Raw genomic sequence first — 55,740 nt, 5'->3', positions numbered from 1 at the left:
TCACGGCGGCCGGGCTGCACAAATCGTTCGGTCGGACGCATGCGCTGGACGGCCTCGACCTCACGGTCGAAACCGGTGAGGTCCATGGCTTCCTCGGGCCCAACGGCTCCGGGAAGTCCACCACCATCCGGGTGCTGCTGGGGCTGCTGCGGGCCGACTCCGGCGCCGCCCAGCTGCTCGGCCGCGACCCGTGGCACGACGCGGTCGAGCTCCACCGGCGGGTGGCGTACGTCCCGGGTGACGTCACGTTGTGGCGCAACCTCTCCGGCGGCGAGGTGATCGATCTGTACGGGCGGCTGCGCGGCGGCCTCGACCGGACCCGGCGTGCCGATCTTGTCGAACGGTTCGAGCTGGACCCGACCAAGAAGGGGCGTACGTACTCCAAGGGCAACCGGCAGAAGGTCGCCCTCGTCGCCGCGTTCGCCTCGGACGTGGACCTGCTGATCCTCGACGAGCCGACGAGCGGGCTCGATCCGCTGATGGAGGAGGTCTTCCAGGGCTGCGTCGCCGAGGAGCGTGCGCGCGGGCGGACGATCCTGCTGTCCAGCCACATCCTCAGCGAGGTCGAATCGCTCTGCGACCGGGTCAGCATCATCCGCCAGGGGCGGACGGTGGAGACGGGATCGCTGGCGGACATGCGTCATCTGACCCGCACGAACATCACCGCCGAGCTGGCCGGTGCTCCCGACGGGCTCGCGCAGTTGCCCGGCGTCCACGACCTCGACGTCCAGGGCCTGCGGGTCACGCTCCGGGTCGACACGGACAAGCTGGACGCGGTCCTCAAGTCGCTCTCAACATCGGGGGTACGGACACTGACCAGCACCCCGCCCACGCTGGAGGAGCTCTTCCTCCGCCACTACGCGCCCGACGCAACAGATACGACGGGCACGGCGGACAGCGGCGAGGGTGCGGGGGTGGCGGCGCGATGACTGCCATGACCACCACCGCACCGGCCGGTGCGGGACGCCGGGCCGGGGCCGGGACCGGATCCGGAGCAGGTCAGCTCGCCGGCACCTGGACCCTGCTGAGGCTCGCGCTGCGGCGCGACCGGATCATGATGACGATCTGGATGCTCGTGCTCGGCGCCTCCTTCTCCTCCGTCGGCAAATCCTTCGCCTCGCTGTACGACACCGCCGCCCAGCGCGCCGAACTCGCCGCGTCGATGAACGGCAACAGTTCGATCCGGGCGTTGTACGGGCCGGTCTTCGACGACTCCATCGGCGGGCTCGTCAGCTGGCGGATGGCCGGCTTCGGCGGGGCGCTGGCGGCCGTGATGAGTCTGGTCGTCGTCATCCGGCACACCAGGGAGGAGGAAGAGACCGGCCGTCAGGAGATGCTCTCCTCCGCCGTGGTGGGGCGCCGCGCCCCGCTGACCTCCGCACTCCTCGCCGCGCTGATCGCCAACGCGGCGCTGGCGCTGATGATCGTCGCCGGTACGGCCGGCTCCGGCGCGGGCGGCGCCGGAGCGGTGGCGCTCGCCCTGGCGGTCGCCGGGATCGGCCTGCTGTTCGCCTGCACAGCCGCGATCGCTGCCCAGTTCACCGAGAGCGCCCGGCTCGCGAAGGGCATCACAGCGGCGGTGATCGGTGCCGCGTTCGTACTGAAGGCGGCGGGCGACTCGGCGACGGACGACGGCTCGTCCCTACTGACCTGGCTCTCCCCCATCGGCTGGGCGGAGAACGTGCGCGCGTACGGCGACGAGCGCTGGTGGGTGCTGCTCCTCATCGCGGGCGCCGTCGCGATCCAGGCGGCCCTCGCATACGCCTTGGCGGGGCGGCGTGATGTCGGCATGAGTTTCCTGGCGGCCCGGCCCGGACCCGCGCAGGGGCGGATCTCCACGGCGTTCGGTCTCGCGTTGCGGCTCCAGCGCGGTGCGCTGGCCGGGTGGACGCTGTCCTTCGCCGCGGTCGGTGTCGTCTTCGGCGGACTGACCGGCGGGGCGGCGGACCTCGTCGGCGACAACGCGAAGACGCGGGAGATCTTCGAGCGGATGGGCGGACAGGCCGGGCTGACCGACGCGTTCCTCGCGGCGATGGTCTCCATGCTCGGGATGGTCGCGGCGCTGTACATCGTCGCGTCGGTGCTGCGGCTGCACGGCGAGGAGACCGCCGGGCGTGCCGAACCGGTGCTGGCGGGCGGGGTGAGCCGGATCGGGTGGGCGGCCAGTCATCTGGTCATCGCGTTCGGTGGCGCGGCCCTGATCATGACGGTCGGTGGCCTCGGCCTGGCCGCCGGTTACGGACACGAACTCCCGGCCGTGCTGGGTGCGTCGCTGGTGCAGCTGCCGGCGGTCTGGCTGCTCGGCGGGGCGGCGGTCCTGCTGTACGGGGCGCTCCCGAAGGCGGCGATGGCGTCATGGGGCGTGGCCGGGATCTGCCTGGCGCTGGGGTGGATCGGGCCCGCGATCGATCTGCCGCAGCCGGTGATGGACGTGTCACCGTTCACGCACCTGCCGAAGCTGCCGGGAGGCACGGGGATGGAGTGGGGCCCGGTGCTGGCGCTCACCGCGGCTGCGGTGGTGCTGGTGGGGGCCGGGATGGGGGCCTTGCGGCGACGCGATGTCCTGACCTGACGGTGGGGCGTGGGCGCTGCGAGGCTGCGGCGCTGTGGCGCGGCGGGGCTGTGGCGCGGCGGGGCTGTGGCGCGGCGAGGCTGTGGCGCGGCGGGGCTGTGGCGCGGCGGGGCTGCCGCGGGGTGCAACCTCCCCATGGCGCCCACGCGTCCCCCAGATCATGGACAACCGACGCGAAGCCATCCGCGGGGTCGCCGGATGCGTGGTCGCCGCCGCCGGTGGAGCCGCCGGGATGCTCGCCTGGGCCCCGTACGGCAGGCGCGGCATCTTCGGCGGCTTCGAGGGCGCGACGGAGTGGAACGTGCTCTGGCTCGGGCTGCCGGTCATGACCCTCGGCGGCATCGCGGCCGGGCTCACCCTCTTCGCCCTCGTTCAGGGCAAGTGGCGCCCGGCCCTCGGGGCGGCGGTGCTCCTCGCGGCCCTGGCCGGCTTCGGGGCGGCGTTCGACGTGCTGGACGTGCCGACGATGGGCTGCGGGCCGGAGTGCTGAGCCCCGGCCCGTCCGCCCGCTCGTCCCGTCACAGCCCCGGTCACAGCCACCGTCACAGCTCGACGCGGAGTTCCTTCAGGCCCCTGATCACATAACCCGGGTTCCACTCGGGCTCGGCCGCCAGTCGCAGGTTCGGGGCGCGGCGCAGCAGCTCGCCGAAGGAGGCGGCCAGTTCGACCCGGGCCAGCGGGGCGCCCAGGCAGAAGTGGATGCCCGCGCCGAAGGTGATGTGCGGGTTCTCCCGGCGGGAGAGGTCCAGGGTGTCCGGAGCCGGGAAGCGGGCCGGGTCACGGTTGGCGGAACCGAAGAGCAGGGCCACCTCGGAACCACGCGGAATGACCGTGCCGTCGATCTCGATGTCGTCGAGCACCCAGCGCTCGAACATCTGCAACGGAGTGTCGTACCGCATCAGCTCCTCGACCGCGCTCGGCAGCAGGCCGTGGTCGGCGCGCAGGGCGGCCAGCTGCTCGGGGTGACGCAGCAGGGTCCACCAGCCGTTCACCGTGGTGTTGACGGTCGCCTCGTGGCCCGCGTTGAGCAGCAGGACGCAGGTGGAGATCATCTCCTGCTCGCTCAGCCGCTCCCCCTCGTCATGGGCGGCGATGAGCGCGGAGATCAGATCCGTACCGGGGTTCTTCCGCCGCTCCTCGATCAGCTCGCGCAGATACGCGGAGAATTCGAGCGAGGCGCGCACGGCGGCACGGGCGGTGTCGTCGGACGGGTTCAGTTCAAACATTCCGCAGATCGCCGCCGACCAGGGCCGCAGCGGAGCACGGTCGGACTCCGGGATGCCGAGCATTTCGGCGATGACGGCCACGGGCAGCGGTTCGGCGACCGCCTTGAGCAGATCGCCGCCGCCCGCCGCCACGAAGGAGTCCACCAGCTCTGCGGCCAGCCGCTGCACGGTCGGGACGAGTTGCTCGACCGTACGCGGGGTGAACGCCTTCGAGACCAGGCGCCGGATCCGGGTGTGGTCGGGCGCCTCCAGGTCGAGGAGTCCCTGCCCGTTCAGGGTGTGGAAGGGCTCGTGCTCGGCGGGCGGCGGTGTACGGCCGAACTCCTCGTGGGTGAAACGGTGCAGGTACGTACGGCCCAGGCGGCGGTCGCGCAGCAGCGCGGACACATCGGCGTGGTGCGGAACGAGCCACTGGTCGGTCGGCTCGAAGTAATGCACCCGGCCGGCGGCACGCAGCGCGGCGTAGGCGGGGTACGGGTCGGCGACGAACGCCGGGGACCAGGGGTCGAACGATCCGAAGGGGGCATCGGCCGCGGAACGGGGAGACGGGTGCATATGCGGACGCTAACCGGCCCCACCGCCCGCCGACCACCCACCCGGGCCTCTCCCGGGCCCTTCCCCGGCCTCCCGCGGGCCCTTCCCCGGCCTCCCCGGGGCCTCTCCCGGGGAGCCTTCCCGGTCTCTCCCGGGCCTTTCCCCGAGCGCCCACCAGGCCCGGGGCCCCCGAAACCCCTGAGGCCCCCGCGCCCCACAAGGCCGCTCAGGCCCCCACGCCCTCAGCCCCCTCAGGAAGGCGTGACCAGCCGGGCCTCGTACGCGAAGACGGCCGCCTGGGTACGGTCGCGCAGTCCCAGCTTCACCAGGATGCGGCTCACATGTGTCTTGATGGTGGACTCGGCGACCACCAGACGCGAGGCGATCTCCGAGTTGGACCGCCCCTGCGCGATGAGGACGAGCACCTCCGTCTCGCGCTCCGTGAGGTCGCCGATCCGGGCGAGGGCCGGCGGGCGCGGGGCCTCGACGAGCTTCGAGAACTCGTTGATCAGCCGCTTCGTGACGGTCGGGGCGAGCAGCGCCTCGCCGGAGGCGACCACCCGTACCCCGTCGGCGAGCTGGCGGGCGGAGGCGTCCTTGAGGAGGAAGCCCGACGCCCCGGCGCGCAACGCCTGGTACACGTACTCGTCGAGATCGAAGGTGGTCAGCACGAGCACCTTGGCGTCCGCGTCGGCGGCGACGATCTCGCGGGTGGCCTCGATGCCGTTGAGCTCCGGCATCCGGATGTCCATCAGCACCACATCGGGACGCAGCGCCGCGGTCTGCGCGATGGCCTGTCGGCCGTCGACGGCCTCGCCGACGACCTCGATCCCCGGCATGGCGTTGAGCAGCACCGAGAAGCCCTCGCGGACCATCATCTGGTCGTCGACGATCAGCACCCGGATGGGCGGAGTGGTGGGGGTGGACGTGGAGGTGGTCATGCCCGTCATACTCTCTCCGCCTTTTCCGCCTCTTCCCTCTTCTCCAGCCGGATCTCGCGCTTCTCCAGCCGAGTCCCCTGCCTCTGCCCCGTCCCGTACGACTCGTCCATCCCGTACAGCTCATCCGTCCCGTACGGCTCGTCCGTCTTGCCGTGCGTCCCGTACGGCTCGTCCGTCTTGCCATGCGGCTCGTGCGACTCGTGCGGCTCGTGCGGCTCGTCGGCGAGCTGGACCGGGATGAAGGCCGTGATCTCGTAGCCGCCCTCCGCCGTCGCCACGGCCGTCATGTCGCCGTCCAGCATCGCGACCCGCTCCCGCATCCCGGTGATCCCGTGACCGGCGCCCGGCGAGGGCTTCACCTGACCGGTCGGCGGCCCGTTGACGACGCGCAGGCCGAGTCCCCCCAGCACATAGCCGAGCTCCACCTTGGCCGTGGCACCCGGTGCGTGCCGCAGCGTGTTGCTGAGGGCTTCCTGAATGATCCGGTACGCCGACAGCTCGACGCCCTGCGGCAGTTCACGTACCGCGCCGGTGACCGTCTTCTCCGCCTCCAGACCCGCCTCGCGCACATTGGCGAGGAGCCCGTCGAGCTGGGCGAGGGTGGGCTGCGGGGCGTCGGGCACCTGCTGGTCCTCGGCCCGTACGACACCGAGGACCCGGCGCAGTTCGGTGAGGGCCGCGACCGCGTTCTCCCGGATCGTGGCGAAGGCCTGCTCCAGCTCGGGCGGCGGGTTCTCCACCCGGTACGGGGCGGCCTCGGCCTGGATCGCGACGACCGACATGTGGTGGGCGACCACGTCGTGCAGCTCCCGGGCGATGGTGGTGCGCTCCTCAAGCAGTGTGCGCCGGTCGCGTTCGACGGCGGTCACGGTGCGCTGCACGGTCACCTCGCGCTCCGCGTCGCGACGGATCTGCACCACGGTCACCACCAGCAGCGCGAACGCGGAGACCAGGGCGAAGGCGGAGGTGGTGGAGGAGGGGTGCCAGCCGCCGACATTGTCCATCACGGTGCCGAGCAGCACGGTGAAGCCCCACATCCAGGCGGCGGTACGGGGCCGCGTCCGGGCCGCGACCACGACCAGCACCGTCAGATGCGAGAGAAAGGTGCTGGGCGCCCAGGGCCAGCCACCACCGCTGGCGATTGCCGCGAACGGAGTGAGAGCCAGCGATATCCAGAACGCGCCGACCGGCCTGACCAGCGTCATCAGTACGGTGGCCGCCGGGACCAGCACGAGCGGGACGACATCGACCGCGAAACGGAAAGCGAGGGAGTCCGCCGAGGCGAGGCCCATGAGGGCCACGAACAGCGCGGCTGCGCCGACCAGCGCGTGGGGTGTCCACGCGATCCGCGCACGCATCCGCTCCGACAGCTGCCGCAGCAGCAGCCCGTCGGTCCGCATCCGGTTCAGCGGGCGGTAGGCGAAGGCATCGTGGAAAAGGTCCTGCCGAAGGCCGCCCAGCGCCCCCGCGGCCAGTCGGAACTCAGGGCTTCTGCTCTTGGTCTCGGTCACGTTTCCAAGGTAGGGGCCGAGCCCCGCCCGGGTCGTCAGCAGTGATACGGATCCTGTGCCGTCCGTCGCAAGTACTACGGCGGCCGGACCGCCGTCGGGCCCCGCTCACCAGGCCAGCTGGGCCAGCTCCTCCGCCACCACCGCGCACGCGTCGGTCGACGGGTCGATCAACGGGTAGTGGCCGACGTCGGGCAGCAGGGTCAGCCCCACCGTCTCCCCCGCCTTCGCCGCCGCGTCGACGAACGCCTCCGAGACCGCCTGCGGCACATCGAGGTCGGTGGTGCCCTGCACCACCGTCGTCGCGATCCCGGTGGGCAGCAGCACGGCCGGGTCGGCGTGTGCGGAGCGTTCCTCGAAGTCCGCTTCTCCACCGAGGAATTGACCGACCGCCCCCGAGCACACGTTCAGCTCGACGGCCGTGGCGAAGTCGGCGATCGGCGCAAGGGCCACGACGCCCCGCAGCGGCGCCGGTGCGGGCAGCCGCCACGGCGAGCCCTCGGGCAGTACGTGCCGGGCGGCTGCCCACAGGGCGAGCTGCCCGCCGGCGGAGTGCCCGGCGACGACGATCCGCCGGGCGTCGGCGTCCGGAAGCTCCCGCGCCAGCAGGGCCGGCAGCGCGTCCATCGCCGCGGCGACATCGTCGAAGGTCTCCGGCCAACGACCCGCGACCGGACCGGAACCCCGTTGCTGCGGGATCTCGCTGCCGCACCGGTACTCGACGCTGGCGACGGCGAAACCGCGCCGGGCCAGAAAGTCCGCGAACGGCGACACATGCTGCCGGTCGTACGGCGCCCGCCATGCCCCGCCGTGCAGGACGACCGCGACCGGCGCACCGCTCCGGCCGTCGCGCGGGGCGAAGAAGTCGATCAGTTGGTCGGGGTGGTCGCCGTAGGCGGCGGACGCATCGGGGGCGACCGGTGGATGAGAGAGGGCCGACTCGGTCTCGGCTGCGTCACGATCACGCGCGGCAGAATCCGACATGCTGCTCCAACCGTCCTGTCACTGAGCCCAACTGGGCTGACCTGCGGGGACGGTACCAGTACGGAGGGCCGCCGGTACCGGCGGCGGACCACCGGAACCGGCTCCGCCCACCTGCCCCGCGGCCCCACCGCACGAACCCGCCAGGAGGCTGTCCCCGGAGCAGGCCACCGGGTCGACGTCGTCGAACTCGGCGCCCACCCCGCCGGCTCCCGGCCCGCCGCAGCCTCAGGCCCTGTTCGCCAGCACCTCGCCCAGCACCCGCGCCGCGCGCTCCACGTCGGCGAACCCCACGTACAACGGTGTGAACCCGAACCGCAGCACGTCCGGCCGCCGCAGGTCACCTACGACGCCGCGCCTGATGAGCGCGCTCATCACCGGCTCCGCGTCCGCGCACCGCAGCGCGACCTGGCTGCCCCGCTCCGCGTGCGCGTCCGGGGTGAGGGAGGTGACCCGGCCCTCGGGCGCGTACGCGTCGACGCATTCCAGGAAGAAGTCCGTCAGTGCCAGGGACTTGGCGCGTACCGCCTCGATCGACACCCCGTTCCACACGTCCAGCGACGCTTCGAGCGCCAGCATGGAGAGGATGTCCGGGGTACCGACCCGGCCGCGTACCGCACCGTCCGCCGGGACGTACCCCGGTGTCATGCCGAACGGGTCGGCGTGCGACGTCCACCCCGGCAGGGGCGAGTCGAAGGCCGCCTGGTGGCGCTCGGCGACGTAGAGATAGGCGGGCGAACCGGGACCGCCGTTCAGGTACTTGTACGTGCAGCCGACCGCCAGGTCCACGCCGTGCGCGTCGAGTCCGACGGGCAGGGCGCCCGCGCTGTGGCACAGGTCCCAGACCGCGAGCCCGCCCGCCGCGTGCACGGCGGCGGTGAGTCCGGGCAGGTCGTGGAGCCTGCCGGTGCGGAAGTCGACATGGTTGAGCAGGACGGCCGCGGTACGCGGTCCGAGGGCGTCCGGCACCTCGGCGGGCGCGACCGGGACGAGCCGGTGGCCGGTCATCCGGGCCGCCGACGCGGCGATGTACCCGTCCGTGGGAAAGGTCGTCGCGTCGACGAGGATCTCGTCGCGTCCTTCCGGCGCCAGCCGGCTCGCGGCGACGACGGCCTTGAAGACGTTCACGCTCGTCGAGTCGCCGACGACGAGCTGACCCGCGGCGGCCCCGACGAGCGGGGCGATCCGGTCGCCGATCCGCTCGGGCGCGGTCCACCAGCCGCTCTCGTCCCAGGACCGGATGCGCAGCTCGCCCCATTCGCGGGTGAGGACCTCCTGCACCCGGGCGGGTACGTGGGCGGGCAGCGCGCCCAGCGAGTTGCCGTCGAGGTAGACGGTGTCGTCGAGGGTGAACAGCTTGCGCAGATCGGCGAGGGAGTCGGCGGCATCGAGGGCCGCGGCACGCGCGGTGAAGGTCTCAGACATGGCTGCGCGCCGTCCAGAGCTCGGGGAACACGTCCTTCGTGGCCCGCTTCTCCAGCCACGCGACCCCGGCGGAGCCGCCGGTCCCGGTCTTCGAGCCCATCGCGCGCCGGGTGGCGACGAGATGGTCGTTGCGCCAGCGCCACACCAGTTCGCCGACGTCGGTCAGCGCCTCGCCGAGCCGGACCAGCTCGTCGTGCTGGTCGGGGTTGGCGTAGATCTCCGTCCAGACGGCCTCGACCTCGGGGGACGGCTCGTACTTCTGCGTCAGGTCCCGGCCGAGCACGGCCTGCGGTACGGCGTACCCGCGCCGGGCGAGCAGGGCGAGCGTCTCGTCGTACAGGCCCGGTTCGCCGAGCGCCTTCTCCAGCTCGGCGTGGACGCGGGGCGCGCCCCGGTGCGGCACGAGCATCGACGCCGACTTGTCGCCGAGCAGGAACTCCATCCGGCGGTACATCGCCGACTGGAAACCGGAGCCCTCACCGAGGGCGGCGCGGTAGGAGTTGAACTGGGCGGGGGTGAGCTGGGCGAGCGGCGTCCAGGAGGCGTTGAGCGCCTCCAGCTCCCGCACGGAGCGCTTGAGCGCGTCGCGTGCGACGGTCGTCCGGTCCTCGCGCAGCGCGTGCGCGGCGGTCTCCCACTCGTGGACGATGACGGTGAACCACAGCTCCATGACCTGGGTCGTGACCAGGAAGACCATTTCGCCCGGGTCGTCGGAGCGAGGGTGCTGGAGGTGAGTCAGGACGTCCGCCTGGACGTAGTCCTCGTACGGAGTCGTTCCCGCGAAGTCGAGGTGCGGGGTCTGCGCACCGGTGGCTTCGGGGTCGGGGTGGATCGTCGACATTACTGTCTCCTCGACACGAGCTTCCGGGTAGCGGTCCGCCCCTTCCGTGAGGTGGTGGAGCTCCGGTCCCCTGTCCGCATCCTAGACGGAGGCCGTGCGGACGCGCAGACCCCGCGGAGGTAAGCCCGTCCGCGGGGTCCGGAACATCACAAGGCGTACGTGTACGGACAAGGCCTCTCGTCCGGATCGGGCCGGGCCCGAGTGTCCTGGCACCGGGCCCGGGCTCGCTGATCCGGCCTGATCCGAATGGAGGACCCTAAGGGCTGTCCCGCACTAGCCGAGGGTCTCGGCGGCGGTCGGCGAGGAGTCGCGCAGGAACGTCGAGCAGCGCTCGTACTCCTCCTGCTCGCCGATCGCCTGGGCGGCCCGCGCGAGGGCGTGCAGGGCGCGCAGGAAACCGCGGTTCGGCTCGTGCTCGAACGGTACGGGGCCGTGGCCCTTCCAGCCGGCCCTGCGCAGCGCGTCGAGGCCGCGGTGATAGCCGGTGCGGGCGTAGGCGTACGACTCGACGACGCGGCCGCCCTCGAACGCCTCGTCGGCGAGCTGCGCCCAGGCCAGGGAGGAGGTCGGGTACTTCGCTGCGACATCGGCGGGGGCCGTGCCGTTGGCGAGCAGCTCGCGCGGCTCCGGGTCGTCGGGCAGGTGGGTCGGGGGAGGCCCCCCGAGCAGGTTCTCGTGGATCGACATGGGTTCAAGTGTGCCTGGCACATGCGCGCCGGGGTACCCGGCCGCCACCCCGGGGAGACAGTTCGCGCCGGGGGGCGTTCGAACGCTCCATGAGGTTCAGCCCACGCCAGAGACGTTCACACACCCCACGAGGCCCAGCCCACGCCCGAGACGTTCACACACCCCATGAGGTTCAGCCCACGTCGGAGGCGTTCGCACACTCCACGGGGTTCAGTCCGCGCCGGCGGTGCCGGGCCGCCGCTCGGAGGGCCGGTTCGCGCCCGGCGTCTCCACGTCCTCGTGCTCGGGCTCCAGAGGTGGGGCGACGACGCCGCAGTGCACCGTGCACTCGGGTCGCGTCCTCCTCTTCTCGTCCGGCGCCACGGCAGGCTTCCTTACAGTCGCCCAGGCGATCACCGCGCCCAGCACGAGCAGCCCGGCACACATCGGCATGGCCCGCCGGAACGTCACGGCGAACTCGTCGGCGTTCCGGTAGGCCTCCGGGCCCATTCCGGCGAGCAGCGGCAGCGCGGCCACCGCGATCAGCCCGGCGGCGCGGGCAGCCGCGTTGTTGATCCCGCTGGCGAGGCCGGCCCGTGCCGTGTCCACGGAGGCCAGGACGGTCGCGGTGAGCGGTGCCACCACGGTGACGAGTCCGACGCCGATCACACCGACGGCGGGGAGCACGTCGGTGAAGTAGCCGGAGACGGAGTTCGACCCCGGCCCGACCCGCAGCATCAGCAGCATTCCGGCGGCGGCGACCAGTGGGCCGACGGTGAGCGGGATACGGGGCCCGATGCGCTGCCCCAGTTCGCCCGAGGAGGCGGAGAACAGCAGCATCAGCACGGTCGTGGGCAGCAGGGCCGTGCCGGCGCCGAGGGCCGAGTACCCGGCCACGACCTGGAGCTGGATCGCCGAGAGGAAGAAGTAGCCGCCGAGCGCCGCGTACACACAGAGGGTGATGATGTTGACGACGGTGAACTGCCGGGACGCGAACACCGAGGGCGGCAGCATGGGGTCCGCCCGCCGCCGCTCCACCTGCACGAACACCGCCCCGAGGACGATCCCGCCCACGGCCGCCCCGATCACCACGCCGGACGCGCCCTGTCGCGGTGCCTCGATCAGCGCGTAGGTCACCAGCGCGAGGGCGAGCGCGCCGAGCACGGCGCCCAGCACGTCGAAGCGCCCGTGTGCATCGGGGTCACGCGATTCCGGTACGTGGCGCAGCGCCACCGGCAGGCAGACCGCGGCGAGCGGCACGTTGAGCAGGAAGATCCATCGCCAGCCGGGCCCGTCGACGAGCCAGCCGCCGACGAACGGCCCGATGGCGGCGCCGACCCCGCCGAGCCCCGACCACAGTCCGACCGCGCGGGCCCGGTCGTCCGGATGGAAGCTCGCCTGGATCAGTGCCAGCGAACCGGGCGTGAGGAGAGCCCCGCCGATGCCCTGGAGGGCGCGGGCGGCGACCAGCACGGCGGCGTTCGGCGCGATGCCGCACAGCACGGACGCGGTGGCGAACCAGACGACTCCGACGACGAAGACCCGCCGCCGCCCGTACCGGTCACCGAGGGCGCCCCCGAGAAGGATCAGCCCGGCGAGCGTCAGCATGTAGGCGTTGACGGTCCACTGGAGGGCGGCCAGGTCGGTGCCCAGGTCCTTGCCGATGCGGGGCAGGGCGACGTTGACGACGGTGGAATCGAGCAGGGCCATGCTGGAGCCGAGGACGGTGGTGAGGATGATCCAACGTCCGGTCGGGGAAGCGACGCGGATGGCTCCCGTCTCTGCGTCAGACATACGAGCAGCATCCCCGTTCCTCACCGGGAGGGCCATCGGACGGGCCCTCGGGAGGCCGGAATGCTCCGTGGGTGCGGTCAGCCGATCGGCCGGTCGGTCAGCCGGTCAGCCGGTCAGCCGGTCAGCCGGTCAGGGCGACGGACGGACGGCTTCCCCGTACCGTTCCGGTGCCGGGACGGGGTGCCGAGGATGGCCGCGGTCGGCCTCCCGGCCCTACGACGCCCTTCCCGTCACAGCCCGTACGCCCCGGATCAGCGCCTCCACGCCCGCCTCGGCCTTGGAGCGCGGACACCCGACGTTCAGCCGCACGAAGCCCTCCGCCCCGTACACCGCCCCCGGCATCACCGCGACCTTCTCGCGCTCGATCAGCACCCGCTGCAACGCCTCGTCGTCGTCGACCCCCGCCGGACGGAGACCGATCCAGGCCAGGTAGCCGGCCTGCGGCGGCTCCCACTCCAGTTCCGGGAACGCCCCGTTCAGCCGTTCCGCGACCAGCGCCAGGTTCCCGGCGATGTACGCGCGGGCCTCGTCCAGCCACGAGCCGGCCTCCCGGTACGCCGCGATGTGCGCGGTCAGTGAGAGCACCGCCGGGGAGGCGAGCCCCTGTGCCGTCTCCATCCGGCGCAGGAACTCCGTCCGGTCGGCCGGGTCGCCGATCAGGCCGTACGAGCCGGTCAGCGCGGGGAAGTTGAACGCCTTCGACGCGGAGGTGATCAGCGCCCAGCGCCCCTCGCCGCCGACCCGCGTCCACGGCACATGCACCCGCCCCTCGTGCACGAAGTCCGCATGGATCTCGTCACTGATCACCGGGACCCCGTACCGGGCGGCGAGCGACGACATCTCGCCCAGTTCGGCCTCCGTCCACACCCGGCCTGTCGGATTGTGGGGCGAGCACACGAGAAGGACCTTGCTGTCGGGGCGGGCGAGCTCACGTTCCAGCGCGGCCGTGTCCCCCACCGGCACGCCCCGCAGATCACGCCCGAGCCCGGTGATGGCCTTGCGGAAACCGTCGTACGTCGGGGTGTGGACCACCACGCCCTCGCCCTCGGCCGTCCACATCTGCAGCAGTTGCGAGAGCTGGTTGAGCACGGACGGCCCGTACACCAACTGCCCCGTGTCGATCCGTGTCCCGTGCCGGGTCGCGTACCAGTGGGCTATCGCCGAGCGGAAGTCGTCCTGCTGCCAGTCCGTGTAGCCGAACACCCCGTGGTCGAGCCGGGCCCGCAGCGCGCTCAGCACCTGTGGAGCGGTCTGGAAGTCCATGTCGGAGATGGTGAACGGCAGCAGCCCGTCCACTCCGAACCGGTCCGCGACCCCGTCCCACTGGACACACCAGGTGCCCCGGCGGTCGACGACGGTGTCGAAGTCATAGCGCGCACTGGAACTCACAGGGATCCCTCACATCTTCTCTCGGACATGCCGTGGGCCCGGCACCCCGAGGGGTACCGGGCCCACGGCCGCGCTTCGTACCGGCGGCTACTTCAGCCGGGTGCCGGTGGACCGCAGGTTGGCGCAGGCCTCCGTGACGCGCTTGGCCATGCCCGCCTCGGCGGACTTGCCCCAGCTGCGCGGGTCGTAGACCTTCTTGTTGCCGACCTCGCCGTCGACCTTCAGCACACCGTCGTAGTTGCGGAACACGTGGTCCACGATCGGGCGGGTGAAGGCGTACTGGGTGTCGGTGTCGAGGTTCATCTTCACGACGCCGTTCTCCAGCGCGGTGATGATCTCCTGCTCGGTGGAACCGGAGCCGCCGTGGAAGACAAAGTCGAAGGGCTGGCTGCCGGCCACCTTGCCGTACTTGGCGGCGACGCCCTCCTGGAGGTCCTTCAGCAGCTCGGGGCGGAGCACGACGTTGCCCGGCTTGTAGACGCCGTGGACGTTGCCGAAGGAGGCGGCCAGCAGGTAGCGGCCCTTCTCGCCCAGACCGAGCGCCTCGGCGGTGCGCAGCGCGTCGTCGACGGTCGTGTACAGCTCGTCGTTGATCTCGTGCGTGACGCCGTCCTCCTCGCCGCCGGTCGGGGTGATCTCGACCTCAAGAATGATCTTGGCGGCGGCGGCCTTGGCGAGCAGCTCCTGGCCGATGGCCAGGTTGTCGGCGAGAGTCTCGGCCGAACCGTCCCACATGTGCGACTGGAACAGCGGGTTCTGGCCCTTGGCGACGCGCTCGGCGGAGATGTCGAGCAGCGGACGTACATAACCGTCCAGCTTGTCCTTGGGGCAGTGGTCGGTGTGCAGCGCGACCGAGATGTCGTACTTGGCGGCGACGATGTGCGCGAACTCGGCGAGGGCGACGGCGCCCGAGACCATGTCCTTGTTGTACTGGCCGCCCAGGAACTCCGCCCCACCGGTGGAGATCTGGACGATGCCGTCGCTCTCCGCCTCCGCGAAGCCGCGCAGTGCAGCGTGCAGGGTCTGGGTCGACGTCACATTGATGGCCGGGTAGGCGAACTTGCCTGCCTTCGCCCGGTCGAGCATCTCGGCGTAGACCTCGGGGGTTGCGATGGGCATCTGTCCGCTCCTTGGGATATACGGGTGTGCGTGCTGGTTCCCTGACCTGGGGGCGACGTCATCGTCGTCCCCATCTTCCCAGACTCTCGCTCCGGCTCCATCCGGCCCGTTCCTCCGGTACACGAACGAGCGGTCCGCCGACATGCGTCGAGGGCGGACCGTTTCACGTGAAACAGCCCACCCTCGACAGAAACCGCAGGTCAACCCCTACATCAGGCCAGATCGAGATCCGCCACCGTGTAGGCGTGGAGGTACGGGAGTCCGGCCTCGGCAATGGCCGGAGCCGCACCCCGCTCCACGATCGTGGCGACGGCGACGACCTCGCCACCGGCCTCGCGCACCGCCTCGACCGCCGTCAGCGGCGAACCGCCGGTCGTCGAGGTGTCCTCGACGACCAGGCAGCGGCGGCCCTTCACATCCGTGCCCTCGATGCGGCGCTGCATCCCGTGCGCCTTCTGCGCCTTGCGGACGACGAACGCGTCCAGCTCCTGCCCGCGCGCGGCGGAGGCGTGCAGCATCGAGGTGGCGACCGGGTCGGCGCCCAGCGTCAGCCCGCCCACGCAGTCGTAGTCCAGTTCGGCGGTGGTGTCGAGCATGACCTGACCGACCATCGGAGCGGCCTTGCCGTCCAGCGTGATGCGGCGCAGGTCGATGTACCAGTCGGCCTCAAGACCCGAGGAGAGGGTCACCTTGCCGTGTACCACGGCCTTGTCCTTGATCTGCTGGAGCAGCTCAGCACGTACGTCAGTCATGGCTACGAGCTTAAGGCGCGCACCCCGGGGCCCGTGCCCGCGGCGGAGCCCGTGCCCGCGGCGGGTCAGAGCCTGCGCCAGCTCCAGGTCGACGCGATCTCCAGCGGTTCGATCGGGGTGACGTACCGGGGATCGGTGTTCAGCCCGTTCGGCGGGCCGGACTGCGGCTCCACGCAGACCGCCTCGGCCTGCTCGTCGTAGATCACGACCCACTCGGCCCGGCTCTTCACGGTCAGCTCCAGCTGCTCCGGCCAGGTGAGCGTCACATCGACGCCGTCCGGCATCCCGAAGCAGTCGTCCCACGGACCGGGCAGCGGCGGGATGCGGCGGCCGGTCGGCAGGTGGTTCTCGCCCCGCTCCTCCTGCCAGGCCGCGTCAAAAACGACCTCCACGTTCTTGCCGCTGCCGAGGTCCCGCAGGAACCAGGGGTGCCAGCCGGCCTGTGCCGGGAACGAGTTCCCGTACGTCTCGATGCCGAACGCGAGCGTGAGCGAGTCCTCCGCCAGCTCGAAGGTCTGGGTCACCCGGCCCGGATACGGCCACGGGTCGGCGAGGTCGTAGTAGAACGATGCCTCCCGCTCGCCCACCCGGGCGGTGCGCCAGGCGGTGTCCCTGCCAGTGCCGTGGATGGCGTGCGGCGGGGAGTTCAGCGGCAACCGGTGCGGGACGTCGCCGTTGTGGAAGAGCCCGTTCTCGGTGCGCCCGCACCACGGGACCATCGGGAAGCAGCCGTACCGCTCCCCCTGCCGCAGCAGTTCGGTGCCACCGATCCGCAGACTGCCGATGCGACAGCCGTTGGCGGGGTTCACGGTCAACTCTGCGTCGCCGACGGACAGCCGGACGTCCTTCTCGCTGCTACTCACCGGAACGACATTACTGGCGACGCTACCTGCGCCGCCGCAACGCCCGGCTCACCACGACGGCTGACGCGAGCGCGAGCGCGGCGGCGGGGGCGACCCAGCGGAGCGTGGCGCCCGCGGTGGTCGAATCGGGTGACGGAACCGGCGCGTACCTGCCGCGCGGCGGCGCGTGGTCGACCTCCTCGGCGCTGCGGCCGATCATGGTGCGCCGGGCGTGCGCCGCCTCGGCCGGGGGGCCGTCGGGGACGGTGAACTCCGCGTCCGCCATGGGGTCGAGCGACGACGGGGGCACGGGGGCCTCGAAGACGGAGCCCCTGCCCGGAGGCTTCTCGCCGGAGGGTGCCCCGTCCGCGGCGCCGTCGTGCGTGGGCGGGGTGTCGTCCGTGTCGTCGGTGTCGTCGGTGTCGTCCGTGTCGTCCGTGTCGTCGGTGTCGTCCGTGTCGTCGGTGTCGTCCGTGTCGTCGGTGTCGTCGGTGGCCTCCGGCCCGGCGCTCCGGGCGGTGGCCGCGCCGGTCGCGTCGGCCTCCTCGGCCGCCTCCTCGATCGCCTGCTCCACCGCTTCCCCGACGGACCGCTCGGACTCGCCGAGCGCCTCGCCCGCAGCAGTGCCGTCCGCCAGCGTCTCCGTCACCAGCTGCTGCGTGAAGCGGTCCAGCAGCCGGTGGGCCGCCGCGAGCACCGCCGCCGGGTCCAGCTCCAGGAGGCGGCCGTCACCGCTCGCCGTACCCGCGAAGCCGATCGCCGTGCCGCCGTCCTTCTCCGTCAGGCTGATCGTCAGCGTCAGCTTCACCGAGCCGGTTCCCCTGGCCTCGATGCCCTCGCCCGTCACCAGGATCCCGTCCCCGTCCGGACCGTCCTGCGGAGAGGCGGTGAGCCGCAGCACGCCCCGGTACGTGATCGTGTGGCCGTCGACCCGGATCTTGAGCCGGCCGGACAGCGGGCCCGCGGACTCGTCGGCGTCCTGCTGAAGCCCCGGTACGCAGCGCGCGACGCGGGCGGGATCGCCCAGCGTCCGCCGAAGGGACGGGGCCGGAACCGGAACGAACACCTCATGCTCCATGGAAACCGAGCCTACTCAGCCCCGGCCATCCCGTCAGCGGTTCCGCGTCAAGCCGGGGGTCCGGGGCCCGTCGCGGTTCCGGGGCCCGTCAGCCGTTCCGCGTCACGTCTGCGGTTCCGCGTCACGCCGACGGTTCCGGGGCCCGTCAGCCGTTCGGCTGCGCGGTGCCACCGGGCCACGGTTTCACCGGTCCTCCCAGTACCGCGGATGCACCAGCGTCGACGGCAGCAGCCCGCATGGCCGGGCGCCCTCCGCGGCCCGGCCCGCGCGCACCAGCGAGGACCGCGTCAGCGACCGCAGCTCCGGCGCCTGCGGGGAGAGCCGGAGCGCGGGCGCCCCGGCCGTGCCGGCGAGGACGAAACCCCAGCCGTCCTGGGCCTGCGCCCGGTGCGTGGCCCGGTCGGGGCCGGCCGCGAAGTCGGAGAGCCGGCCGCTGATCCGGTACGGGCGGGTACGCAGGCCCGCCGCCCTCATCGACGCCTCCACCGTCCAGTACGTATGCGGTCGGGTGACCGGCGGGCCCCCGTGCACGACCAAGCGGCCGCCCGGGGCGAGGGCCTCGGCGACCAGGCCGTAGAACTCCGCCGAATAGAGCTTCGTGCTGGCGGAGATCCCGGGGTCGGGCAGATCGGAGATCACCACGTCGTAGCCGCCGTGCGTCGCCCGCAGCCAGTTGAAGGCGTCCGCGTTGACGACGGTCAGCCGGGGATCGCGGAACGCCTGCGCGTTCAGCGCCGAGAGCGCGCTGTCGGTACGGGCCAACCGGGTGACGCCGGGGTCCAGCTCGACGAGGGTGACGCGGCGTACGTCCCGATAGCGCAGCACCTCCCGGGCGGCGAGGCCGTCGCCGCCGCCCAGGATCAGGACGCGGGCGCGCGGCCCGTTCATCGCCGGGTGCACCAGCGCCTCGTGGTAGCGGTACTCGTCGCGCCCGCTGACCCGCAGCCGCCCGTCCAGATACAGATCCAGGGAGCTGCGGCCCGCCCCCGTCAGCACGACCTCCTGGACCCCGGTCTGCAGCGCGACCCGCACCCCGTCCCCGTACACCGCGCGCCGCGCCGCCCGCTCGAAGTCGTCGACCAGAGCGGTGGCGACGGCGAGCACGACGATCACGGCCGCGTTGACGAGGACCAGCAGCCACCGGGAGCGCGGGGTGAGGTCCCGGCGGAACACCCACAGCACCAGCGCCCCGCCCGCCGCCGCGTTGACCGCGCCGGTGAACAGCGCCCCGGTGAGCTGTCCGAGCATCGGCAGCAGCAGAAAGGGGAACGCCAGTCCGCCGACCAGCGCACCCACGTAGTCGGCGGCGAAGAGGTCCGCGACGGCCCCGCCCGCGTCCTGCCGGTCGACGCGCTGGATCAGCGTCATCAGCAGCGGGATCTCCGCTCCGATCAGGACGCCGATCGCGAGCGAGAACCCCACCAGGGCATACCGCGACTCCCCGATCCACGCGAACGTCGCGTACAGCACGAGCGCCGAGGAGCCGCCGACGAGTGCGAGCACCGCCTCGATCAGCCCGAAGCCGACCGCGGCACGGCTGCGTAAACGTTTCGCGAGGAGCGAGCCGACGCCCATCGCGAACACCATCACGGAGAGCACGACGGACGCCTGGGTGACGGAATCACCGATCAAGTAGGAAGCGAGCGCAACCAGTTCGAGCTCGTACACCAGACCGCAGGCGGCACAGACGAAGACAGCGGCCAGCACGAGACACCGACCGGTCCTCGGCCGTACGGGAAGGCTTGCCGCGCCCCCTCGCAGCGACACCTGCTGGTCGATCATGAGGCGAACGCTACGTCACGAAGAGGTTGCCGCCTGTCACCCACAAGGGTGCAAGTGGTTCGCTCACAACGGAGTTGGGCCCGCGTCAGAGTGCTGCCGCCGGCATTCGTACGCCCACCCGGGTGCGCGTCACCACCAACTGCCCCTCCTGCGGGTACGCATGCCAGGTGCGCCACCGCACCTGGCCCTCCGTCCGCTGGGCGAGCATGGCGGTGAAGGCGTGCGGGCTGCCGGGGAACGTCCCGGCGAGACCGTGGGGATGGTCGGTCACGAGCGCGAGGAGCTCTTGGGCGCGCCCCGCGAACGAGCCCGCCGAGAGCGTCTCGACGCGCGCCGCGAATTCGTACTCCCACTGGCCGAGCCGCTTGGCGACACCCAGCGGCAGCGGTGTGCTGCTGCCGGGGATGCACGCCACGGTTTCGGAACAGGTGCCGCGGTCCTCTTCGAGCAGCACCTGATGGGAGGCGCCGAGCAGGCGCATCTGAAGTCGGGCACCCGCGAGATCGAGGTCGAGTACGGCCAGGGCGGGGAGCGGTTCGCGCCCCAGCGCCCAGGCCAGGTCGGCAGCACGGGTGTCGGAATAGGGAGTCTGGAGGGTCGTGAGCATGGGTCGGCTCCGCAAACAAGCGTGGACGCATGGACAGGGGACGCCTCCGACGTGCTGCACGTGGGAGGTGGGAAGCGCCCGATCAGGTCCAACTCAGGTCCTAGGGCTGGAAGTTCTCTCCAACCGAGGGAATCACGAAGTAAGCCGCGTCCACAGTGTTTTTACCCAACTTGACGTGGTTTCCATCCCCCCGGGGGCCCCTCGGTTCATCTGTTCACCGGGATCTCGCGGAAAGCCCCAACAAAAAGGTACCCGGCGGGAGTTCACCCGCCGGGCACCTGTCGGGCACCGGGCCGCTCGGGTCCGGCACCGGGCATGTGGCCCTGCCCGGTCACGGATCAGCTGCCCCGTGTCAGCTGCCTCCGCCGCATCCGCCCCCGCCGCACGAGGAGCCGCCACCGCACGAGGAGTGTCCGCCGCCGCACGAGTGCCCCCCGGAGTGACCGCCGCACGAGTGGCCTCCGGAGTGACCGCCCGAGCTACCGCCGGAGTGCCCTCCGGAATGACCGCCCGAGCTACCGCCGGAGTGCCCTCCGGAATGACCGCCCGAGCTACCGTCGACGCTTCCGCAGGACGAGCCACCGCCGCCGTCACCGCCGCCGGCCCACCAGCTGCCACCCGCGGCGCTGCCGCCGCTCGCACCCCGGCGCGCACTCCGTCCGCGCGCCCTCTTCTTGTTCCCGGCCCTCGATATGAGCGAGACGATCAGTCCGATCACAGCCGCCGCGATCACCATTCCGACAAAAGTCCTCATGACCTCACGTCCTCCCGTTCCCCCGAAGCGAGGTCCCCCGCTTCCGCGCGCTTCCCGCGTGAGTGGGGGATGCCCCCGGCCCCGTTCGGCCAAAGCGGACTTGAGCAACTCCAGAGCTTCCGCGCAGGATGGCGGCCATGACACAGGGACGACCGCTGCTCAACCGCCGCCTCGCCGAGTTCGGTACGACGATCTTCGCGGAGATGTCGGCGCTTGCCGTACGGACCGGCTCCATCAACCTCGGCCAGGGCTTCCCCGACACCGACGGCCCCGAAGAGATCCGCGAGGCCGCGGTCCGGGCCCTGCGCGCCGGACACGGCAACCAGTACCCGCCGGGCCCCGGCGTCCCCGAACTGCGCGGCGCGATCGCCGAGCACCAGCGGCGCTTCTACGATCTCCCCTTCGACCCCGATACCGAGGTCCTGGTCACTGCCGGCGCCACCGAGGCCATCGCCGCCACCATGCTGGCGCTCCTGGAGCCTGGCGACGAGGCGATCGCCTTCGAGCCCTTCTACGACTCCTACGCCGCCTGTATCGCCATGGCCGGCGCGAAGCGCGTACCGCTCACCCTGCGCGCCCCGTCCTTCCGCCCGGACCTGGACGAGCTGCGGTCCAAGATCACCCCGCGGACCCGCCTGCTGCTCCTCAACACCCCACACAACCCGACCGGCATGGTCCTCACCGCCGAGGAGCAGAGCGCCATCGCCGCACTCGCCGTCGAACACGACCTGCTCGTCGTCACCGACGAGGTGTACGAGCACCTGGTCTACGAGGGCGCGCACCGCCCCATCGCGGCCCTGCCCGGCATGCGGGAGCGCACCGTCTCGATCTCGTCCGCCGGCAAGACCTTCTCGTACACCGGATGGAAGGTCGGCTGGGTCACGGCGGACGCCCCGCTCGTCGCCGCCGTCCGGACCGCTAAGCAGTACCTGACCTACGTCAGCGCGGGCCCCTTCCAGTACGCGATCGCCGAGGCCCTCCGGCTGCCGGACTCGTACTTCGACGGCTTCCGCGCCGACCTGCGACGCAAGCGCGACCTGCTCGGCGACGGGCTGCGCGCGGCCGGGTTCGAGGTCTACGAACCCCAGGGCACGTACTTCATCACCACCGACATCTCCCCGTTCGGCGAGAAGGACGCCTACGCCTTCTGCCGCGCCCTCCCCGAACGCTGCGGCGTCGTCGCCGTCCCCAATTCCGTCTTCTACGACACCCCCGACGCGGGCCGCAGCCAGGTCCGCTTCACCTTCTGCAAGCGCGACGACGTTCTTCAGGAGGCGGTCGGCCGCCTGCGGCGCCTGGCGTCCTGAACCCACGCGGCAATGCGCCCATGCCGCCGGAACGTCACAACTCACCGCATTCCACTACCCCGGAGGCATCGCCGCATCTCCCGACGCACGGGAGCGCATCCAGGGGCGGACAGATCCGTGTCTCACAGGCCTGTCACAACTTACGTGTACACAGAACCACTTCCGGATCCGACGCGTGATCACCAGTGACACACTTATGCCGCACCTCCTGAGGACATTCATGACGCGCAGATGGCTGCTCATCACCACGATCGCCGCATTGACCGTCGCGCTGGCCTTCGTCGTCGTCCAACTGGTGCGCGGCCAGGACTCCGGGAAGGAACAGGCCGAGGCGAATCCGGGCAAGGCGAAACCGGCCGCGTCGAGCCCGACCGACGAGAAGAAGAACAGCGACGGCCCCGTCCCGGCCGGCTACCTCGGCACCTGGTCCGGCTCCATCGACAACCCCGCAGGCCACTCCACCCGGCAACTCGTCATCAAGCAGGGCACGGTCGGCCGGCCCGTACTCACCCTCACCGCGGACGGCCCGCTCGACAACGGCGGCTCCTACCACTGCGTCTTCGAAGCGGGCCTGGCCTCGGAACCGACCCCGAACGGACCCATCCAGATCGCGCCTTCCACCGTCACCGTCGGCGAACCCATGTCGTCCTGCACCGCAGGGAAAGCCACCACACTGATCTTGCTCCCGAACGGCACCCTGAGCCGGGAAACACCGGAAACCGGCGAAAAGCTCACATACACCAAGACCAACTGATCAACCCAGCAACACGGACACCGCACTCAGCAACAACAAAGCATGGACGAACCCGCCGGGCCCCGTCGGCGGAAAGCGCCATGCCGGCCGCCAGGTCCGGCCCGTCAGGTCCGGGACCGGCACGTATCTGATCCGGCCCGCACACGAGTTCAGCACGGTCACCTCACCGGGCCAGGACTTGCGGGCCGCGCTCCCGGCCGGGGAAGGACGCGGACGCCGGCCACCGCGTCGTGAACACTCGGGAACGGTTGGCGGACGATGCGCCCACGTCGCCGGAACTTCAGAACTCCCCATGTTCCACTGCCCCCGGACAAGGCGTCGCCGCACCTCCCGGCGCACGGGCGCACATCCAGGGGCCAACAGGTCCGCTGTCTCACAGACCTGTCACAACTTAACGGCACACCGAACCACTTCCGGATCCGACTCGTGATCACCAGTGACACATTTATGCCGCACCTCCTGAGGACATTCATGACGCGCAGATGGGCGCTTATCACCACGATCACCGCATTGACCGTCGCGCTGGCCTTCGTCGTCGTCCAACTGCTGCGCGGCCAGGACTCCGGGAAGGAACAGACCGAGGCGAAACCGGCCGCGTCGAGCCCATCCGCGTCGAAACCGGCCACGCCGAAACCATCCGCGTCGAAACCGGCCACGCCGAAACCATCCGCGTCGAAACCGGCCACGCCCAACCCGCCCGCACCCAACCCGCCCGCACCCAACCCGCCCGCACCGAAATCGGTTGGCGACGCCGAGTCGCTGCAGGGCCTCGGCTGGTGGCCCCTGCACCGGTCCGGCACCGCGAAGGCCGGCGAGCAGGACGCCGTGGTCAGCGGCGGCACGCAGTGGACCGACGGCCCCGAGGGCGGCGCCTTGCATCTGGACGGCACCAGCGGATACGCGGACTCCAACACCCGGCTCGACACCATGGGCAAGGACTACTCGGTCGCCGCGCGGGTGCGCCTCACCCCCCAGGGCATGACCGGCATGCGCACCGCTGTGTCCCAGGACGGCGACGGGGTCAGCACGTTCTTCCTCCAGCACTCCGACCAGGACGGGAACTTCGCATTCAGTTTCTTCGGTAACCGTACGGTCGCGGAGACGCCCGAGAAGCCGCAGCCCGGCCGCTGGTACCACCTGACCGGCACGTACAGTCAGAAGGACCACCGGATGCAGCTCTACGTGGACGGTCGGCTCGCGGGAACCAGGGTGGCCTCCAACGGCGTGAAGCCCACTGGCACTGTGGTGATCGGACGCGCCAAGTTCGATGGGAAGGCGGCCGACTACTGGAACGGTGACATCGCCGACGTGCATCTCTATAACCGGGAGTTGACGTCCCGTGAGGTGGCCTCGCTTTCCTCTCACGAACCGGGCTGACCGGCGTTGACGGGGGCAAGTTCACCGCCGCCGCAGGCTGACGGGCGCCGCACAGGCGCACGGCGGCTCGCGGCGGCGCCTGCCGGTTGTCCCGCAGCCGGCCGAACCCGCCTTCCCCACAGACGACCGGAGAGGAAAAGGCCCTTGTCGGCCAGCGCTTCGACCGAAGACCGAACACCCTTCCCCCGCACCACGGAACCCAGCCCCGACGAGTTCCTCAGAGCGCTCTACCACTTCCACGGCAGCGCCTTGCTGCAGTTCGCCGCACGGCGGCTGGAAGGCGACTGGCACCGCGCCGAGGACGTCCTCCAGGAAGTCGCGATACGCGCCTGGCGGCACGCCGGGGAACTCGACCCGACCGCGGATTCGGTGCGGCCCTGGCTGTTCACCGTGCTGCGCAATCTCGTCATCGACGGCCACCGGGCCCGCCAGGCCAGACCACTGGAGACCGGTGACCCCGAACTGGCCCACCTGCCGATCTCCGACGGCGTGGACCACCTGCTCACCTCCGAGGTACTCATCGACGCGTTGCGGGACCTGCGGCCGGCACAGCGTGAGGTCCTGCTGCACGTGCACTACCTGGGACGCAGCGTCAACCAGACGGCCGAGGTCCTCGGCGTGCCGCCGGGCACCGTCAAGTCCCGGACGTTCTACGCCGCCCGCGCCCTGCGCGAGGCGCTGAACAGCCGCGGGCTGTACGCGGGCGGCCTGGACCGCGAGGCCGGATGACACTTATGCCAGACGTCCCGCGTGCCGGTTGATCTTCAGGCCGAGCGGCCCGGTGTCGAGTGATCCGCCCGCACCGGCACTCCAGCGCCACCCCGTGGGTGCCTCGCCGACCACCAGCAGCGCGTCCCCGCGCCGCAGACCGGCCAGTGCCCCCTCCCGCCGCGGGAGCTGCGAGGCTTCCACGACGAACAGATGCGGCGCCTCGCCCTGGACGGCGATCCGGCTGCTGCCCTCGATCAGCCGGAAGATCTGGGTGACATCGGGCGAGCCGGGCTCCGGCGCTCCCGTACCCGCCGACGCTGCCACCGTGGCGAACGCCTCCTCCAGGCTGGCCGCGCTGTGCAGACGCGAGGTCCGCGGCTCGTCGCCGGAAAGGAGTCGGCCGTCGGCCAGGGATCCCACCAGGGTGACCTCGGCGAGCGCCCCCACAGGGCCGGCGAGCGCCTCGGTGACGACGGCCCGCACCAGGCTGCGCACCTCCTTGTCCGGACCCGTCACCGAGACGGGCCCCGACGCCCGGGAGAGGTCGACCAGCACGCGGTCGGGTCCATCCACGCCCACCGTCACCGTCAGCGCGTACGGCAGCGCCGGTTCGCCCTCCGGGCCGGGGCGGTGCAGATCGTCGGGCGAGATCGTCCAGCGTTCGCCGTCCGCCTCGACGGTCCAGGGCGCAGGGGCCGTCTCCTCGGCCCCGGCCAGCAGCAGTGCGAGCCGCTTCTCGGAGTAGACGACGGCGTACAGGTCGGGCAGCGACCGGCCGGAGCGCAGGCACTCGCCCGTCAGCCGGCGCAAGCCCGCGTTGACCACGTCCAGCGACTCCCGGCCCACGACGGCCGCCGAGGCGGCGACGGGCTTCGGCGGGCGGGGCCGGCGGGGCCGACGTCGCTCGGTGACGATCAGCGCGGCCACCGCCCCGATCAGCGCCAGCCCCAGCACCACGGCCAGGACGTACCAGATCATCTTCTGACTCCTTGTCGGGACGCCCCGGCGGCGGAGCCGGGACGGTCGAGAACGTGGGCGGCACAGTCGCTGCGCCGTGCACCCGATGGCCACTACGGAGCCCGTCGGCGGATGGTTCACCGGTGCGCCGGTTGAACCATCCGCGGACGGGCTCCGTAGGTCACGTCAGTGGCACGGGAGCCGCCGAGTGCGGCTGCCGAGGCCCCCCATTCACGCCGGCTGGAGGACGTTCTCGTGTCGTTGATGTTGACCGTGGTCGAGGAGGGCGGTGACGCGTTCGACGTCCACCTCGACGCCGACCCCGACACGCCCGCGCGCGCTGTCGCGGAGGCGCTGGCCGGGGCGGGAGGCGTCCACTGGCCCCCGGAGGGCCTCGGCCTGTACGCCGGCGACCGGCTGCTGCCCACCGATATGCGGCTGCGGGACGCGCCACTGCACCACGCGGCCATCGTGGGCCTGGGCCGCCCGGCGGGCACCGTGTCGGCCGAACCGGTCGGGCTGGTGGAGGTCCGTGCGGTCGGCGGGACCGGCGCGGGCGCCGTGCACCGGCTCGACATGGGCGAGTACCGGATCGGGCTGGCCCACGACGGGACCGCCCAGGTGCTGCGCGCCGTACCGGACCGTCCGTTCGCCGTCCTGGCGGTGGGCCCCGGAGGACGCTGCCGTATCACGCCCGACGCCTCCGCGAAGGACGGCGGCACCCTGCAACTGGACCGCGAGGATCTCGCCGAGGCAACCGCCTGGCCGGCCGGCGCGCAGCTCCTCGTCGGAGACAGCCTGCTCGAACTCGCCCTCCCGCAGAAGCCGGACGCGGCCGTGCAGCCGTCGGAGGACGGCACCGGCTGGGACTACAACCGGCCGCCGCGGCTGCGGCCGGCCGAGAACGCCACCCGCTTCACCCTGCCCTCCCCGCCCGCCCCGCCCGCCCCCCGGCCGCTCCCGTGGATCACCGCGGCGGCCCCGCTGGTGATGGCGGGGGCCGGGGCGCTGATCTTCGACCGTATGTCGATGCTGCTGTTCGGGCTGCTCTCCCCGGTCGCGATCCTCGGCAACTATCTGATGAGCCGGCGCACCGGGCGCCAGACCCACTCCGGCAGTGTCGCCGCCTACGAGGAGAAGAAGGCACGGATCGAGGGCGACGCGGCGAAGGCCCTGGCGGACGAACGCACCGCCCGGCGCCGCGGTTTCCCGGACCCGGCGGAGGTCGTCCTGACCGCCGTCGGCCCCCGGCGCCGCCTGTGGGAACGCCGTACCTCCGACGCCGACTTCCTCGAACTGCGCATCGGAACCGCCGATCTGGCCTCCGACGTGGTGCTCCAGGACCCGACGAAGGACGAACACCGCCGCGAGGACCCGCGGACCGCGTACGACGTCCCGGTGACCGTTCCGCTGCGGGAGCACGACGTCCTGGGCATCGCCGGCGAAGGCCCGACCGCGCGCGCCGTGGCGCGCTGGGCGGTCGCCCAGGCCGCCGTCCTGCACAGCCCCCGTGACCTCCAGATCCATCTGCTGACGACCGGCGAACGAGGCCGGGACGGCTGGTCCTGGCTGCGCTGGCTGCCGCATGTGCGCAAGAAGTCCGGCGACACCCCGGCCAGCATCGGCTACGGCACGGAGACCTGCGCCCGGCGGGTCGCCGAACTCACCGCGCTGATCGTCGAGCGCGCCGGACGGGCGGACCGGCGGAACCGGCCCGCCGGGCCCGACGTGCTCGTCATCCTCGACGGAGCCCGCAGGCTGCGTTCGCTGCCCGGCGTGGCGCAGATCCTGCGCGACGGACCGGCCGTCGGCGTCCGCGCGGTCTGCCTGGACGCCGAGGAGCGGCTGCTGCCCGAGGAGTGCCACGCCGTCGTCGCCGAGGAGCCCGGCGGAACCGTACGGGTGGGACGCTCCGGGAGGGGCACCGTCGGGGGCATCCGGCCCGACGCGGTGTCCCTGGACTGGTGCCGTTCGCTGGCCCGCGCGATGGGCCCGCTGCGCGACCCGGGCGGGGCCGACGAGGAGGCCGCGGTGCTTCCCGGCTCCGCGCGGCTGCTCGACGTCCTCGCCCTCGACCCGCCACAGGCCGCCGGCATCCGGGCGCGCTGGAAGGCCGGGGGCCGCTCGACCCGGGCGGCCGTCGGCGTCTCCCTGGACGGCCCGTTCTACCTGGACCTGCGGCGCGACGGCCCGCACGGGCTGGTCGCCGGCACCACCGGCTCCGGCAAGTCCGAACTGCTCCAGACGCTGGTCGCCTCGCTCGCGGTGGCGAACCGTCCGGACGCGATGACGTTCGTCCTGGTCGACTACAAGGGCGGCTCCGCGTTCAAGGACTGCGTCGACCTGCCGCACACCGTCGGCATGGTCACCGACCTCGACGCCCACCTCGTCGAGCGGGCCCTGGTGTCGCTGACGGCGGAACTCACCCGGCGTGAGCACATCCTCGCCGCGGCCGGCGCCAAGGACATCGAGGACTACGTCGAGTTGCTGGAGCGCGACCCGGCGGGCCACGAGCCGATGCCCCGGCTGCTCATCGTCATCGACGAGTTCGCCTCGATGGTGCGCGACCTGCCGGACTTCGTGAAGGGTCTGGTCAACATCGCCCAGCGGGGCCGCAGCCTCGGCATCCACCTGATCCTGGCGACGCAGCGCCCCAGCGGCGTCGTCTCCTCGGAGATCCGCGCCAACACCAACCTGCGCATCGCGCTCCGGGTGACGGACGCCGGCGAGAGCCAGGACGTCCTCAACTCCGCCGAGGCCGCCGGGATCTCGCAGGGAACCCCCGGTCGCGCCTATGTGCGCCTGGGCCAGAACTCCCTCGTGCCGTTCCAGTCCGGACGGGTCGGCGGCCGTCGGCCCGGTGCCGCGGCGACCTCGTTGCCGACCCCCTGGGCGGTGACGGTCGGCTGGGAGCGGCTCGGCGAGCCGCTCCCGCCGCGGCCCCGCGGCGCGGCCGTACCCGCCGAGGTGGAGACCGACCTCACCGGGCTCGTCGCGGCGATCCGCGAAGCGGACCGGGAGATGGGCATCCCCGCGCAGCACAGCCCCTGGCTCCCGCCGCTGCCCGAGGTCCTGGTCACCGGCGAACTGCCGGCGCCCCCGCCCTCGGACTACGACCTCGCGCCCGTCGCGTACGGCGTGGTGGACCTGCCCGCACAACAGGCCCGGCTGCCCCTGGTGATCGACCCGGCGACGCTCGGGCACCTGCACATCATCGGCTCGCCCCGGCAGGGCAGGTCGCAGACACTGCGCACCATCGCCGGCACCCTGGCCTCCGCCCATTCCCCGGACCGGCTGCACATGTACGGCATCGACTGCGGCAACGGCGCGCTGCTGCCCATCGAGGGACTGCCGCACTGCGGGGCCATCACCCAGCGCACCCAGCCCGACCGGGTGGCCCGGCTGCTCGCCCGGCTGACCGGGGAGCTGACCAGGCGCCAGGAGATGCTCGCCGCCCGCGGCAGCGCCGACCTGCCGGAGCTCCGCCGCGCCCTGCCGGAGACCGAACGGCCGCCGCACATCATGCTGTTCATCGACCGGTGGGAGGTCTTCGACAAGCAGCTCGGCGAGTACGACTCCGGGAACCTGCTGAACTCCGTGCTGAACCTGCTCCGGGACGGCGCGAGCGTCGGCATCCATCTGGTGATGACCGGTGACCGGGCGCTGTTCTCCAGCCGGGTCAACGGCTCCACCGAGGACAAGCTCGTGCTGAAGCTGAACGAGAAGTCCGAGTACGGGATGATCGGCATCACCCAGCGCAACGTGCCCGACGAGATCCCGCCGGGCCGCGCGTTCCGCGCCGCCGACAAGGCGGAGGTGCAGATCGCGCTCCTCACGGACAACCCGGAAGGCCAGGCGCAGGCCGTGGCGCTCCAGCGGATCGCCGAGTCCTGCCGCGAGCAGGCGGCCCAGCTGCCGGACTCCACCCGGCCGTTCCGCGTCGACACCCTGCCGGACCGGCTCACCTGGGAGGAGGCGGCCCGGTACGTGCCGCAGCCGCTGCCGTCCGCACGGTGGGCCCTGTCCGGTGTCGGCGGCGACGAACTCACCGCGTTCGGGCCGGACTTCGCCATCACGCCGACCTTCCTCGTCGCCGGACCCGCCCGCTCCGGCCGCAGCACCGTCCTGGCGACGCTGGCACTGTCGCTGCTGTCGGCCGGGACGCCCGTCGTCGTCGGCGCGCCCGCCAGGTCGCCGTTGCGCCAACTCGCCGGACGGCCCGGGGTCCTCGCGGTCTTCGACGAGGCCGACATCGACCCCAGCGCGCTGGAGGAGGCGCTGGCGTCCTCGCCGCAGGGGGCCGTGGTGATCCTGGACGACGCCGACCTGCTGCTGAAGACGAAGGCCGAGCCCGTCCTCACCCAGATCGCCAAGTCCGGTGCCGAGAACGGCCGGGGCCTGGTGATCTCCGGGCAGACCGACCGGCTCTCCTCCGGCTTCTCCGGCTGGCACACCGAGGCCCGCCGCAACCGGTGCGGTCTGCTGCTGAAGCCGCAGAACATGAGCGACGGCGAACTGATCGGCGTCAAGGTGCCCCGCAGCCGCCTGGGCGCGACCCGCCCGGGGCGGGCGATCCTGCACCTGGGCGACGGCGTGCTGCGCACCGTCCAGGTGCCGGAGACGGTGCTTCCGCCGGCCGGGAGCTGAGCGCCTGTGCGGGGGTTCCCACACCGGCTCTGAGGTCCCACGGCAGAGGGCTCCCGCCCCGGCGAAACGCCGGGGCGGGAGCCCTCACGCATGACGGGACGCGGCCCGGATCAGGTCGATCCCTCCACGTAGCTGGAGTCGTGCTTGATCGTGCCCGTCGTCCCGTTGGGGACGGCGCCGTTGATCGCCCAGCCGAGGCCGGCCACTCCGATGAGGTTCGAGCTCTGGTCGATCCACCCCGCCGTCTTCGTCCAGATGTTGGTGATGTCCGGCAGCTGCTTCAGGATGTCCGGTGTCTTCAACACGCCACCGGGCATGTTCTTCAGCAGGTTCGCGACCAGGTCGCCCGGGTTCTTGAACCCGGTGAACGCCTTGATGGTGGGGATCACGCTCTTGATGTTGATCTGGATCGCCTTGAGGTCGCTCGTGACGGTCTTGAGGGTGTTCGCGATCCCCCCCAGATTGGCGATCTTGATCAGGCCGACGCCGCCGAGCACCAGCCCCAGGCCGCTGAGGACCATGTCGAGCACATCCCACTCGCCCGACTGAATACTGTCGACGATATTCATGATGAAGGGGATGGCGGCGGTGACCAGACTGGCGATCGTCAGGATGAGCCCCAGGCCCTGCAATCCGGGGATGAGCATGGCGATGATGCCCAGGGCGGCGCTGATGAAGCCGAGCACCTTCTTGAAGATGTCCTTGATCTTCTCCCACAGGCTCTTGCCCGGGACCGCCTCGCTCGTCGCGTCGTCCAGGGCGCGGGCCGCCGTCGAGGCGTCCGTCTCGCGCAACTCCCGCGCGTCCTCGGCGAGCATGCGGGCGGCGTCGAGATCCCGCTGGGCGCTGTCGACGTCCCCCTGTGCCGCAGACTGGTCATGCCGGGCATTCTCCATGGCCTGCCGCGCACTGCGCCGGGCCGCCTCGTCGTCCGGCGGGGGCGGGTCCGCCGCGTCCAGGCCGCTGATCACGGACCCCGCCGCGGCGGCGGCATCGGTGGCCCGCTGCAGCCGCTCCTTGGCGTCCCGCCCGTCGACCAGGGCGTTGTCGGCCTTGCGCTGATGGTCCCCCAGCTGGTCGGAGTAGGTGTCCAGCGCGCGGGCCGCCTTGTCGTACGAACTGTGCAGCTTCTCCACCTGACTGGCCAGGTCCCCGAGCTTGTGCCGGAGTTTCTCCATGGCCTTGCCCTCGCCGAGCTGGCTGTTCTTCAGGCCGCTGACGATGGGGAGCGCCTGGTCCGCGTCGTCGGCGACGGACCGGTACTGGCCCGCGAGCTTCGCGAGCATCTCCGCATCTCCCGGCGTCGGGTCGTCCGAGAACCCGAAGACCGTCTCCCAGTCGGACACCGCTGGCCGCGCCATTGCCGCGCCCTCACTTTCCGTTCTCGTCCGTGCCCTGCGGGCTCTGTGCGGCCGGCACAGCCGGGCCCTTGCTCTCGACTTCCACGAAGCGCAGCGTCCCCGCGATGGCGTCGAACACCTCGAAGAACTGGTCCCTGAGCTCCACATTGGGCGTGGAGCTGGAGACCAGCAGGTATTCCCGGCGGTTCGGGATCGGGAACAGCGTGTGCAGCAGCGCCGTACGCACCGGCGTGCCCTTGTAGTCGATGTCCTCGATCGAGGCGATCCGCCCGACCGGTCCGACGCCCGGAAGCTCCAGCAGATCCACCTCTCGCGGCGGGTACCCGCTGCTCTGCGGGTCCCCGGCCTGCATGCTCGCCCCGAACAGCACCTCGGCCAGATCCGCCGACTGGTCCTCCGGCACGGGCATCCGCAGCACGACGGACGTGGCGCTGAGCATCGCGTTCCCGCCGGGGAACCTGACCATCCCCGCCGCCTGGAGCGCCCCCCGGGCGTAGGCCTCGCGGGCGGTCCGGCGGGTGTCGCGGATCAGGCCGTCGAGCCGCTCGCGGGAGAGCTGCGGAACCCCCTTCGCCTGGTGCTCGATACGGCGGCGGATGGACGCGTCCCGGGTGCTCGGGTCGAGGTCCAGATGCCACCAGGAGCCGGGGTAGCGCAGCTTGTAGTGCGCGGGCGCCCCCGTAGCCCGGTCCGTGACCGGATGCGTCATGACGCATGTCCCTTCTGCCAGCAGGCTTTCGTCAGGTCTTCTTGGAGTCGTCCAGCGTCTTGACGGTCTCGTCGTCCGTCTGCGTGAAGGCGTCGGAGATCTTCTTCGTGTTCTCGGAGAAGACCTTCACGTTGTCCTGCACCTTCTCGTGGCCCCTGCCCCATGCGCCGTCGAAGTCGGCGAGGGAGTCGGCGAGCGTCGAATCGCCCACATCGCCCTTCGATCCGACGTCGCTGAGCCGCGCGGTGTTGTTGATCCGCTGCCCGATGTCCTCAAGTGACTTGACCGTCTCGTTCAGGTCCTCAAGGGGGACGCTGATGCGGGTCATCGGTTCCTCCTCTCCGGCCGCCGCCGCCCGGTCCCGCCGCGGAAGGGCGGGACCGGGCACGAGGGCACGTCAGCCGATGGAGCCGGACGTCTGGTCGTCGGTGTCGACGAACGCGTCGGCGACCTGCTTGATGAACTCGCTGACGCCCTGCAGGCCCTCGATCGCCTTCTCGGTGCCGTTCTTGTACTCCTCCCAGAACGGACGGAACTTGGTCTCGGAGCCCGGCGTCGAGTAGGCCGCCTCGACCATCTCGTCCATCTTGGTGTTGGCCTCGTGGAGGCTCTGCTGCATCAGTTCCTTCTGGTGCTGCAGCCAGGTCGACGCCTCCCGCATCTCTTCCGGGCTGATCTTGATGTTGCCGCCGGCCATGTCGGTTCCTTCTCTCGTTTCGGGTCGCCGCGGTCGCTGAGCCGCGCACACCGGGCTGTACGGGGCACCCGGCGGGGCGGTTCATGCCTGTTGCGGAACAGTGACGAAAGTGGCGGGCCGACGCCCTGATCAGGCCCGCGACCAGGCCCCCATGGCCCGCACCCGCCCGTCACCGGCTCCGGAGTGACGTTCCCTCACCGAACCGGAGCAGCGCGACACGGGGAGGTGCGGTCCTGGAGAAGGAAGCGCCGGGCACAGGTACGGCGCCGCGCACCGGGCCGACGCCGCACACCGGGCCGACGCCACAGGGCCGGTCGTTGCATTCCGCGTTGCCTGCCGCTCCCCACCCGCCCGGAACTTCCGCGCCGGAGGCCGCACAGGAAGATCATGGTGGCCGCCGTCCGCTCGGCGAAGCAGTTCCTGACATATGTGTCCGCAGGCCCGTTCCAGTACACCGTCGCCGAGGCCCTGCGCCTGCCCGACAGCTACTTCGACGGGCCGCGCGCCGATCTGCGGGCCAAGCGGGACCTGTTGAGCGGCGGGCTCGCCGAGGCCGGTTTCGAGGTCTACCGGCCGGCCGGAACGTAGTTCGTCACCACCGACATCCGCCCGCTCGGCGAGAGCGACGGCTTCGCCTCCTGCCGGACGCTGCCCGAACGGTGCCGGGTCGTCGCCATCCCGAACGCGGTCTTCCACGACCACCGGGAGCAGGGCGCACCGTTCGTGCGGTTCGCCTTCCGCAAGCGTGAGGACGTGCCGGCCGAGGCCGTGTCCCGGCTGAAGCGGCTGTGACAGCTGTCACGGGGACGTGCCCCCCGACGCGAAAAACCCGGCCCGGGGCGGCGGTCGTCATGACATGAAGACCGCCGCCCCGGGCCGGGCCGTCGCGCTCGGGTGTGACTCAGGCGTCCGGAGCGGCCGGCTCGTCGCCGTCCGTCTTCTCCTCGGCGGGTGCCAGGCCCAGACGCTCCTGCAGCCACTTGTCGAACTCGATCGAGGCGCGCACCCAGCTGACCGTCGACGAGACGAAGTGCTCCAGGCTGACGCCCGTACCGATGAGCATCTGCGCCTCACCGATCAGACGGACCGAGACCTCGGTCTCCTCGGAGCCCTCCTCGGGCTCGTGGGTGTGCGTGTAGACCTTGGGCCACAGGGTGCGGCGGTTCCAGTCGTCGATCGCGTCGAGGAGGACCGGACGCTGGTCCGCGGCGTGCGGGCGGTCGTAGAACGTACGGACCGAGAAGACCTGCTGCTCGTCCTCGCCGCGGAACATGAAGTACGTGCGGAAGTCCTCCCACGGCGCCGCGAGGTCGCCCTCGTCGTCGACGACGTACTTCAGCTCCATCTGTTCCAGGAGCTGCTTGACGAGGTCCTGGTCAGGGACGACGGGGCCCTCCGGTCCTGCGGCCTGCGGTTCGGGCTGGCCCCCGAAATTAGGAATCGAGGACGGATCGATGCTCACCGTGTTTTTCCCTTCGTGCGGTTGTCCGCCATCCTCCCCCATGGCGGGCGGGGGATGGCAAGCCCGGCGGGCCCGATCCGCCACAAGCTGACAAGCAGCCGCTGCGGGCCGGGCCCGCCGGGGGCCCGTACAGGGGAGGTGATTACGATGCGGGGCCGACGCGCAGGCCGTCCCCGACCCGGTCCACCCGGACGGTGTCGCCGTCCTTGACCTCGCCCGCGAGGATCTCCTTCGCGAGCCGGTCGCCGATCGACGTCTGGATGAGCCGGCGCAGCGGCCGGGCTCCGTACGCCGGGTCGTTGCCCTCCTCGGCCAGCCAGGCCAGGGCGGCCGGGGTGACGTCGAGGGTGAGCCGGCGCTCGGCCAGGCGCCCGGCGAGCCGGTCGATCTGGAGCTTCGCGATGTGCGAGAGCTCGTCGCCGGACAGCGCGGAGAAGACCACCAGGTCGTCGAGCCGGTTGAGGAACTCCGGCTTGAACGAGGCCCGTACGACCTCCAGGACCTGCTCCTTCTTCACCTCGGGCTCGACCAGGGGATCCATCAGGAACTGGCTGCCGAGGTTGGAGGTCAGGATCAGGATGGCGTTGCGGAAGTCCACCGTCCGGCCCTGTCCGTCGGTGAGCCGGCCGTCGTCCAGGACCTGGAGCAGGATGTCGAAGACCTCGGGGTGGGCCTTCTCGACCTCGTCCAGCAGGACCACGCTGTACGGGCGGCGGCGGACCGCCTCCGTGAGCTGGCCGCCCTCCTCGTAGCCGATATATCCGGGCGGAGCGCCGACGAGCCGCGCCACGCTGTGCTTCTCGCCGTACTCGCTCATGTCGATGCGGACCATGGCCCGCTCGTCGTCGAACAGGAAGTCGGCGAGCGCCTTCGCCAGCTCCGTCTTGCCGACACCGGTCGGACCGAGGAACAGGAACGATCCGGTGGGCCGGTCGGGATCGGCGATACCGGCGCGGGTACGGCGTACCGCGTCCGACACCGCCCGCACGGCCTCGGTCTGCCCGATGAGGCGCTTGCCCAGCTCGTCCTCCATGCGGAGCAGCTTCTGGGTCTCGCCCTCCAGCAGACGTCCGGCCGGGATGCCGGTCCAGGAGCCGACGACATCGGCGATGTCGTCCGGGCCGACCTCCTCCTTCACCAGCTTTTCCTTGGGTTCCTTGGCTGCGACCTGCTCGGCCTCGCTCGCCTCCGCCAGCTCCCGCTCCAGACCGGGGATCTCCCCGTACAGCAGCTTGGAGGCGGTGTCGAAGTCGCCGTCGCGCTGGGCGCGTTCGGCCTGGCCGTGCAGTTCGTCGAGGCGTTCCTTCAGCTCACCGACGCGGTTGAGGCCCTGCTTCTCCTTCTCCCAGCGGGCGGTGAGGCCGCGCAGCTCCTCCTCCTTGTCGGCGAGGTCGCGGCGGAGCTTCTCCAGGCGCTGCCTGGAGCCGGGGTCGGTCTCGTTCTTGAGGGCCAGCTCCTCCATGTGGAGACGGTCGACGCCTCGCTGGAGCTCGTCGATCTCGACGGGCGAGGAGTCGATCTCCATGCGCAGCCGGGACGCCGCCTCGTCGACCAGGTCGATGGCCTTGTCGGGGAGGAAGCGGGAGGTGATGTAGCGGTCGGACAGGGTCGCGGCGGCCACCAGGGCGGAGTCCGCGATGGAGACCTTGTGGTGGGCCTCGTAACGGCCCTTGAGGCCACGCAGGATAGCGATGGTGTCCTCGACGCTCGGCTCCGCCACCAGCACCTGCTGGAAGCGGCGTTCCAGGGCGGGGTCCTTCTCGATCCGCTCGCGGTACTCGTCGAGCGTCGTCGCACCGACCATGCGGAGCTCGCCGCGGGCCAGCATCGGCTTGAGCATGTTGCCGGCGTCCATGGCGGAGTCGCCGCCGGCGCCCGCGCCGACGACGGTGTGCAGCTCGTCGATGAAGGTGATGATCTGCCCGTCGCTCTCCTTGATCTCGGAGAGGACCGTCTTCAGCCGTTCCTCGAACTCGCCGCGGTACTTCGCGCCCGCGACCATCGCGCCGAGGTCGAGCGAGACCAGGCGCTTGTTCCGCAGGGACTCGGGGACGTCGCCCTTGACGATGCGCTGGGCGAGCCCCTCGACGACGGCCGTCTTGCCGACGCCGGGCTCACCGATGAGCACGGGGTTGTTCTTGGTGCGGCGGGACAGGACCTGGACGACGCGGCGGATCTCCTGGTCGCGTCCGATGACCGGGTCGAGCTTGCCCTCGCGCGCGGCCGCCGTGAAGTCCGTACCGAATTTCTCCAGGGCCTTGTACTGCCCCTCCGGGTCGGGTGTGGTCACCCGGCGCCCTCCCCTGTTCTTCTCGAACGCGTCCAGCAGCCTCTTCGCACTGGCTCCCTGCCCGGAGAGGATCTCACCGGCCCGGCCGCCCGCGGCGGCGATACCGATCAGCAGGTGCTCGGTGGAGATGTAGTCGTCGCCGAGCTCCTTCGCGCGCTGCGCGGCGTCCGCGATGACGGCGAGCAGCTCGCGGTTGGGCTGGGGCGGGGCGACGGTCGACCCGGTGACGCTGGGCTGCGCGCCCAGCAGTCGCTCGGTCTCGGTGCGTACGACGAGCTGGTCGGCCTCGACGGAGGCGAGCAGATCGATGATGTTCTCGTTGTCCTCGCCCGCGAGCAGCGCGAGCAGCAGGTGCCCGGGGGTCAGATCGGGGTGCCCGTCCTTCACGGCCCTGCTGGTGGCCGCGTTGATGGCGTCACGGCTCTTGTTGGTCAGCTCGGCGTCCACGTGCGCTTTCTCCTCCTTGCGGTGACTGGCCTCTCCACAACACTGACCAGATCAACGTACACAAAGTTGAGTCTATTCCACTCAACCCCGTGCCACACCTGTCCGTCGCCCCTTGTTCCCTCCGTCCTGCCCTCGGCCCTCGCCCCTGACCCTCAGCCCTCAGCCCTCAGCAGCCCGCTTCCGCCCCGCCCCGCCGCTGCCCCTGCCCCTGCCCCTGCCCCTGCCCCGAGTCAACCGGCCGGATCGGGCCCGCGCCACCGCAGGGGCCGGCCCGCGCTGCCTACGCTGTCCCCATGGCAGTCGACGTGACGAACCCCGGTCCCGAGTACCTCGCGTTCTGGCGCGAGCACCACCTGTGCACCCTGACCACGCCCCGCCCCGACGGCACGCCGCACGTGGCGCCGGTGGGCGTGACGTACGACCCCGAGGCCGGGCTGGCCCGGATCATCACCAGCAAGGGCAGGCGGAAGGTGGCCAATGTCCTGGCCGCGGGTCCGGACGGCGCCAGGGTCGCGGTCTGCCAGGTCGACCGGCGCCGCTGGGCGACACTGGAAGGCCGTGCGACGGTCCGCACGGAACCGGAGGTGGTCGCCGACGCGGTACGCCGCTACGCGGAGCGCTACGGGCGCACACCGTCACCCAACCCGGACCGCGTCGTCATCGAGATCGCCCTGGACCGGGCGCTCGGCAGGGCGTGAGAGGAACCGCGAAAGACCCCGGGCAGCACAACGGCGCCACCGTGTTCAGGTCACGATGGCGCCGTTGTGTGGGGGAGTGACTGAGCGACATGTAACGACGGGGGATCGCTCAGGCACTGCGGGGGGTGGCGGAGATAGTCTCTGGCTCGAACAGCTGATGGTCCCGCCGGTCGAGGTTGACGAAGATCATGTCGTACCGGATCGCGCAGCGGACGGGCTGCGGGGCTCCCCGCGGCTTGCGGAGGCACCGGTAGGCACGCACTTCGTCGTCTTCTTCACGTGCGACAACGACGGGGTCACCGAACAGAGTGACCATCAGCGAGTCGCCACAGCGGGGGATGGCCGTGACGAGATCGATGAAATGCCAGCCTGATCGGTAGGCCGTGGCCATCTCACGCCGGAAGGTTCGGTCGTCCGGCGGGATGGTCATGCGCCGGCAGACTTCGCCGGCGCGATGTCCCAGGCCAGGTCCGTTGCTGCCACGCCCTCGTTCTGCGCGCCCGTCGGCTTCACCGGTGCGATGTCCCAGGCGAGGTCGGGGGGCGCCACGGCCTCGTTCTGCGCGCCCGTCGGCTTCACCGGTGCGATGTCCCAGGCGAGGTCGGGGGGCGCCACGGCCTGAAACTGCGCCCCCGCCGCCCCCGTGGGAGCACTGTCCCAAGCAAGGTCCAGGACGCCTATCGCCCCGAATGTCAGCCCGGCGGAGAAGGTCGCAGCAAGCACCGAGCGAAGCATCTTGTTACTCATAGTGGGCTTCGTCCTCACTTCCAAGGTTTCCTCTCCCCCGCATGACAAGACGATTGCTCATTGGGGCACGTCAATGCCACAGAAGCGATGCATCATGTTCCTGCAGATTCATGTTCCTGGGGGGTGGATAAATGGTCACAAATGAAGCAAACACGACACATCCCCACCCCGTCAGCGCCATGTGCGACGAAGGGGCGCGGCTGTACGCCAGTGCGCTGAGCGTGGGCAAGATAGCCCGCACCGAGGTGGGACTCGCTCCCTGCCTGCTGGAGTTCGCGTTGTTGCACCCGGACCCCGACGACGCCACCTGGCTACGACCAGTTCCTCCGTCCGCCGCACTGACACAACGGCTGCACCCCATAGAGCGCGAGATCCAGGACCGCCGACGTCTCTCGGTCGAACTGGCAGAGGCGTTCGAACCCTTCATGGCCATCAGCGCCCAGGGCCCGCCGACCACTCATGCGATCACGGTGCTCGAAGGCATCGACCGGATCAATGCGTCCATCGAACTCGCCCTGACCGAGTGCAAGTCAGAAGTTCTCACCATCCAGCCCGGCGGCGGGCGCAGCGAGGACGCACTGAACATTGCCATGGAGCGCGGAAACATTCTCACCCAGCGCGGCGTCGGCATGCGCACCCTGTATCAACACACCGCCCGGCACAGCCACGGGACCCTCACCTACGCGGCACGCATGGCGGAGGGGAAGGTGGAGATCCGCACCCTCGAAGAGCTCATAGAACGACTCATGATCTTCGATGACACCGTTGCCTTCATACCGGCCACGGACGACCGGAGAGTGGCGTTGGAGCTCAGACACCCCGGCATCGTGGAGTACCTCGCCAGCGTCTTCGAGCAGTTCTGGCGACGCGCGGTCCCGCTGCAGGAGCAGATCCCGTACGACCCGACACTCGAAGGCATCTCCGGAGTGCGGCACTCCATCGCCAAACTCCTTGTCGAGGGTCACGTCGACGAGGCCATCGCCCGCCGTCTCGGCATGAATGTACGCACCTGCCGGGCCCACATCGCCAAACTCAGCACCGCCCTGGGCAGCAACAGCCGAGCCCAGCTCGGCTATCTGATAGCGCAGTCAGGAATCCTGGAGCAGGGACCGAACTGAAGCGTTCACCACCGCAGCACAGGGGGAGCCCGACCCGCCCCCGCCCGGCCCCCATGTGAGGAGCCCGCCAGTGGCCGCACCTCTCTCGCCCGCTGCCCTCGTCCGTGCCCTGCACGACGCGGGCGTCCGCGTCGCCGAGCACGGCGACCGAAGGGCCCACAACCGCAACCACAAGGCCCCCTGGGGCCCGGTGCACGGCGTCATGCTGCACCCCACCGCAGGCCGCGACAGCCTCGCACTCTGCCGCGCCGACGGCATCCCGGGACGCGCCGGCTGGGACCGGCTGCGCGTCCCCCGTAGGTGAGGAGACCCCCGATGACGCAATCCGAGGCCGAGAGCATCGCTCTGGAACTGGAGCGGCTGCACCGCTCCGTCGACGTCGGATTCGCCACCACCCGGGGTGACTTGGCACTGCTGCTGCAACGCGTCGACCAGACCGACAAGGCGCTCGGGGAGCACGAGGACCGCCTCGACGCGCTGGAGCGGGCCCGCTGGCCGCTGCCGTCGCCGGCCGCCGTGACCTCGTGCGCCGCGCCGGCTCTCACGCTCTGGCAGTCCTCGGGAAAGTGACCTCCCTGGACGCAGGGGAGATTGCCGTCCCCTGCAAGGAAAGGACGTAGAAAGGTCAGGGCCCGTCCCCCGTGCGCTTCACGGGAGACGGGCCCTGACCTCGTACGTACGGTGCGGGTACGCCGAACCCGCTCAGTCCTTCGGCCTCTTCGGCCGCCAGACCACCAACGCGCTGGTCTGCTGCACATCCTGATACGGCACCAGATCACGGCGGTACGAGGCATGCACCTGGGCCTCGCGCTGCTGCATCGCCACCGCCGCTCCGTCCACGGCCGCCGAGAGTTCGGCGACGCGCTGCTGGAGGGCCGCGACCTGGTTCTCCAGCTCGATGATGCGCTTGATGCCGGCGAGGTTGATGCCCTCGTCCTGCGACAGCTGCTGCACGGTGCGCAGCAGCTCGATGTCGCGGGCCGAGTAACGTCTGCCGCGCCCGGCCGTGCGGTCGGGGGAGACCAGACCGAGACGGTCGTACTGGCGCAGTGTCTGCGGATGGAGGCCCGAGAGCTGGGCCGCGATCGAGATCACGTACACCGGTGATTCATCGGTCAGTTCGTACGGATTGCGTCGTCGGCCGTCCACCTCAAGCTCCCTTCGCCGCCTGGAACAGCTCCGCCCGCGGGTCGTGTCCCGCGGTCGCCTTGCGGTAGGCCTCCAGTGCGTCCCTGGCCTCGGTGTTGAGGTCCCTGGGCACCGTCACCTCGACAGTGACCAACAGGTCGCCCCTGGTGCCGTCCTTGCGTACGGCGCCCTTGCCGCGGGCGCGCATCGTACGTCCGTTGGGGGTGCCGGCCGGCAGTTTCAGAGTGACCGGCGGACCGCCGAGCGTGGGCACCTTCACCTCGCCGCCGAGCGCCGCCTCCGTGAAGTCGACGGGCACGGTGACCGTGAGGTTGTCGCCCTTGCGGCCGAAGACCGGGTGGGCGTCGACATGGACCACGACGTACAGATCGCCGGCCGGTCCACCGCGCTCGCCCGGACCGCCCTTTCCGCGCAGCCGGATCCGCTGGCCGTCCGAGACGCCCGCCGGAATCCTGACCTGCATGGTCCGGGAGGACTTCGCCCGTCCGCTGCCCTTGCAGACGTCGCAGGGGTCCTGGGCGATGAGGCCCCGGCCCTTGCAGTCCACACAGGGATCGGTGAGCGAGAAGCCGCCGCCGGTGCCGCGCGACACCTGGCCGGTACCGAGACAGGTCGGGCAGACCCTGGGGGTGCCGTTCTTGTCACCGGTGCCGGAACACGCCTTGCAGGGCGCCTGGCTGGACATCCGCAACGGGACCGTGGCCCCGTCGACCGCCTCGGTGAAGCTGAGCGTCACCTCGGACTCGATGTCCTGGCCGCGGCGCGGCTGCACCCGCGTCCCCGTACCGCCCCGGTTGAACAGGCCGCCGAAGACATCGCCCAGACCGCCGCCGCCGCCGAAGCCACCGGCGCCGCCGCCCGAGCCCCCGCCCTGGGCTCCTCCGAAGAGGTCGCCCAGGTCGAAGTTGAAGTTGCCGCCGGCGCCTCCGGGTCCGGCCCTGAAGCCGCCGTTGCCGAAGAGGGCGCGCGCCTCGTCGTACTCCTTGCGCTTCTTGGTGTCGCCGAGGATGTCGTTCGCCTCGGAGATCTCCTTGAAGCGCTCCTCCGCCTTGTCGTCGCCCTTGTTGGCGTCCGGGTGGAACTCGCGGGCGAGCTTCCGGTACGCCTTCTTGATCTCGGCGTCGGTGGCGTCCTTGGGGACGCCGAGGACCTTGTAATAGTCCTTCTCGACGAAGTCCTTCGTGCTCATCGACGTCCCTCCTTCCGGACGATCGGCCATGCGACCGGCCCGGTGGGCGGTCGCACGGCCGGGCGGTGGGCCGCGAGGTGGTCAGACGGGATGTCAGACCTCCTCGGTGCCACCGCTCTCCTCGTCGGTTGCCTTCTCTTCCTTGGCTGCCGCACCCGGCTGGGGCTCGGCAACCGCCACCCGCGCGGGGCGGATGGTGCGTTCGCCGATCCGATACCCCGGCTGCAGGATCGCCACGCAGGTCGTCTCGGTGACATCCGGCGCGTACGAGTGCATCAGGGCTTCGTGGATCGTCGGGTCGAAGGGCTCACCCTCCTTGCCGAACTGCTGCAGGCCCAGCTTGGCGACGACCGTCTCCAGTGATTCGGCCACCGACTTGAACCCGCCCACGAGCTCGCCGTGATCCCGGGCCCGGCCGACGTCGTCGAGCACGGGCAGGAGCTCGGACAGGAGACCCGCTACGGCGATCTCCTTGACCGTGGCCCGGTCCCGCTCGACGCGACGGCGGTAGTTCTGGTACTCGGCCTGGAGCCGCTGGAGGTCGCCCGTGCGCTCGTTGAGCGCGGTGCGGACCTGGTCCAGCTGTGCTGTCAGACCGACTGTCTGTACTCCGTCCCCGGCCGGGGACGCCTCCTCCTCCGGAGAGGATGCGGCGTCCTTCGGCTCGGCTCCGTCGGAGGCAGCGCCGGAGGGGACGTCGGGCTTCTCCTCGAAACCCGGAGTCTCCTCGGTCACACCGCACCGCCCTTCGCGTCCTTCTCGTCGTCCACGATCTCGGCGTCGACGACATCGTCGTCGGCCTTGGCCTGCTGGGCGCCCGGCTGCGGGTCGCCCTCGGCCTGGGCGTTGGCGTACATCGCCTGGCCCAGCTTCTGGGAGACGGCCGCGACCTTCTCGGTGGCGGTACGGATCTCGGCGGTGTCCTCGCCCTTGAGCTTCTCCTTCAGCTCGGTGAGCGCGGTCTCCACCTCCGTCTTCACGTCACCGGGGACCTTGTCCTCGTTGTCCTTGAGGAACTTCTCCGTCTGGTAGACGAGCTGCTCGCCCTGGTTGCGCGACTCGGCAGCCTCGCGGCGGGCGTGGTCCTCCTCGGCGTACTTCTCGGCCTCTTCGCGCATCCGGTTGACCTCGTCCCTCGGCAGCGAGGAGCCGCCGGTGACGGTCATCTTCTGCTCCTTGCCGGTGCCGAGGTCCTTCGCGGCGACGTGCATGATGCCGTTGGCGTCGATGTCGAAGGCGACCTCGATCTGCGGCACACCACGCGGAGCCGGCGGCAGACCGGTCAGCTCGAACATCCCGAGCTTCTTGTTGTACGCCGCGATCTCGCGCTCGCCCTGGTACACCTGGATCTGCACGGACGGCTGGTTGTCCTCGGCCGTCGTGAAGATCTCGGACCGCTTGGTCGGGATCGTGGTGTTGCGCTCGATGAGCTTCGTCATGATGCCGCCCTTGGTCTCGATACCGAGGGACAGCGGGGTGACGTCGAGGAGCAGGACGTCCTTGACCTCGCCCTTGAGGACACCGGCCTGGAGCGAGGCGCCGATGGCGACGACCTCGTCCGGGTTCACACCCTTGTTGGCCTCCTGGCCACCGGTCAGCTCCTTGACGAGCTCGGCGACGGCCGGCATACGGGTCGAGCCACCGACGAGAACGACGTGGTCGATCTCGGAGAGCTGGATGCCCGCGTCCTTGACGACGTTGTGGAACGGGGTCTTGCACCGCTCCAGCAGGTCGGCGGTCAGCTGCTGGAACTGCGAGCGCGTGAGCTTCTCGTCCAGGTGCAGCGGGCCCTCGGCGGACGCCGTGATGTAGGGCAGGTTGATCGTGGTCTCGGTCGAGGACGAGAGCTCGATCTTCGCCTTCTCCGCGGCCTCGCGCAGACGCTGGAGAGCCATCTTGTCCTTGGACAGGTCCACGCCGTGACCGTTGGCGAACTGCTTCACCAGGTAGTCGACGACGCGCTGGTCCCAGTCGTCACCACCGAGGTGGTTGTCACCGTTGGTGGCCTTCACCTCGACGACGCCGTCACCGATCTCCAGGAGCGACACGTCGAAGGTGCCGCCACCGAGGTCGAAGACGAGGATCGTCTGGTCGTCCTTGTCGAGCCCGTACGCCAGCGCGGCGGCGGTCGGCTCGTTGACGATACGCAGGACGTTCAGGCCCGCGATCTCGCCGGCCTCCTTCGTCGCCTGACGCTCGGAGTCGTTGAAGTACGCGGGGACGGTGATGACCGCGTCGGCCACCTTCTCACCCAGGTACGACTCGGCGTCCCGCTTCAGCTTCTGCAGGATGAAGGCGCTCATCTGCTGCGGGTTGAAGCTCTTGCCGTCCAGGTCGATCTTCCAGTCAGTGCCCATGTGGCGCTTGACGGAGCGGATGGTCCTGTCGACGTTGGTCACTGCCTGGCGCTTGGCGACCTCGCCGACCAGCACCTCGCCGTTCTTCGCGAAGGCGACGACGGACGGCGTGGTCCTGGCGCCCTCTGCGTTGGTGATGACGGTGGGCTCGCCGCCTTCGAGAACGCTGACGACGGAGTTAGTCGTGCCCAGGTCGATGCCGACCGCACGTGCCATTTCAATTCCTCCAGCTTGACTACTTGAGTGGAACTGACTCAAGGATGCATGACACTCTTCCCAGTGTCAACAGAGTTGAGTCGGACCGACTCAACTATCGTGCATGCACCTCACGCGTGGCGGACGACCTCGGGCGACACCGACCCCCTCACGGGCCGGGAAACCCGCCCCCATCATCGCGCCCGTGGGATCGTTCTGTCACAAATTGCCGTGAGCCACACAAAACCGGCACTCGATCCACCCGACCCCAGGCAGGTGCGAACGATGCAGAGGCAGAGACAGACGCAGGGCCGACCGATGGACCGACCCATGGGCCGCATCCCGGCGCGCGCCGCGGCACGCATGCCGGGCCTGTCCGGCCGCATGCCGCGCCGCGCGTCGGCCCGCATGCCGACGTACATGCGGGCCCACGCGACCGTCCGCACCCCGGCGGGCGGCACGTCGCCCCTCCCGCAGGGCCTCCTGCCGACCCTCTCGTCGGCCCTCTCGTCGGCCCGTATGCGCGTGCGACAGCAGGAGTGGCCGTCAGCCAAGCGCGTACTGGATCTGGCCCTGGGCTCGGTCCTGCTGGCCCTGGCCGCCCCCCTGCTCGCCGCGGGCACCCTCGCCCTCGCCGCACAACGGCCCTCCGGCGGGGTACTGACCCGCTCACCCCGGATCGGCCTGGGCGGTCACGTCTTCGTGCTGCGCTCGCTGCGCACCCGCCGGCTGCGGCTGGACCTGCTCTCCCGGCTGCCGCACGTCGTACGGGGAGAGCTGTCCCTGGTCGGCCCGGCACCCCTGACACCGGACGAGGCCCGAGCCGGGGCAGCCGGTCCCCCCAAGTCCGCCGACTCTTCCGAGCCCGCCGGACCCACCGAGCCCGCCGGACCCACCGACTCCCCCGCCCCCTCCAGCCCCGCAGTCACCACCCCCGCCCCCGCCCCCGCCCCCGTCCCCGTCCCCGCCGCGAGAGACTGGCGGCAGGAACTGAGACCGGGCCTCACCGGCCTGGCGCAGGTACGCTCCCGCTCCGGCATGCCGTGGGACGAACCCGCCCTGCTCGACCAGTACTACGCCGAGCACCACTGGGTGGGACTCGACCTCGCCATCCTGGCGAGAGCCGTACACACTCCGCTGCACCGAGCGGTCCGCGGACTCACCCGACGCGGCAAGGCACACCTGAGCGACACAGATCACCGCCGGTCCGGCTACAGAGCGGCGGAATAAGTGGATAGTGTCAGCACAGACTGATTAAGTTACTGCTTAGTAGTCCCAGTATTCGCTCGTAGACGCTGGATCCCACCCTCGCAGGCCCGAGGAGCCCCCAAATGCAACTCGCCGCGATCATCGTGTCGCTGGTGCTGACTGTGGTCGGCGTTGCGCTCATCGCCCGAGCCGTCGCGCAGATCTACCGGTTCGTCACACTCGGACAGCCGGTCCCGGCAGGCAGCCGCACCGACAACCCGAAGCAGCGCACGATCACCCTGGTCAAGGAGTTCCTCGGCCACACCCGGATGAACCGGTGGGGGATCGTCGGCTTCGCGCACTGGTTCGTCGCCATCGGCTTCCTGACGCTGCCGCCGACGCTGCTCCAGGCGTACGGGCAGCTCTTCAAGGCCGACTGGGTCCTGCCGATCATCGGCAACTGGCCGCCGTTCGAGATGTACACCGAGTTCATCGGCCTGATGACGACGGTCGGCATCCTCGTGCTGATCGCCATCCGGCTGCTGAACCTGCCCTCCCGGGCCGGCCGCAAGTCCCGCTTCACGGGTTCCAAGGCGTGGCAGGCGTACTTCGTCGAGTACGTCATCCTCATCATCGGCCTGGCGATCCTGACCCTGCGCGGCCTCGAAGGCGCGATCCACCACGTCGGGAGCTACGAGGCCGCGTACTTCATCTCGTACCCGCTGGTCCTCGCCTTCAAGGGTCTCGCGCTCGGCACGCTGCAGAACCTCATCTACTTCGTCGCGATGATCAAGATCGGCACCTCGCTGATCTGGATGATCACCGTCTCGCTCAACACCAACATGGGTGTCGCCTGGCACCGCTTCCTCGGCTTCCCGAACATCTGGTTCAAGCGGAACGCGGACGGCGCGGTCGCGCTCGGCGCGCTCCAGCCCATGACCTCCGGCGGCAAGGAGATCGACTTCGAGGACCCGGGCGAGGACGACGTCTTCGGTGTCTCCCAGGTCGAGCAGTTCTCCTGGAAGGGCATCCTCGACTTCTCCACGTGCACCGAGTGCGGTCGCTGCCAGTCGCAGTGCCCGGCCTGGAACACGGGCAAGCCGCTCTCCCCGAAGCTCCTGATCATGTCGCTGCGCGACCACGCGCACGCCAAGGCCCCGTATCTGCTGGCCGGCGGCGGCAAGGACATGGAGGGCAACGAGAAGGCGTCCGAGGAGCAGCTGAAGGACGTACCGGCCGCGGCCCTGGCCGAGGCCGAGCGCCCGCTGATCGGCACGGTCGAGGAGAACGGCGTCATCGACCCGGACGTGCTGTGGTCCTGCACCACCTGTGGTGCGTGTGTGGAGCAGTGCCCGGTCGACATCGAGCACATCGACCACATCGTCGACATGCGCCGCTACCAGGTGATGATCGAGTCCGCGTTCCCGTCCGAGGCGGGCACCATGCTCAAGAACCTGGAGAAGAAGGGCAACCCCTGGGGGCTGGCCAAGAAGCAGCGCGTCGAGTGGACCAAGGAGGTCGACTTCGAGGTCCCGATCGTCGGCAAGGACGTCGAGGACCTGTCCGAGATCGACTACCTGTACTGGGTCGGCTGCGCGGGCGCTCTCGAAGACCGGGCCAAGAAGACCACGAAGGCCTTCGCGGAGCTCCTCCACATCGCGGGCGTCAAGTTCGCGATCATGGGCGGCGACGAGAAGTGCACCGGTGACTCGGCCCGCCGCCTGGGCAACGAGCCGCTGTTCCAGCAGCTCGGCCAGGAGAACGTGGCCATGCTGAACATGGCGTTCGGCGAGGACGACGAGGACGACTCGACGAAGAAGGCGAAGGCCGCGAAGAAGATCGTCGCGACCTGCCCGCACTGCTTCAACACCTTCGCCAACGAGTACCCGCAGCTCGGCGGCGAGTACGAGGTCATCCACCACACCCAGCTGCTCCAGCACCTCATCGACGAGGGCAGGCTGACCCCGGTGACCCCGGTCGAGGGCCTGATCACGTACCACGACCCCTGCTACCTGGGCCGCCACAACAAGATCTACACCCCGCCGCGCGAGATCATCGCGAGGGTCCCGGGCCTCAGGAACGAGGAGATGCACCGCCACAAGGAGCGCGGCTTCTGCTGCGGTGCCGGTGGTGCCCGGATGTGGATGGAGGAGCGGATCGGCAAGCGCATCAACAACGAGCGCGTCGACGAGGCTCTGTCGCTGAACCCCGACATCGTCTCCACCGCCTGCCCGTTCTGCCTGGTCATGCTGACCGACTCGGTCAACGGCAAGAAGAACGAAGGCAAGGCGAAGGAGTCGGTCCAGGTGGTCGACGTGTCGCAGCTGCTGCTGGACTCCGTGAAGACTCCGGCCGACCCGGCCGGTGAGACGGAGTCGGCGGACGCACCGGAGCCGGAGCCGGTGAAGTAGCTCGGGCTGTCGTGCGACAGAAGCGGCCGGACCTGCCTCGGGGGCAGGACCGGCCGCTTCTGTCTTGCGTACGTTGTACGTCGGGCGGCCCCCGGGGGTTCCCCTAGGGGATGTCACAGCTCGGCCGCAATGGCGGGCAGGTTCCCCAGGCCCCCTCACCGCACCCGCGCGGACCAGGTACGTTCGATGACGTGGCTGGATTCAGGATCGGACGCGGCCGGGACAACCGCACCCCGCAGCAAGGGCAACAGCAACCGCGGCAGCAGCCGTACGGCACACAGGCACCACCGCCGTACGGGCAGCAGCCCTGGCCACCGACGGGAGGCAACGGCGCCCCACCCCCGTACAACAACGGTGGGCACCACGGCGGCCGCAGCGGCGGCTACGGGAACGGCGACGGCTACAACGGCGGCGGCCACGGGGAGCCGGAGTACTTCGGCGACCCGTACCAACAGCCCCACCACCCCCACGGGTCCCCCCAGCAGGGCGACCCGTACGCCAACTCCCCCGGCCACACCCAGGCCTTCAGCATCGGTGAGGACCCGTACGGCGACGCCAACACCTACCGCTCCGGCCAGGCCCCCGCCCAGCCCGCGGGCCCGCGACTGCCGTGGAAGGACCTGCTCACCGGCATCGTGCTGCGCCCGGGACCGACGTTCTGGCAGATGCGCGACTACCCGGTCTGGGGCCCGGCGCTCATCGTCACGTTCCTGTACGGCCTGCTCGCCCTCTTCGGCTTCGACCAGGCCCGGGACGACGCGATCCACGCGACGATCTCCGCCGCGGTCCCCTACGTCGTCATCACGGGCATCGGCTTCGTCATCGGCGGCCTGGTCCTCGGCGCGGTCACGCACACCCTCGCCCGCCAGCTCGGGGGCGACGGCTCCTGGCAGCCGACCGTGGGCCTCTCCATGCTGATCATGTCGATCACGGACGCGCCCCGCCTGATATTCGCCCTCTTCCTCGGCGGCGAGAACTCCCTGGTCCAGATCCTCGGCTGGATCACCTGGCTGGCCTCGGCCGCGCTCTTCACCTCGATGGTGAGCAAATCGCACGACCTGCCGTGGCCGAAGGCGCTGGGCGCCTCCGCGATCCAGCTGATCGCGCTTCTGTCGATCATCAAGCTGGGCACGATCTGACGGTCCCGCCCGCGGACGAGAAGATCACGGACGGACGGAACACCAAACCCCCGGCGCACAAGCCCCGGGGGTTTCTCCGTCCGTCCTTACGGCCGGCCCGCCGGCCATCCATCCGTCCTTACGGCGGACACCGTCCCGCACCGGGCCCGAGAGGCATCACGCACTCCACACATCGGGCCACGATCCATCGGGCATCACGCACGCGCCGGGCTTCGCGCGTCAGGCGTCGAGAACCTGCCCGCTGCGTCGCACGACGGGCTTCTCCACGCTCCACGGGAAATTGATCCAGCGATCGGTCTTCTTCCACACGTACTCGCACTTCACGAGCGAATGCGACTTCTCGTAGATGACCGCGCTGCGCACCTCCGCAACGTGATCGATGCAGAAATCGCGTACCAGCTTCAGCGTCTTCCCGGTATCGGCGACATCGTCGGCGATCAGGACCTTCTTGTCCGAGAAGTCGATGGCGTTCGGCACCGGCGCCAGCATGACCGGCATCTCCAGGGTGGTGCCCACGCCGGTGTAGAACTCCACATTCACCAGATGAATGTTCTTGCAGTCCAGGGCGTAAGCGAGCCCGCCCGCGACAAACACCCCGCCCCGCGCGATGCTCAGCACGACATCGGGCTCGAACCCGTCGTCGGCCACGGCCTGCGCCAGCTCACGCACGGCATGACCGAAGCCGTCGTACGTCAGATTCTCCCGTACCTCATCGCTCATCGGGCTCACACCTGCGTCCGGTGGAAATTCATGAACGACCGAGACGCGGTCGGCCCGCGCTGGCCCTGATAACGCGATCCGTACCGCTCGGAGCCGTACGGGAACTCCGACGGCGAGCTCAGCCGGAACATGCACAGCTGCCCGATCTTCATCCCCGGCCACAGCTTTATCGGCAGCGTCGCGAGATTCGACAGCTCCAGGGTCACGTGCCCGGAGAAACCGGGGTCGATGAACCCGGCGGTCGAATGCGTCACCAGACCGAGCCGGCCCAGCGAACTCTTCCCCTCCAGCCGCGACGCAAGATCGTCGGGAAGTGAAATGACCTCGTACGTCGAAGCGAGCACGAACTCACCGGGGTGCAGAATGAACGCCTCGTCGCCGTCCGGCTCGACCATGCGCGTCAGATCGGCCTGCTCGACAGCTGGGTCGATGTGTGGATAGCGGTGGTTCTCGAACACCCGGAAGTAGCGGTCGAGCCGCACATCGATGCTGGAGGGCTGCACCATCGACACGTCGAACGGATCAATGCGAACACGTCCGGCGTCGATCTCGGCCCGGATGTCCTTGTCTGAGAGAAGCACGCCCCGAGGATACGCAGAACGCGCGGGCCCGCCCCAATCCGGGACCGCCCCGCGCGCCTGACACCGCCGCTACCGCTCCTCGAACACCACGGGCACGGCATGCCGCAGCCGCGCACAACGAGGACAGCGAATGAGCCGCCCGGGACCGATCCGCCCGGACCCGAGCTGCTGCATCGGGAACGAAGCGGTAGCGAAAACGTGCCCCTCGGCACAGCGGACGACGGTGCGCTCCATGGAGTCCATCAAGTCCCTTCCCCAACAAGCCTTGGACGAGAAAGCCACATTAGGGGATGAACAGGACGCCACTCCAGGCGGCACTCCGACCACCCACGCTACGCCCCCAACTCCCGCCCAGAGCACCCGCATCCACTCTCCCCCACAACGAAATGGCCCCACGGCTCGAACGCCGGGGACCTGGCATGGGGTACAGTGTGTGACGATACGCAGCGGATCAATCGGTGCGCTTCGCGGGTGTAGTTTAATGGTAGAACATGAGCTTCCCAAGCTCAGAGCGCGAGTTCGATTCTCGTCACCCGCTCCATGAAAAAGCCCCAGGCCAGCGGCCGGGGGCTTCTCTGTTGTCTAGACCACTTCAAGCGTCCTACACCAGATCCGCATCAGAAGACTTCTCCTCGGCCTTCGCGCGGGCGGCCCGCACGAGGTCATCCAGTCCGCTCACGAATTCCTGCTGTCGTTCAGGATCCGAACGGGTGCCGAGAGGCGCGAGCGGGACGTCGCCGTCGTCGGGCCACGGCCCCGGGGCGAGGTGGGGCGTGGGAGGCCGAGCGAAGACGGGCGGTCAGCCTGTGGCCGGGCCGGGGCCGTAGTCCGCCTTGAATCCGCCCAGCCCCTCAGCGAGGTGGGCCAGCCAGCTGCTCGGGGAGTACGGCTGGGGCGGGTCGACCTCCATGCCCAGCTCCGCCACCGCGAGGGCGTATTCGGACTCTTCGAGGGCGAGAGCGAGCATTTCGTGGAGCTCGCCCGTGAGGCGGGCGATCAGCTGCGGGTCGGTGGTGGCGGTGTAGTCGCGTACGGCCGCGTCGTGGTCCGGGAACTCGTCCGGCATGTCCTGCGAGAACCAGCCGCCGAGAAACTGGCCCAGCTCGGGGAAGCGGGCGTGCCACTGCCAATGGGTGCGAGGGACGGCCGGGGACGGGACCTCGCCCTCCTCGATCGACCGCTTCAAGTGGTCTGCGATCACGAACAGCCACTTCTGGATGGCTGATTGGGGCAGGCCGACGTCCGGCACGGGGTAGAACTCACCGAGGCTCAGGCGCAGCCGACCGGGCGGGTTGCGTGCGTATTCGCGAATCTGCTGTTCGGCCGCGGCCAAGGCCCAGGGGCGGGTGTGCCAGGTGTGGCGCAGGTATGCCTGGAGGGCTTGGCTCGGCTCGTCCGGCTCGTCGTCGGCCGGCATGCCGACATACGCGGTGATCACCTGGTCCAACTCTCCGTAGCGGCGGTCGAACTCGAACGGCTTCATGGACACGGCGCTGGACCTCTACAGGTAGATCGGAACGGTCGTGAGCACGACGAAGCCGTGCGGGCTGGTCGGCTCACGCTTGAGAACGACACGCGCCGCGCGCACATCGACGGGCTCGCGCCCGGCGAGCATCATCGCCTGCAGAAGGACACGGCCGACGGGCGCCTCGCGGGAGGGCCAGGCGGCCTCGATGGCGAGGCGGGCGCGAGTGCCCTGGGCGAGCCAGCGGTGGATCTTCTGCTCGTTGCCGGTCACCACCTGCTGGGTGGCCCAGTGGGCGGTTTCTCGGTCAGGGTAGGTGGCCGAGCGGGTCCGTGCGGTCATGTCTGTCCACTCAGCTTGCGTCGAACGACCAGATGAGGCCGACTTCCTCGTGGGACACCGCGAGGAGGCCGAAGTCCCAGGCGTACTGAGTCATCGGCCAGCAGCCGGTGACCCGTTCGTAGAAGTCGGGGTGGTCGGGGTGGTTGCTGTCGTGGCGGGTGTTCGTGAAGAACTGCGAGCCCGCCGGGAAGCGCGACAGGATCACCCGCGCGTGTTCCTCCATGCCCGGCCTGCGGTCGGCGAAGCCGTACTGCCGTGACACGTCCATGGCGTCCGTCGCCAGCATCACGAGCAGCCGTACAACGGCGGAACGCGGAATCTCGAAGAGCCGGCTGCGCCACTGCGCGGCCCCGGCCTCGTCCGTCGGCAGAACCCGGAACGGAAAGGCGGGGTCCTCCTCCAGTTCCTCGTCCCCCTGCTCGGGATCCCTGCCGCGCCAGCCGCGGGGATCGGCGACCTCGCGGCGCATCACCGCGGCCACGTCGGGCAGCCAGTCCTCGTGAGCGCGCGGGCCGACCGCGACGAAGGAATACCGGTTGCGGTACATCTCCACGGCCATCGCCCATGTACCGGCATCGGGACCCGGCTGCGGACCGCTCTGCCGGGCGGGCTCGATCTCGCTGTTCATCCGGGTCCTTCTCACTTGGGCATCGAGCTGAAGACGACGAAGGGCGGGTTGAGGTCCGGCTCGTACATGAGACGCAGCGAGACCCCCTTCGTGTCCCGCACCTCCGTGACCTTTCCGTCGACCAGCATGGTGCCCCGCCCGGTCACCGCGTCGCCGGTCAAGGGACCTTGCAGAGGAACGGACGCGGTGTCGAATTCCGCCATCGGCCGCGGCGGGTCCTCACTCAGCCACTTGTTGATTTCGTTCGTGTTGTCGCGCAGAGCGTACTGGGTGAGTCTCTGAGCGGATTCCATGTCGGCGTATGTCGATGCACCCGGGATCTTCGGTGTTCCGTCCGCCTTGCTCTCGTCCCTCATCCGCTGCAACAACTGCTCGTCGGTCTTCCCCACATGCTTGTCAAGGGTATGGCCGTTCCCCATCCCTTCCGCTGCGGCAAGGTCAACCGAGTACATGTACGGGAACCGGCTCTCCGGCAGCTGCCAGCTGTGCTCCTTCTTGAACTCGTTCAAGGAACGTGCGCCGAACCCCTGTGCCCGAGCCCGTTCCGCCTGGAACGTGGGCACGCTCAAGAGCGCCTCGTCGAGCTCGAACTCAAGCATGGCCAGCTTGCCCGCGGCATCGCTGAACGCCTCGTGGTAGGCCTCGACTGCGGCATCCATGGCCGCCTTGTCCATATGGGACCGGAAGGTCAGGACAACCTCCGCCACAAAGAGACCGGCCGCGATCTTGGTGAGTTCGAAGAGGTCGAGACCCGAGGTGAGGTCCTTCACCGTCTTGTCCGCGGCCTCCTTGGCCAGGCGCATGGTGGTCTCCGTGGTCTTCTGGCCCACGTCGGCCAGGTCGTCCAGCAACTTCTGAATGGCGTTCGCGCTCTTGTCGAGGACCTCGATGATGGGGCGCCTGGTGGCGGGGTCCATCTTCCCGTGGGTCTTCCAGCTCCGGGCGCCCTTCTTGGCAGTCACCTCGGCCCGCTGGTCACGGACCTTCCCCCATGCGGTGGTTCCCCAGATCGTCTGACAGAAGGACCTCATCGCGGCCTGCCATTCACCGTTGCCCGTGGGGTCGGTGATGTAGGAGATCGCGTCCGTGAAGTCGTCGGCCGACTTCTTCACGTCCTCGGAGGCGTCCCGCCAGGCACCGGCGATGTCGCGGAACTGCTCTTCCTTGACGCCCGGCGTGATCTCGTGGATGCGGCCGAGTCTCAGCCCCTCATCGACCACGGGTTTCATGATGAACATGAGGAAGTCCGGGACCTCTCCGAGGATTCCGGAAATCGCCCACGAGTCGTGGTATTCGCCCTCCCCTCGCCACGTCAGGTCGTTCGGCGGACCGTACTTGGGCACGGTGGAGATCACCGATGGAGGCTGCTTCTCCTGCGGTGGCTCTCCCTTGCCCTTGCCAGCCGCCCAGTCCGCCTGCGCGTAGTTGTTCGCCGTCTGCGTGAAGCCCACCGCCACACCGCCCACCGACACCACGCTCTTCGCCCAGAGATCCAGGAACTTCCCGGCGACGATGCCGTACTGGTCGGCGAAGGAGTCCGCGCCCCAGCCCGTTCCTGCGGACTGGCTGTACTTGCCCAGCGCGTCCGTCAGCGCCTTCGCCTTCTTGTCATAGGCGAACTGGCCGTCGCGCACGACGAGCGAGGTGAAGTAGAGGTGCTGAGGCTGCACGTCGAAGCGGCCCACGCCCCGGTTGGGTGGTGCGGTCCTGGCCTGGTCCCGTTCCCGCTGCCGTTGCTTGTCGGAAGGCAGATCAGCCATCAGGCCGCGCCTCAGCCCCGCAGTACCGCCCTGTGTGCCGCCGCGTAGTTGATCTCCCCGTTGACCACGACGTCGTGCAGCCACGCCTGGGCCGCCTGAAGGTCCGCCGCGGACCGGTCCCACTCGTCCAACTTGTCGACGAACACCTCGCGGGCTTCGCCCTCCCACGTCAGGACCACCTTCTCGGCGCGCCCGTAGAGCAGGTCCAGCTGCTCGTTGAGGCGCTTGAGAATGTCCTCCAGATCCCCGGAAAGTTCCTGCAGCGTCGCGAAATCGACGGTTATGTGGTCGTCGTCCACCATGCGTCCCCCATTCACACGTTGTCTCGAAATTCGTCGGTCGGCTTATGGGACCTCAGAGGTCGGAGAGGGTGCTTCGCGGCGCGGCGGGCACCTCGGTGTTCGGCGTCGACAGCGCGTCAGTTTCGCCCAAGGCCGGGTAGTTAGCGTTTCCGCAGGTCACGCAAGGGATTCGTCATCGGTGTGACTGCCGCGTAGCGGCCGGTGCGGACTCTCTTGATCAT

Annotated in this window: 50 protein-coding genes, 1 tRNA gene and 2 pseudogenes (1 of these 53 only partly in view); 18 read left to right on the top strand and 35 right to left on the bottom strand. The window is 70.3% G+C overall.

Annotated features, from left to right (window positions below):
- The 3 genes from ACZ68L_RS36530 to ACZ68L_RS36520 form a co-directional block, all read left to right on the top strand.
- On the top strand, nucleotides 1-929 hold the 3' portion of the coding sequence (locus ACZ68L_RS36530; protein ID WP_469586202.1) for an ABC transporter ATP-binding protein. The gene continues 13 nt to the left of window position 1, outside the view; 929 of the gene's 942 nt are visible here — the last part of the coding sequence; the start codon falls outside the window, past its left edge; its stop codon occupies nucleotides 927-929.
- Complete coding sequence (locus ACZ68L_RS36525; RefSeq protein WP_469586199.1) at nucleotides 926-2,572, top strand: ABC transporter permease; 1,647 nt, start codon at nucleotides 926-928, stop codon at nucleotides 2,570-2,572. The genes ACZ68L_RS36530 and ACZ68L_RS36525 overlap by 4 nt, the downstream gene beginning before the upstream one ends.
- Before the next feature lie 160 nt (nucleotides 2,573-2,732).
- On the top strand, nucleotides 2,733-3,062 hold the full coding sequence (locus ACZ68L_RS36520) for a hypothetical protein (protein WP_469586196.1): 330 nt from the start codon (nucleotides 2,733-2,735) through the stop codon (nucleotides 3,060-3,062).
- Nucleotides 3,063-3,114: 52 nt separating this feature from the next.
- On the opposite strand, the gene ACZ68L_RS36515 is transcribed toward ACZ68L_RS36520, so the two are convergent.
- From ACZ68L_RS36515 to ACZ68L_RS36445, 15 genes are all read right to left on the bottom strand, one after another.
- Nucleotides 3,115-4,353: a cytochrome P450 gene (locus ACZ68L_RS36515; protein WP_361449792.1), complete on the bottom strand. Its 1,239-nt coding sequence runs from the start codon at nucleotides 4,351-4,353 to the stop codon at nucleotides 3,115-3,117.
- Nucleotides 4,354-4,583: 230 nt separating this feature from the next.
- On the bottom strand, nucleotides 4,584-5,273 hold the full coding sequence (locus tag ACZ68L_RS36510) for a response regulator (RefSeq protein ID WP_469586192.1): 690 nt from the start codon (nucleotides 5,271-5,273) through the stop codon (nucleotides 4,584-4,586).
- A 5-nt stretch (nucleotides 5,274-5,278) separates the two neighbouring features.
- Nucleotides 5,279-6,784: a sensor histidine kinase gene (locus ACZ68L_RS36505; protein WP_469586190.1), complete on the bottom strand. Its 1,506-nt coding sequence runs from the start codon at nucleotides 6,782-6,784 to the stop codon at nucleotides 5,279-5,281.
- Nucleotides 6,785-6,889: 105 nt separating this feature from the next.
- Entirely contained in the window at nucleotides 6,890-7,765 is an 876-nt protein-coding gene (locus tag ACZ68L_RS36500) for an alpha/beta hydrolase family protein (protein WP_469586187.1), read from the bottom strand.
- Nucleotides 7,766-7,990: 225 nt separating this feature from the next.
- Nucleotides 7,991-9,187 carry a kynureninase gene (kynU, locus tag ACZ68L_RS36495; RefSeq protein ID WP_469586184.1) on the bottom strand — a complete coding sequence of 399 codons (1,197 nt, stop codon included), beginning with the start codon at nucleotides 9,185-9,187 and terminating at the stop codon, nucleotides 7,991-7,993.
- Nucleotides 9,180-10,028, bottom strand: coding sequence for a tryptophan 2,3-dioxygenase family protein (locus ACZ68L_RS36490; RefSeq protein ID WP_469586181.1), 849 nt, complete (start codon nucleotides 10,026-10,028; stop codon nucleotides 9,180-9,182). The genes kynU and ACZ68L_RS36490 overlap by 8 nt, the downstream gene beginning before the upstream one ends.
- A 273-nt stretch (nucleotides 10,029-10,301) precedes the next feature.
- The gene (locus ACZ68L_RS36485; protein WP_351084151.1) at nucleotides 10,302-10,715 is read right to left on the bottom strand and encodes a DUF3151 domain-containing protein; all 414 of its coding nucleotides are present in this window, start codon (nucleotides 10,713-10,715) and stop codon (nucleotides 10,302-10,304) included.
- Nucleotides 10,716-10,925: 210 nt separating this feature from the next.
- Nucleotides 10,926-12,488 (bottom strand): MFS transporter, encoded by a 1,563-nt coding sequence (locus ACZ68L_RS36480; protein ID WP_469586179.1) that lies wholly within the window; start codon nucleotides 12,486-12,488, stop codon nucleotides 10,926-10,928.
- A gap of 213 nt (nucleotides 12,489-12,701) precedes the next feature.
- Nucleotides 12,702-13,877 carry a MalY/PatB family protein gene (locus ACZ68L_RS36475; RefSeq protein ID WP_469586176.1) on the bottom strand — a complete coding sequence of 392 codons (1,176 nt, stop codon included), beginning with the start codon at nucleotides 13,875-13,877 and terminating at the stop codon, nucleotides 12,702-12,704.
- A gap of 87 nt (nucleotides 13,878-13,964) precedes the next feature.
- Nucleotides 13,965-14,996 (bottom strand): class II fructose-bisphosphate aldolase, encoded by a 1,032-nt coding sequence (gene fbaA, locus ACZ68L_RS36470; protein ID WP_469586173.1) that lies wholly within the window; start codon nucleotides 14,994-14,996, stop codon nucleotides 13,965-13,967.
- A 212-nt stretch (nucleotides 14,997-15,208) separates the two neighbouring features.
- A complete protein-coding gene (pyrE, locus tag ACZ68L_RS36465) occupies nucleotides 15,209-15,748 on the bottom strand; it encodes an orotate phosphoribosyltransferase (protein ID WP_469586170.1) in 540 nt (179 codons plus the stop codon).
- 65 nt (nucleotides 15,749-15,813) lie between these two features.
- Entirely contained in the window at nucleotides 15,814-16,611 is a 798-nt protein-coding gene (locus ACZ68L_RS36460) for an aldose epimerase family protein (RefSeq protein ID WP_469586168.1), read from the bottom strand.
- A gap of 22 nt (nucleotides 16,612-16,633) precedes the next feature.
- Entirely contained in the window at nucleotides 16,634-17,668 is a 1,035-nt protein-coding gene (locus ACZ68L_RS36455; RefSeq protein ID WP_469586165.1) for an SRPBCC domain-containing protein, read from the bottom strand.
- A 183-nt stretch (nucleotides 17,669-17,851) separates the two neighbouring features.
- A complete protein-coding gene (locus ACZ68L_RS36450; RefSeq protein WP_469586161.1) occupies nucleotides 17,852-19,450 on the bottom strand; it encodes a polyamine aminopropyltransferase in 1,599 nt (532 codons plus the stop codon).
- Nucleotides 19,451-19,535: 85 nt separating this feature from the next.
- On the bottom strand, nucleotides 19,536-20,057 hold the full coding sequence (locus ACZ68L_RS36445) for a DUF2617 family protein (protein WP_469586159.1): 522 nt from the start codon (nucleotides 20,055-20,057) through the stop codon (nucleotides 19,536-19,538).
- 891 nt (nucleotides 20,058-20,948) lie between these two features.
- Here ACZ68L_RS36445 and ACZ68L_RS36440 point away from each other — a divergent pair.
- The 4 genes from ACZ68L_RS36440 to ACZ68L_RS36425 all read left to right on the top strand — a co-directional run bounded on the left by ACZ68L_RS36440 (nucleotide 20,949) and on the right by ACZ68L_RS36425 (nucleotide 24,978).
- A complete protein-coding gene (locus ACZ68L_RS36440; RefSeq protein WP_469586156.1) occupies nucleotides 20,949-22,118 on the top strand; it encodes a pyridoxal phosphate-dependent aminotransferase in 1,170 nt (389 codons plus the stop codon).
- Between the two features lie 220 nt (nucleotides 22,119-22,338).
- Nucleotides 22,339-22,872: a hypothetical protein gene (locus ACZ68L_RS36435; protein WP_469586153.1), complete on the top strand. Its 534-nt coding sequence runs from the start codon at nucleotides 22,339-22,341 to the stop codon at nucleotides 22,870-22,872.
- Nucleotides 22,873-23,343: 471 nt separating this feature from the next.
- Nucleotides 23,344-24,249 (top strand): LamG domain-containing protein, encoded by a 906-nt coding sequence (locus ACZ68L_RS36430; protein WP_469586151.1) that lies wholly within the window; start codon nucleotides 23,344-23,346, stop codon nucleotides 24,247-24,249.
- 144 nt (nucleotides 24,250-24,393) lie between these two features.
- Nucleotides 24,394-24,978 carry a sigma-70 family RNA polymerase sigma factor gene (locus tag ACZ68L_RS36425; RefSeq protein WP_469586148.1) on the top strand — a complete coding sequence of 195 codons (585 nt, stop codon included), beginning with the start codon at nucleotides 24,394-24,396 and terminating at the stop codon, nucleotides 24,976-24,978.
- Nucleotides 24,979-24,981: 3 nt separating this feature from the next.
- On the opposite strand, the gene ACZ68L_RS36420 is transcribed toward ACZ68L_RS36425, so the two are convergent.
- A complete protein-coding gene (locus tag ACZ68L_RS36420) occupies nucleotides 24,982-25,938 on the bottom strand; it encodes a hypothetical protein (RefSeq protein WP_469586145.1) in 957 nt (318 codons plus the stop codon).
- Between the two features lie 243 nt (nucleotides 25,939-26,181).
- On the opposite strand from ACZ68L_RS36420, the pseudogene ACZ68L_RS36415 reads away from it, so the two are divergent.
- Together ACZ68L_RS36415 and ACZ68L_RS36410 are read left to right on the top strand one after the other, a co-directional pair.
- A pseudogene (locus ACZ68L_RS36415) lies at nucleotides 26,182-28,563 on the top strand (FtsK/SpoIIIE domain-containing protein); the annotation flags it as partial.
- 375 nt (nucleotides 28,564-28,938) lie between these two features.
- Entirely contained in the window at nucleotides 28,939-30,564 is a 1,626-nt protein-coding gene (locus tag ACZ68L_RS36410; protein WP_469586255.1) for an FtsK/SpoIIIE domain-containing protein, read from the top strand.
- 110 nt (nucleotides 30,565-30,674) lie between these two features.
- Here the strand turns inward: ACZ68L_RS36410 and ACZ68L_RS36405 are convergent, their stop codons facing one another.
- The 4 genes from ACZ68L_RS36405 to ACZ68L_RS36390 all read right to left on the bottom strand — a co-directional run bounded on the left by ACZ68L_RS36405 (nucleotide 30,675) and on the right by ACZ68L_RS36390 (nucleotide 33,331).
- The gene (locus tag ACZ68L_RS36405) at nucleotides 30,675-31,925 is read right to left on the bottom strand and encodes a hypothetical protein (protein WP_469586142.1); all 1,251 of its coding nucleotides are present in this window, start codon (nucleotides 31,923-31,925) and stop codon (nucleotides 30,675-30,677) included.
- Nucleotides 31,926-31,935: 10 nt separating this feature from the next.
- Nucleotides 31,936-32,634 carry a hypothetical protein gene (locus tag ACZ68L_RS36400; RefSeq protein ID WP_469586140.1) on the bottom strand — a complete coding sequence of 233 codons (699 nt, stop codon included), beginning with the start codon at nucleotides 32,632-32,634 and terminating at the stop codon, nucleotides 31,936-31,938.
- Nucleotides 32,635-32,665: 31 nt separating this feature from the next.
- On the bottom strand, nucleotides 32,666-32,962 hold the full coding sequence (locus ACZ68L_RS36395; protein ID WP_469586137.1) for a hypothetical protein: 297 nt from the start codon (nucleotides 32,960-32,962) through the stop codon (nucleotides 32,666-32,668).
- Between the two features lie 69 nt (nucleotides 32,963-33,031).
- Nucleotides 33,032-33,331 (bottom strand): WXG100 family type VII secretion target, encoded by a 300-nt coding sequence (locus ACZ68L_RS36390; RefSeq protein ID WP_093899385.1) that lies wholly within the window; start codon nucleotides 33,329-33,331, stop codon nucleotides 33,032-33,034.
- Between the two features lie 387 nt (nucleotides 33,332-33,718).
- Here ACZ68L_RS36390 and ACZ68L_RS36385 point away from each other — a divergent pair.
- A pseudogene (locus ACZ68L_RS36385) lies at nucleotides 33,719-34,123 on the top strand (aminotransferase class I/II-fold pyridoxal phosphate-dependent enzyme); the annotation flags it as partial.
- 109 nt (nucleotides 34,124-34,232) lie between these two features.
- On the opposite strand, the gene ACZ68L_RS36380 reads toward ACZ68L_RS36385, so the two are convergent.
- Nucleotides 34,233-34,793, bottom strand: coding sequence for a type III secretion system chaperone family protein (locus ACZ68L_RS36380; RefSeq protein ID WP_351071581.1), 561 nt, complete (start codon nucleotides 34,791-34,793; stop codon nucleotides 34,233-34,235).
- Nucleotides 34,794-34,935: 142 nt separating this feature from the next.
- A complete protein-coding gene (clpB, locus tag ACZ68L_RS36375) occupies nucleotides 34,936-37,530 on the bottom strand; it encodes an ATP-dependent chaperone ClpB (protein ID WP_469586132.1) in 2,595 nt (864 codons plus the stop codon).
- A 293-nt stretch (nucleotides 37,531-37,823) separates the two neighbouring features.
- On the opposite strand from clpB, the gene ACZ68L_RS36370 reads away from it, so the two are divergent.
- Nucleotides 37,824-38,228 (top strand): pyridoxamine 5'-phosphate oxidase family protein, encoded by a 405-nt coding sequence (locus ACZ68L_RS36370; protein ID WP_469586130.1) that lies wholly within the window; start codon nucleotides 37,824-37,826, stop codon nucleotides 38,226-38,228.
- A 109-nt stretch (nucleotides 38,229-38,337) separates the two neighbouring features.
- Here ACZ68L_RS36370 and ACZ68L_RS36365 read toward each other — a convergent pair whose 3' ends face one another.
- Both ACZ68L_RS36365 and ACZ68L_RS36360 read right to left on the bottom strand, forming a co-directional pair.
- Nucleotides 38,338-38,658, bottom strand: a complete 321-nt coding sequence (locus tag ACZ68L_RS36365) for a (2Fe-2S)-binding protein (RefSeq protein WP_469586127.1) — start codon at nucleotides 38,656-38,658, stop codon at nucleotides 38,338-38,340.
- Nucleotides 38,655-38,975 (bottom strand): hypothetical protein, encoded by a 321-nt coding sequence (locus tag ACZ68L_RS36360; RefSeq protein WP_469586124.1) that lies wholly within the window; start codon nucleotides 38,973-38,975, stop codon nucleotides 38,655-38,657. Before ACZ68L_RS36360 ends, ACZ68L_RS36365 begins: the two co-directional genes overlap by 4 nt.
- Nucleotides 38,976-39,154: 179 nt before the next feature.
- Here ACZ68L_RS36360 and ACZ68L_RS36355 point away from each other — a divergent pair, with 179 nt between their 5' ends.
- From ACZ68L_RS36355 to ACZ68L_RS36345, 3 genes are all read left to right on the top strand, one after another.
- Nucleotides 39,155-40,093 carry a helix-turn-helix transcriptional regulator gene (locus ACZ68L_RS36355; RefSeq protein WP_469586121.1) on the top strand — a complete coding sequence of 313 codons (939 nt, stop codon included), beginning with the start codon at nucleotides 39,155-39,157 and terminating at the stop codon, nucleotides 40,091-40,093.
- Nucleotides 40,094-40,163: 70 nt separating this feature from the next.
- Nucleotides 40,164-40,397 (top strand): hypothetical protein, encoded by a 234-nt coding sequence (locus ACZ68L_RS36350; protein ID WP_469586118.1) that lies wholly within the window; start codon nucleotides 40,164-40,166, stop codon nucleotides 40,395-40,397.
- Between the two features lie 11 nt (nucleotides 40,398-40,408).
- Nucleotides 40,409-40,663 (top strand): hypothetical protein, encoded by a 255-nt coding sequence (locus ACZ68L_RS36345; protein WP_469586115.1) that lies wholly within the window; start codon nucleotides 40,409-40,411, stop codon nucleotides 40,661-40,663.
- A gap of 132 nt (nucleotides 40,664-40,795) precedes the next feature.
- Here the strand turns inward: ACZ68L_RS36345 and ACZ68L_RS36340 are convergent, their stop codons facing one another.
- The 4 genes from ACZ68L_RS36340 to dnaK form a co-directional block, all read right to left on the bottom strand.
- The gene (locus tag ACZ68L_RS36340; RefSeq protein WP_093899393.1) at nucleotides 40,796-41,242 is read right to left on the bottom strand and encodes a heat shock protein transcriptional repressor HspR; all 447 of its coding nucleotides are present in this window, start codon (nucleotides 41,240-41,242) and stop codon (nucleotides 40,796-40,798) included.
- Nucleotide 41,243: 1 nt separating this feature from the next.
- A complete protein-coding gene (gene dnaJ / locus ACZ68L_RS36335) occupies nucleotides 41,244-42,431 on the bottom strand; it encodes a molecular chaperone DnaJ (protein WP_469586112.1) in 1,188 nt (395 codons plus the stop codon).
- A gap of 93 nt (nucleotides 42,432-42,524) precedes the next feature.
- The gene (gene grpE, locus ACZ68L_RS36330) at nucleotides 42,525-43,166 is read right to left on the bottom strand and encodes a nucleotide exchange factor GrpE (RefSeq protein WP_469586109.1); all 642 of its coding nucleotides are present in this window, start codon (nucleotides 43,164-43,166) and stop codon (nucleotides 42,525-42,527) included.
- Nucleotides 43,163-45,004 carry a molecular chaperone DnaK gene (dnaK, locus tag ACZ68L_RS36325; RefSeq protein WP_469586106.1) on the bottom strand — a complete coding sequence of 614 codons (1,842 nt, stop codon included), beginning with the start codon at nucleotides 45,002-45,004 and terminating at the stop codon, nucleotides 43,163-43,165. The genes grpE and dnaK overlap by 4 nt, the downstream gene beginning before the upstream one ends.
- A 498-nt stretch (nucleotides 45,005-45,502) precedes the next feature.
- On the opposite strand from dnaK, the gene ACZ68L_RS36320 reads away from it, so the two are divergent.
- From ACZ68L_RS36320 to ACZ68L_RS36310, 3 genes are all read left to right on the top strand, one after another.
- Nucleotides 45,503-46,213, top strand: coding sequence for a sugar transferase (locus ACZ68L_RS36320; RefSeq protein WP_469586252.1), 711 nt, complete (start codon nucleotides 45,503-45,505; stop codon nucleotides 46,211-46,213).
- 101 nt (nucleotides 46,214-46,314) lie between these two features.
- The gene (locus ACZ68L_RS36315) at nucleotides 46,315-48,582 is read left to right on the top strand and encodes a (Fe-S)-binding protein (protein WP_469586103.1); all 2,268 of its coding nucleotides are present in this window, start codon (nucleotides 46,315-46,317) and stop codon (nucleotides 48,580-48,582) included.
- A 191-nt stretch (nucleotides 48,583-48,773) separates the two neighbouring features.
- Complete coding sequence (locus tag ACZ68L_RS36310; protein ID WP_469586100.1) at nucleotides 48,774-49,721, top strand: Yip1 family protein; 948 nt, start codon at nucleotides 48,774-48,776, stop codon at nucleotides 49,719-49,721.
- Between the two features lie 219 nt (nucleotides 49,722-49,940).
- Here ACZ68L_RS36310 and ACZ68L_RS36305 read toward each other — a convergent pair whose 3' ends face one another.
- Both ACZ68L_RS36305 and dcd read right to left on the bottom strand, forming a co-directional pair.
- Nucleotides 49,941-50,441 carry a phosphoribosyltransferase gene (locus ACZ68L_RS36305; protein ID WP_361454558.1) on the bottom strand — a complete coding sequence of 167 codons (501 nt, stop codon included), beginning with the start codon at nucleotides 50,439-50,441 and terminating at the stop codon, nucleotides 49,941-49,943.
- A 5-nt stretch (nucleotides 50,442-50,446) separates the two neighbouring features.
- Nucleotides 50,447-51,022: a dCTP deaminase gene (dcd, locus tag ACZ68L_RS36300; protein WP_266747149.1), complete on the bottom strand. Its 576-nt coding sequence runs from the start codon at nucleotides 51,020-51,022 to the stop codon at nucleotides 50,447-50,449.
- Between the two features lie 467 nt (nucleotides 51,023-51,489).
- Between dcd and ACZ68L_RS36295 the strand changes: the two genes are divergently transcribed.
- Nucleotides 51,490-51,563, top strand: a tRNA-Gly gene (locus tag ACZ68L_RS36295).
- A gap of 258 nt (nucleotides 51,564-51,821) precedes the next feature.
- Here the strand turns inward: ACZ68L_RS36295 and ACZ68L_RS36290 are convergent.
- The 5 genes from ACZ68L_RS36290 to ACZ68L_RS36270 are packed head-to-tail and all read right to left on the bottom strand — an operon-like array spanning nucleotide 51,822 to nucleotide 55,519.
- On the bottom strand, nucleotides 51,822-52,511 hold the full coding sequence (locus ACZ68L_RS36290) for a contact-dependent growth inhibition system immunity protein (protein ID WP_469586093.1): 690 nt from the start codon (nucleotides 52,509-52,511) through the stop codon (nucleotides 51,822-51,824).
- 12 nt (nucleotides 52,512-52,523) lie between these two features.
- Nucleotides 52,524-52,829, bottom strand: coding sequence for an RNase A-like domain-containing protein (locus ACZ68L_RS36285; protein ID WP_469586091.1), 306 nt, complete (start codon nucleotides 52,827-52,829; stop codon nucleotides 52,524-52,526).
- A gap of 10 nt (nucleotides 52,830-52,839) precedes the next feature.
- The gene (locus ACZ68L_RS36280) at nucleotides 52,840-53,457 is read right to left on the bottom strand and encodes a hypothetical protein (protein WP_469586088.1); all 618 of its coding nucleotides are present in this window, start codon (nucleotides 53,455-53,457) and stop codon (nucleotides 52,840-52,842) included.
- Nucleotides 53,458-53,468: 11 nt separating this feature from the next.
- On the bottom strand, nucleotides 53,469-55,217 hold the full coding sequence (locus ACZ68L_RS36275; RefSeq protein WP_469586085.1) for an RNase A-like domain-containing protein: 1,749 nt from the start codon (nucleotides 55,215-55,217) through the stop codon (nucleotides 53,469-53,471).
- 11 nt (nucleotides 55,218-55,228) lie between these two features.
- Complete coding sequence (locus ACZ68L_RS36270; RefSeq protein ID WP_469586082.1) at nucleotides 55,229-55,519, bottom strand: WXG100 family type VII secretion target; 291 nt, start codon at nucleotides 55,517-55,519, stop codon at nucleotides 55,229-55,231.
- Between the last annotated feature and the right edge of the window lie 221 nt (nucleotides 55,520-55,740).

Source organism: Streptomyces sp. NPDC104309 (genome assembly GCF_055584025.1).
Note: the sequence above shows the minus strand (reverse complement) of the source record. Positions and strands in the feature narration are given on the sequence as shown.

Excerpts from the sequence above, each read along its gene's own strand:
- ACZ68L_RS36525 (WP_469586199.1), top strand. The coding sequence starts at position 926 with ATGACTGCCATGACCACCACCGCACCGGCCGGTGCGGGACGCCGGGCC.
- ACZ68L_RS36520 (WP_469586196.1), top strand. The coding sequence starts at position 2,733 with ATGGACAACCGACGCGAAGCCATCCGCGGGGTCGCCGGATGCGTGGTC.
- ACZ68L_RS36515 (WP_361449792.1), bottom strand. The coding sequence starts at position 4,353 with ATGCACCCGTCTCCCCGTTCCGCGGCCGATGCCCCCTTCGGATCGTTC.
- ACZ68L_RS36510 (WP_469586192.1), bottom strand. The coding sequence starts at position 5,273 with ATGACCACCTCCACGTCCACCCCCACCACTCCGCCCATCCGGGTGCTG.
- ACZ68L_RS36500 (WP_469586187.1), bottom strand. The coding sequence starts at position 7,765 with ATGTCGGATTCTGCCGCGCGTGATCGTGACGCAGCCGAGACCGAGTCG.
- kynU (WP_469586184.1), bottom strand. The coding sequence starts at position 9,187 with ATGTCTGAGACCTTCACCGCGCGTGCCGCGGCCCTCGATGCCGCCGAC.
- ACZ68L_RS36490 (WP_469586181.1), bottom strand. The coding sequence starts at position 10,028 with ATGTCGACGATCCACCCCGACCCCGAAGCCACCGGTGCGCAGACCCCG.
- ACZ68L_RS36485 (WP_351084151.1), bottom strand. The coding sequence starts at position 10,715 with ATGTCGATCCACGAGAACCTGCTCGGGGGGCCTCCCCCGACCCACCTG.
- ACZ68L_RS36480 (WP_469586179.1), bottom strand. The coding sequence starts at position 12,488 with ATGTCTGACGCAGAGACGGGAGCCATCCGCGTCGCTTCCCCGACCGGA.
- fbaA (WP_469586173.1), bottom strand. The coding sequence starts at position 14,996 with ATGCCCATCGCAACCCCCGAGGTCTACGCCGAGATGCTCGACCGGGCG.
- pyrE (WP_469586170.1), bottom strand. The coding sequence starts at position 15,748 with ATGACTGACGTACGTGCTGAGCTGCTCCAGCAGATCAAGGACAAGGCC.
- ACZ68L_RS36455 (WP_469586165.1), bottom strand. The coding sequence starts at position 17,668 with ATGGAGCATGAGGTGTTCGTTCCGGTTCCGGCCCCGTCCCTTCGGCGG.
- ACZ68L_RS36450 (WP_469586161.1), bottom strand. The coding sequence starts at position 19,450 with ATGATCGACCAGCAGGTGTCGCTGCGAGGGGGCGCGGCAAGCCTTCCC.
- ACZ68L_RS36445 (WP_469586159.1), bottom strand. The coding sequence starts at position 20,057 with ATGCTCACGACCCTCCAGACTCCCTATTCCGACACCCGTGCTGCCGAC.
- ACZ68L_RS36440 (WP_469586156.1), top strand. The coding sequence starts at position 20,949 with ATGACACAGGGACGACCGCTGCTCAACCGCCGCCTCGCCGAGTTCGGT.
- ACZ68L_RS36435 (WP_469586153.1), top strand. The coding sequence starts at position 22,339 with ATGACGCGCAGATGGCTGCTCATCACCACGATCGCCGCATTGACCGTC.
- ACZ68L_RS36430 (WP_469586151.1), top strand. The coding sequence starts at position 23,344 with ATGACGCGCAGATGGGCGCTTATCACCACGATCACCGCATTGACCGTC.
- ACZ68L_RS36420 (WP_469586145.1), bottom strand. The coding sequence starts at position 25,938 with ATGATCTGGTACGTCCTGGCCGTGGTGCTGGGGCTGGCGCTGATCGGG.
- ACZ68L_RS36410 (WP_469586255.1), top strand. The coding sequence starts at position 28,939 with ATGGGCATCCCCGCGCAGCACAGCCCCTGGCTCCCGCCGCTGCCCGAG.
- ACZ68L_RS36405 (WP_469586142.1), bottom strand. The coding sequence starts at position 31,925 with ATGGCGCGGCCAGCGGTGTCCGACTGGGAGACGGTCTTCGGGTTCTCG.
- ACZ68L_RS36400 (WP_469586140.1), bottom strand. The coding sequence starts at position 32,634 with ATGACGCATCCGGTCACGGACCGGGCTACGGGGGCGCCCGCGCACTAC.
- ACZ68L_RS36395 (WP_469586137.1), bottom strand. The coding sequence starts at position 32,962 with ATGACCCGCATCAGCGTCCCCCTTGAGGACCTGAACGAGACGGTCAAG.
- ACZ68L_RS36390 (WP_093899385.1), bottom strand. The coding sequence starts at position 33,331 with ATGGCCGGCGGCAACATCAAGATCAGCCCGGAAGAGATGCGGGAGGCG.
- ACZ68L_RS36370 (WP_469586130.1), top strand. The coding sequence starts at position 37,824 with ATGGCAGTCGACGTGACGAACCCCGGTCCCGAGTACCTCGCGTTCTGG.
- ACZ68L_RS36365 (WP_469586127.1), bottom strand. The coding sequence starts at position 38,658 with ATGACCATCCCGCCGGACGACCGAACCTTCCGGCGTGAGATGGCCACG.
- ACZ68L_RS36360 (WP_469586124.1), bottom strand. The coding sequence starts at position 38,975 with ATGAGTAACAAGATGCTTCGCTCGGTGCTTGCTGCGACCTTCTCCGCC.
- ACZ68L_RS36355 (WP_469586121.1), top strand. The coding sequence starts at position 39,155 with ATGTGCGACGAAGGGGCGCGGCTGTACGCCAGTGCGCTGAGCGTGGGC.
- ACZ68L_RS36345 (WP_469586115.1), top strand. The coding sequence starts at position 40,409 with ATGACGCAATCCGAGGCCGAGAGCATCGCTCTGGAACTGGAGCGGCTG.
- dnaJ (WP_469586112.1), bottom strand. The coding sequence starts at position 42,431 with ATGAGCACGAAGGACTTCGTCGAGAAGGACTATTACAAGGTCCTCGGC.
- dnaK (WP_469586106.1), bottom strand. The coding sequence starts at position 45,004 with ATGGCACGTGCGGTCGGCATCGACCTGGGCACGACTAACTCCGTCGTC.
- ACZ68L_RS36320 (WP_469586252.1), top strand. The coding sequence starts at position 45,503 with ATGCGCGTGCGACAGCAGGAGTGGCCGTCAGCCAAGCGCGTACTGGAT.
- ACZ68L_RS36315 (WP_469586103.1), top strand. The coding sequence starts at position 46,315 with ATGCAACTCGCCGCGATCATCGTGTCGCTGGTGCTGACTGTGGTCGGC.
- ACZ68L_RS36305 (WP_361454558.1), bottom strand. The coding sequence starts at position 50,441 with ATGAGCGATGAGGTACGGGAGAATCTGACGTACGACGGCTTCGGTCAT.
- ACZ68L_RS36285 (WP_469586091.1), bottom strand. The coding sequence starts at position 52,829 with ATGACCGCACGGACCCGCTCGGCCACCTACCCTGACCGAGAAACCGCC.
- ACZ68L_RS36280 (WP_469586088.1), bottom strand. The coding sequence starts at position 53,457 with ATGAACAGCGAGATCGAGCCCGCCCGGCAGAGCGGTCCGCAGCCGGGT.
- ACZ68L_RS36275 (WP_469586085.1), bottom strand. The coding sequence starts at position 55,217 with ATGGCTGATCTGCCTTCCGACAAGCAACGGCAGCGGGAACGGGACCAG.
- ACZ68L_RS36270 (WP_469586082.1), bottom strand. The coding sequence starts at position 55,519 with ATGGTGGACGACGACCACATAACCGTCGATTTCGCGACGCTGCAGGAA.